The organism is Sporosarcina sp. resist, from assembly GCF_014302295.1.
Classification (GTDB): Bacteria; Bacillota; Bacilli; order Bacillales_A; family Planococcaceae; genus Sporosarcina; species Sporosarcina psychrophila.
Window position 1 is genome coordinate 4,756,435 of sequence record NZ_CP060287.1, and the last position, 57,671, is coordinate 4,814,105.

The window sequence follows — 57,671 nt, forward strand, 5'->3', positions numbered from 1 at the left end:
CGTGCCATCAATTCCATTGGATGGAACGGTTTGGTCACATAGTCATCGGCTCCCACAGACAAACCGTGAATTTTATCTGAATCCTCCGCTTTTGCACTTAACATGATAATCGGGATATTGCGCACTTCCCGAATTTTGAATGTCGCCGTAATACCATCCATATTCGGCATCATAATGTCGAGAATGAGAAGATGGACGTCGTTCGACTCCAATAACTCGATCGCCTCTTTGCCATCCGCCGCCTTTAGTACGTCGTATCCTTCATTTTTTAAATAAATTTCAATCCCGTCACGGATATCCTGATCGTCATCCGCTACCAACACCGTGAACTTCGCCATCTTCCGCACCTCGCTTTTCTTAACTCTATGATACCAATTGTACCCGCCAAATCTTAACATTTACCAATTGTAATTATGAAGAAAGTCTTAAGATGTGTTTTTAGCTTAACTTTCTTTACCAGAAAAAATATGATTGTTAAACTTTCATATTTGAATGAATGCCAATATCGCCTAAGTAACGTAGAGGATATATTATCCATTTGATATACTAGATGGAAGGGGGCGAGTTCATGAAAGAACGATTTTTCTGGGTGGCGCTAAGTTTAATCGGCATAAGCTGGATGTTGAATTCCATTTATGCTTACTCAAAGCAACTCGATGAGCCCATATTCTTGGACCACTATATCGATGCGGAGTATCAGGATGATTTTTATATGACATTTTATTATTTAACGAACAAAAATAACTCATCAGTTGTCTCATCTGTTTCTACCGGCGAACTAATCGGTTATCCAGAAGACTCTTATTTTTTCGATGAACAAGTTCAAAACAACCAGGTATTCAATCACCATGTTTTACGTAGTACCAACGTGAGGTTTAACTTTGACCCAACCACTCATACAGAAAATTATTCTTTTACAGAAATAGATGTCTCATTTTCTGCTGGAAATAGGATAACTGTTCCTATTGGTATCGTGACGATTCGACCGCGTGTAATTGAAGAATCCCCTCTCGAACAAGTAAGTTCAAGTGGGGATGGCTATCATTATCGGGCTCTAGAACCACTGACAATCGAAATGATTAAAAGCTCATTTCAAGACGTTTTGCAGGATAATTTCTTTATTAAAATAAATTCGTCCTCCACTCCTTCACTACCTGAACGAACCTATGAAAAGTTTCTTGACCAAGAATGGAGCAGGTTACCCGGACTAGATTTGCAAAATATACAATTCCCACTGAACTTAAAGAAAAGTAAAAGAATAAGTGTCTACAGCCAGTTCGCCGCAGACTTTAAAGCTGTGTTAGATGTGAACATCTATATTTCGGGAACAACCGAGTCAGGTAAGCCTTTTTCTACAGTAGGCGGTCTTATTGTGCGTCCTTATTTGGAACAAAAAGATGTCAATGCAATTATCAAGGAGAAAACAAAGGGGGATACCAATGGATAAAGCATTAAGGTATATGTTCTGGGGGTATCTTTTCATTTTTTTCCGGGTCCATATTGGTTTTGATTGGCTAGCTGACCCTGTCGGATATTATTTGATTTACTCCGGATGCTTCATGCTTATCGATAAATATCCTCATGCAAAAAAAGCAGGAATCGTAGCTGGACTAGGCATAGTCATTTCTTTCCCGGCAATTTTCGTTAATCTTTCTGCGCATTATCTCGGTATTTGGGAAGTCTATTCACTTGCTTTACTCGTCCTAAAACTGATTGTCGCCTATTTTCTTTTCGCTGTTCTAAAAAGTATTGTCAATGACTATGCTAATCAAGCATTGATAAACCAGACGAAAAGTGTCTATACATTTTATATAGCTATCCACTTATCCGTGCTTATGCTCATGTCATTTTCCATGAATATAGCTGAGGACCAATGGATCACACTTACATTCATGCTGACAATGGGCGCCTTAGTTATGGATATCATGTTTCTTCTACTACTTGCAGCCATTCGGCAAGCACAACCGCGACAGACAGCTCACGACTATTCGGTATGAAAACAGTGGAAATTGGGAGGGATAAGATGTTTAAAAACCAATCAGGTCAAGTAAGGGCTGGCTGGCTTATTTTACTAACCTTTATAGCCATGCTAATTGTTCAACAGTTATTCTCACTTCCTGGGATTCTTTTATTGATGTTCACTGAAGCACCTTTTAGTGAGGGATTTAGTTATCTCGATATGCAAACTGCTTTCGATTCACACCCTTGGATTTCCCTTTTAATGCAAGGCGGTGGTACAGTCGGTGGAATAGTGATTACTTTTTTACTATGGCGTTTTATAAATAAGGGTTCCATGAAAGAGCTCGGCTTTAGAGGTTCGTTGAAAGACTTATGGTTTGGACTGTTTCTTGGTGCATTATCGATTATCTTTATTTTTATTGTATTGATGGCGACCGGCAATGTGACACTCCTTAATTCATTGTCAAACCCTCATTTCTCAATATTTACGATTACTTTTCTAGTTCTATTTATTCTTGTCGGAATCTTTGAAGAGATGTTCTTTAGAGGATATGTCATGTCCACCATGGCAAGTAGGGGAAATAAAAAGTGGGTTATCTACGTAGCATCCGCTTTAATTTTCAGCATCGCCCATGGTGCAAATCCAAATGTAAGTCTTTTAGGATTAATGAATATTGCACTGGTCGGGCTTTTATTCGCTTATATGTTTGACGCCACAAAAAGTTTGTGGCTGCCGATTGGTTATCATATTACGTGGAACTACTTCCAAGGGAATATTTTTGGATTTGCGGTAAGCGGTACAGCACCAAATGGCATCTATAGCGTTGAACTAGCCGAGGGACATGATTGGCTGACTGGTGGTGCATTCGGCCTAGAAGGTGGAATCCTAGCAACGATGCTAATCTTGGTCGGTTTTATCGCTACAAAGCTTTATTCCAAATCGAAAAATCAAAAAAATACAGGAAGCCTTTAAAGCTTCCTGTATTTTGAATTTCAAAAACAAAAAGACTGTTCAAACCTTCACTTTCCTACCACTCAACGTCAACACAAGAATTCCACCAAGCAACATCGCAATACCCATCCACGACGTTCCTGTCAGTCGTTCACCTACAACAATCACACTCAATATAGCAGCAGTAAGTGGTTCAGCAAGTGACAGGGTGACTGCTGACGATGAAGGTATCCGTTTCAATCCGGCAGAAAACAGGATATATGCCACACTGGTTGTGACGATCCCAAGATACAACACAACAGAAATTCCACGCCCCGTCATAAGCCCTTCCGTTTCGAATAAAAACAAGAATGGCATGAGCATTATCGCACTCATCGAAAAGATAACCGCAACAGCAGGCACAGGATCTACCTTGTCTAGTACGTCTTTATTGACAAGTGTATAAAAGGCAAACAACAATCCAGCCCCAAGTGACATCGCGATTCCCACTGGATTTACAACGATTCCATCTTTATTTAAAAAGAGCAGTGCACAGCCTATAATTGCAAGTGCTGTCGCCATGATCCACACCCGAGTCGGACGGCGTTTTGCTAGTAACCATTCAATGATTCCAGAAAAAACTGGAGCACTTCCGATTGTGACGACCGTGCCTATAGCAACCCCCGTTAATCTGACAGAAGAAAAAAATAAATACTGAAAAATGGCCATCGAAATAGCTGCATACAGGGTAGATCTCCAAGGCCAATTTCGAAAATCGATTTTACGCATAATGAGCAAAATAACTAGTAACGAAAAACCCCCTATAGCAAGCCTCGATGCCCCAACTGCCAACGGATGAATCGTTTGCGGCATGAATGTTTGGGCTGTGCCAGTCGTCCCCCAAAGTATCGCACCTACCAGCACGACTAGATATGAAATACGTTGTGACAAAGTGATCCCCCCTTACTCTCTCTACAGTAGAAGATACCACATAAATCAAATTTTCCAATACCTTAATTCTACTTAATTGAATCCACAAGTGATTATACGAACCTAGCTAAACCGGTGAGATACAACATCTATCTTCATAACTTTTGCTTCACCAGTTCTTTAAACCTCTCCGAATCATCTACTCGAATAGCTACTTGATCATAGAATTTCTTTACCCCCATCAACAGTGTCGCTTCTACTGGATATTTCAACTTTAATAGGACACTCGGGTACACTTTCTCAAAATCACGTGCAATAAAATCAATCGTATTCTTCGAAAATTTTTGTTCCAATACATCAGGGTCTTCTATTATCTCCTCAATATCTTCCCATCGAATTTCCATACGCTTCATCAAACCTAGAGAAACATACATACTTTCATGCTCTATCTGCAAAGGATTGAAGCGTAGTGCTTGAATATCACCTAAAAATAACAGGACTGAGTAGATGTTTATCACTAGCAGAATAAGCGATAAAATAAATGATTTGTCATGCAACCACCAGTGAATACCGATTGTTTCAATCACAATTGCATGGATCATCATCACTTGAAAGGCGATTAAACTTGATTTTTTGTAGAGTGTGAACGTATTGTCTTTTTCTTGCGGTTTCTTTTTCCAAATACAAAAAGCATAATAAAACATGAGCATTTCCGAACAAATCACTTGAATAATCGGATGCTTTCTTACCTTTTCGTCCACTGCATGAGAGAAAGAAAATAAAAGTGGTAAAGGGCTTTTCTTCACCGTTTGAATGATTTCGGGTAAATATTTAAAAAGAGTTACTAACAACAGAACTTCAAGTAAAACGAGTGCACCTTCTATTACAAAACCTGCTAACGTAATCGTCTTAAAAGGAGCTAAATACTCCATCGGAATCATAAAGCGTGCAACCATAAGGCCCCCAGCCATCAACACAATGAGATACTTCCAACTCATTTTACGTTGCCAAGCTAAAAATAAAACGGGTGCCACAATGGTTAAATCAAGGATGGAACCTAGCACGACACCATTCGTTTTTGTAGGCAACAGGTTAAGCCCAAAGGAAGAGCGGTATAAAGCAAAATTAGAAGCCAAAACAAGTAATAATAAGATTAGCCATACAATATGGATTGATTCCCTTTTATATACCATGTTATCCACCTCACTTTTTTTGAGTTATAATGTTTTCCAACTTTTGAAATATACGATGTAACTCCTGAATATCCTTCATTCCTAACTTTTCCTAACTTTTCCTACTACTTTTCGTTAATCGTTTGCTCAATTTATGTAAGTTTTTCGAAATAGGCTATCCTTCTTAATTGATCGAGTTTTATTTTCAATTCCCTACGATTTTCTTTATTGATTTTTCTCAGGTCTGTTTAATAATTGGCTTACAGTACTTGACGTAATTCGTAACCTTGTCGTTAGCTCACTTGTTTTACAGATGCCTATTTTCAATCACATCTTGGTATTCGGAATCTGATTGCAATCCATCTCTTCTACGTTTAATAATCTCTTTCATATTGTTAGATAACCTAGAATCCATTACAACACCTTCTTTCGTTCCGATTAACAGTTAATTAGTATTAACCATAAATACAACTTAACATAATGTCAATAATTGTTATTAATATAAACTAAAAATCTGTATACAAAAAAGCCCGAAATGCATGTAGCATCCCGGGCAATAAATTTCTTATATAAAACGCACAACTTCATCTAAAGGCAAGCGGGAAGACCCGTATGCCGGGGCAGCGGCCTTTCCTAAGGCAATCAGTACAATTGGGAATTGATCACTAGGAAGGTCGAATCTCTCAGCAAATTTCACTTTATCAAAGCCACCTATTGTTGAAGTATCATAGCCTTTTTCTTTGGCAATCAACAGCAATTGCATAGAAACTAGCCCTGCATCGAAAGAAGCGATATTCATTCTTGCCTCTCTTGGAATAGTTGGATAGACCGCATTCGTACTGGCAATCGTACGATCTTTAATCGACTCATCCATATGACCTTCTGCAACATTTTGTGTATAGATTTGCTCCACCTTTTTATACGCATCGATATTACCTAAGACAGCGATAACGGCAGATGAATCCCCCACCTGGACTTGATTGTTAGCAATTACTTGCAGTTCTTTCTTCACCTCGGGGTCTTGGATAACTATAAAACTCCAAGATTGCAGGTTACTAGATGAAGGAGCTATTGTTGCCAGCTTCAGCATTTCTGCAATTTCCTCTTTTGCGATTGTAGCGTTCGGATCGAACACTCTTACCGATTTTCTGTCCTTCATTACACTATATAAATGTGAGTTCAATGTTGTAGTCATTGTATTGCCTCCCTTTCTAAAACTTACTAATAGTAAGTACCTGCATTCAACTTACCATTAGTAAGTTTGTTATGTCAACCCTAACGATACATGTTAAGATAGATGAAAGATAAAGCAGAATGGAGGTTCGACTAGTGAATCAACCGAAAAATTGTGGGAATTCATCACATGTCTGCAACAACTTTCACGATACAATTGAATTTATTGGTAAGAGATGGATGGGGGTAATTATTTATACACTAATGTCCGGACCCAAGCGTTTTCATGAAATCACTGAAGGTATTCCAGGGATATCAGATCGACTTTTAACAGAACGGTTGAATGAATTAATCAAAGAAGGCCTCGTTACAAAAAAACAACTTGAGCCTTCTTCTACTATAGTTGGATATGAGCTAACGGACAGCGGGATGGAATTAAAAGAAGTTATTACTGCCATACGGAACTGGATGGCAAAGCGAACAAACCTTTAGATCAGAAAGGTTAGAGAATTCATTAAACTCCCAAAGAAGAGCTATTTCCCCTAGAGGTTGATAGCTCTTTTCCCTTGCCCTAATTAACCACATTCATCTTTCCTACACTTTTCTCAATCATTTATATCCAGCTATTCCATGGCTGCAACAAGACTTCGAACATCGATATTTATCCTATCCAAATTCTTACTTCTTCATTTTTCACATGTATTGACATGTACGAATCAAAAACACTATGATACACTGGATTGCAGGCTTTTTAACACGTGGTTCGTCAACCATCCCACGCTAAAAAAACTAGGAGGAAATGAATAATGAAAATAAAAACAATGGCCATTAGCGGGATTATCGCCGCTTTATATGTAGCTGTTTCCCTATTAATAGCACCATTAGCATACTCAGCCATCCAATTTAGAATCCCTGAGATGTTCAACCATCTTGTCGTGTTCAATAAAAAGCTCATATTTGGAATTGTGCTTGGTGTATTTGTGACAAACTTATTTTCCCCACTTGGTATGTATGACTTATTTTTTGGGGTAAGCCAATCAATCCTAGCCCTTTCAATTACGATTTTCTCTGCTAAATTCATATCTGGAATATTCAAGCGAATGGTCTTCAACACGCTTGTTTTCACCTTTACAATGTTCATCATTGCTTTCGAGTTGAATCTAGCATTAGAACTGCCTTTCCTACTTACCTGGTTAACAGTCGCAATAGGTGAATTCGTCGTTATGGCTATCGGGATTCCGATTATGATGATTTTAAATAAACGTTTGAAATTCGAAAAACTTATTTAACATAACCCATCCCCTCCATTTCACTGTTAGCGATTGAAATAGAGGGATTTTTTAAGGAGATGGATCGATGTACATAACAATCCAAGAAACCGCTGAACATCTAGGTATGCCTGTCGAACAAGTAGAAAAGTACGTGCGGGAAGGTCGCATCCGTTCCGTCCATGATGGTGAAAAATTCCTTATTAACAAAGATCAGTTTGGACTCTATTTAGAACAGCTCGAAATGTTAAAACACCAAATCGATGAATGGCGGAACGAACCTATTCCACCCGATCGTGACATTAAAGATGAAGATTGAAAAACAAAGATGAAGATTGAAAAACCGGTTGAAAATCTACGGATTTTCAGCCGGTTTTGTTTTATTTAAGATAGGGTATCGTTCCGTTAAAGGTATGGAAATCGCTATAAGAGAAAATACTAAATACATCGATTGGTTGCTTTCAATATGCTTTGCTAGTATAGTAAGAAGCTGTTTCCAAATTACCAGCTCCACGAGGGGGAATTATGAAGAAAATTTCAAATGTCTTTTACATCACAATTGGTCTGATTATTTTGACCGTCGGATATGGCGCGTTTGCACCTGAAAGTTTTGAGGCTGTTACAACGAATGTCCGAAACTTTGTTGCGTCGTCTTTCGGTTGGTACTATATGCTGCTCATGTCATTTATGTTAGCGCTCAGTTTCTTTTTCATCGTCAGTCCATACGGAAAAATCCGGCTTGGAAAAGATACGGACCGTCCGCAGTTTTCAACAGTTACATGGGTTGCCATGCTGTTTTCCGCCGGGATGGGTATCGGCCTAGTCTTTTATGGTGCCGCTGAACCATTATCACACTTTGCAATCAGTCCTGCTTCGGAAGATCCAAATACGGATGCTGCTTTCAAAGAAGCCTTACGTCAATCTTTCTTTCACTGGGGGATTCACATATGGGCCATGTACGGAGTCATTGCGCTATCTTTAGCCTTCTTCCAGTTCCGCAAAGGGGAACCGGGATTAATTTCAGCAACATTGAAGCCGATATTCGGTGAAAAAATGGTTGGACCATGGGGTACTCTCGTCGATGTACTCGCCGTTTTCGCAACAGCATTCGGCGTTGCTACATCACTCGGCTTCGGCGCTGTTCAAATTAATGCAGGCCTAAACTACTTATTTGGTGTTGAGATCAATATCTTTTCACAATTTGTCATCATCGCAATCGTCACGGTCCTGTTCGTTGCATCTGCATGGTCAGGATTAAGTAAGGGCATAAAATATTTATCGAATACAAATTTAGTCCTTGCTCTTGCACTGCTTGGATTTATCGTCGTTCTTGGACCGACATTACTCATTTTCAATATGTTCACTGATTCATTTGGCGGCTACTTTTCAAACCTTGTCCAAATGAGTTTCGGTACAGCACCATTGGACTCTACCGACCGGAAATGGCTTGACGACTGGACAATATTCTACTGGGCATGGTGGATTTCATGGGCACCGTTTGTCAGTATGTTCATTGCCCGTGTTTCAAAAGGCCGTACAATCAGGGAGTTCATGATTGGCGTACTTGCTGCACCTACTTTGCTGGTTACATTCTGGTTCTCAGCGTTTGGAACGACAGCGATTGATATCCAGAAAAAAGGGCTTGTCGACTTGACGCAATCCAGTACAGAACTGACGATTTTCGAAATGTTCAATGTTATGCCAATGTCGTTCATGATATCAGTCTTCGCAATTTTATTGATTGTATCGTTCTTCGTTACTTCAGCCGATTCAGCAACATTTGTCCTTGGCATGCAGTCAACGAATGGTTCGTTGACACCGCCGAATAATGTGAAGCTCATTTGGGGCGTTATCCAATCGACAATTGCGCTCATTTTGCTATCTGTCAACGGCCTCACCGCTTTGCAAAACACGATCATCATCGCTGCATTGCCCTTCTCTTTCGTCATGCTGCTCATGGTTGTCGCGTTGCTCAAAGCGTTGAAAGCCGAATTAAAGTTGATGAAATTAAAATAATAACTAGAAAAAGCGATTCCATAAATGGAATCGCTTTTTCTTAACTATTAACAAGAACCTTTTCACGTTTTCCAATCATTTGAAGGAAGTCTCCGACCATTGCGCTTGCCGTTGGGTACATACCTGCACCCGGACCGACAAGTGTTAAGGCACCGAGATAGTCAGTTTCAACGATGATTGCGTTGTCCACACCTTCGACACCATATAGCGAATGATGAGTTCCGATAAGTACCGGGCCAACACTTCCGTGCAATGTCCCCTTTTCGTCAATCAAAATATCAGCGACATGCCGATAACGAAGCTTAACCTTAGATGCATCCGCCACATCTTCAATAGTAATCTTGTCGATTCCAACAACCGAAACGTCTTGCCAATTTGGTTGCGTACCGAATGCAAGTGCACTCAAAATCATCAGTTTCCGAAAGGCATCTTTGCCACTTATATCGTCCGTCGGATCCGCTTCCGCATAGCCAAGCGTCTGTGCTTCGTGAAGCGCGGCTTTAAATGGAATTCCCTCTTCCCGCATCTTCGTTAAGATGAAGTTGGAAGTGCCATTCAAAATACCTCTAATTCGTAACACCCGGTCTGTCGGTAACAAGTTTGTCACCGTACGGATAATCGGTATGCCACCCGCCGTCGTTGCTTCATACCCAACGTAAACTCCACGGAACTCCGCATGTTTTAGTAACGCCGGACCATGTTTCGCAAACATGGTCTTATTCGCAGTTATTATATGAAAACCTTTTTCTATTGCATCCGAAAGAAACGTATAAGCGGGTTCTTCTCCAACAATCGCCTCAAATATGAGGTCAATGTCCGGATTTAACAGGATTTCTTGAATGTCATCCGTTATCTTCGTTCCAGGTGTCGCTAGACGTTCTTTCTCCTTATCCCGGACCAAAATGGAAACAATGTCGATTGTACAGCCCATTTCCCGCTTAATCTCTTCTTTCCTTTCATTCAAAATCCTATAAATCCCTTCACCTACAGTGCCGAAGCCAAGTAGAGCGACTTTGATTGACGCCATAACGCCACCTCCATGGACTGTTTGATGATGAGTCCCCATTTTTCAAATTCCGTTAAAAAACTTTCATAGCCATGTTTTGTATTGACCAAACAATATATAGAGTTGGGAATCATATAGGCGAACGTTCGAATTTCATCCGTCGGAAACATCGGATCGTGTGTAAACGCAAACGCCACCACTTTTGCAGATATCAGGCAGGAAGCTAGTTCAACGCCTCCTCGACCACGGCCGATGTCATGCGTATTCATGGCACGGATTAAGGGGTAGAAGCTCTCCATGTCATTTCTGCTATTCCCAAAAGGAGATTCCATGTTCCCAATTTTAGTTAATTGTGGTGTCACCGCCATCGGGAAAAGAATATCCATACCCTCGGGATACATAATGCCCCATTCCAGTACACGCATGCCACCGAGCGAACCCCCGATGACCGCCCTTAATCGATTGACACCTAATACCGTCAGCGCTCTCCGTTCTGCATGCACCATATCTCGAATCGTTACTTCTGGAAATAAATTTCTATACAGCTCGCCTGTGTCCGGATTTACAGTTAACGGTCCTGTTGATCCGTCACTTCCGCCAAGTGCGTTAAAAGAGATAACGGATAATTCATTTGTATCGATACTTTTTCCTTTGCCGACAAGACCGCTCCACCAACCCGGATAGTCATCCGTTCCAACTGTCACGTGACTTCCTGTCAAGGCATGACAAACAAGTACATGGGGTGCATCCAACCTGCCCGTTCTTTCATAGGCAAGCTGTACATTTACCAAGACGACTCCTGATTCCAATACCAGATGCCCGATTTCCACTATCCCCGTCTCCACGATTGTCACGCCCTTTCTTGTCACCAAAAAATTATACTGTTACTGGTACCGCTAGTTCGATTGCTTGTGCAAGGTCTGCAATAATATCTTCCGCGGATTCAAGGCCCACCGATAGTCTAATCAATTCTTCAGTCACACCTGATTTTTTCAAGTCCTCAGGCCCAAGCTGCTGATGCGTCGTTGAAGCTGGATGGATAATTAGTGATTTTGCATCCCCAACATTCGCAACATGCGACCAGATTTTGACGTTATCAATCACGTTCCGGCCTGCATCCCGTCCACCTTTAATACCAAATACAATAATGGAACCGAAGCCGTTTTTCAAGTACTTTTTCGCAAGGTCATAAGATGGGTGATCTTCGTTGCCTGTATATGTTACCCATTCGACAGATGGATGTTTTTTCAAGAACTCCGCTACTTTAACGGCATTTTCATTATGTCTTGTCACACGCAAATGCAGTGTTTCAAGTCCTTGGAGGAAATTAAATGCACTATCTGGATCTAAGCAAGGTCCGAAGTCACGCAATAGTTGAACGCGTAGTTTAGTCGCAAATGCCGCCGCTGCTGTATCAATTCCGTAACGGAGACCATGATATGACGCATCAGGCTCTGTGAAGCCAGGAAACCTCCCTTGCGTCCAGTCAAATGTACCCGCATCAACAGCAACTCCACCGATCGTGGTACCGTGTCCGCCAATCCATTTTGTAGCGGAATGGATGACAACATCCGCACCAAATTCGATAGGATTCGAACCATATGGCGAAGCAAATGTACTATCAATAAGAAGCGGTAGACCGTTTTCATGCGCAATGTCCGCAACCGCTTCAATATCGAGTACATGAAGACTCGGGTTACCGATTGTTTCTGCGAATATTGCTTTTGTTTTATCTGTAATTGCTGCACGGAAGTTTTCAGGATCTGTTGCATCGACAAACTTTACATTGATACCGTAGCGCGGAAGTGTAGCGGCGAATAAATTATAAGTACCGCCATATAAGTTGCTTGCTGCGACAATTTCATCTCCAGCACCAGCTACGTTCAAGATAGAGAAAGCGATAGCTGCCATACCTGAGGAGAATGCAACTGCCGCCGTACCACCTTCAAGAAGCGCAATACGCTCTTCAAAAACTGCAACAGTTGGATTTGTAATTCGTGTATAGATGTTGCCTGCTTCTTGTAGTGCAAATAGTTTTTGAGCATGTTCTGTATCACGGAATACAAAAGATGAGGTTCTATGAATTGGAACTGCGCGTGAACCTGTTACAGGATCCGGTTTTTGTCCACCGTGCAGAAGAAGTGTTTCGGGTTGAAGTTTTGTCATCGTCATTACCTCCAGAGTTTTTTTAGATGGATGTGATTGTAATGGGCGGAGACGTTAGGGGTATTTTTGGAATGAAAAATAACCCCCTTCGCTTAAGAAGAGGGTTACGCTTTCGCTTATTCCTCCCCTTATCTTTCAGACCGTTCGCACGAATCTGTAGGAAGTAGCACCTTTGCAAGTTAGTCACTTGCTGGTTGCCGGGCATCGCAGGGCCTATTCCCTCCGCCGCTCTTGATAAGAGTTTGTGATATTCAGTTTTCCATCTTGTGACATAGTATAGTAGATATCTCAATACTTTGTCAATAGTTTACCGAATAATATTTCTGAAACTTGTGTCTATGTGGAATGTTACACTTAGACTACCGTTATTTTAGGAGGAACTTGATATGTGGTTATGGATTGTAGGCGTGCTCTTATGGGGATATGCAGTTGGTTGCCTGCATGGATCAGTTGTTGCGCAGAAAATATCCGGCGTTAACTTGAAAGAAACCGGTGTGAAAAATGCCGGTGCCTCGAATGCGACCATTGTTCTCGGGAAGAAGTTCGGCGCATTAGTTGCAGTAATCGATATCAGTAAAGGTGCAGGAGCTGTCTTACTTGTGCACTATTTCGCAGAAAACGCAGGATTTTCAGAAGCCTTTGTGGCTTTACTTTTATTTCTTACAGCCGCCGCAGCCGTTATTGGCCATAACTTTCCATTTTATATGAACTTTAACGGCGGAAAAGGAACAGCGACAATAATTGGTGTACTGCTTGCAATCGACTGGCAGATCGGGCTCATTGGTTTTGCATTATTTGTCGTCGTAGCGCTAGTAACAGACTTTCTCGTGTTTGGTGTGCTGATGCTCTACGTCACGCTCATCGCGATGGCAGTATTGGCAGACGGATACTGGCCAGTCGTAATAGCAACTTTGTTATTTGCAATCGCCATTTGGAAACATCTCGAGAATTTTCAGCGTATGAAAGAGCGTAGCGAGAAGCGCGTTTCAATGGTCTTTAGAAAAAATAAAACCAAAAACTGAGGACCCCTATAATTGGAGGTTCTCCGTTTTTGGTTTAGCAAGATTAAAAATCTCATCCTAACTCATGCATTTTCATTGAACACTTTCTTCATAACCGCAATAATAAAGTCCACGTCTTCATCGGTACAAGACAGCGGTGGGCTTAGCGCTAGAATATTGTTATAGCCAGCAACTGTATCGCCGTTCCTTCCAATAATAAGTCCATTCGCCTTACATTCGCCAATGATTTTCGCAACACGGGCGTTTGCAGCAGGTTCTTTCGTTTCTTTGTTCTCTACAAGTTCAATGCCTAACAAGAATCCGAGCCCGCGAATATCGCCAACAAAAGGATGATCCAATAAGCAAGCCAACTCTTTTCGAAGGCGCTCGCCAAGCTCAGCCGACCGTTCAACAAGATTTTCTCTCTCAATGATTTCAAGATTCTTCAACGCGACTGCACAAGCCGCAGGATTCCCGCCAAATGTATTAACATGCCGGAAATGACTGTTATCTTCTCCTGTATCGAACTTTTCATAAATATCTTTTCGAATAGCCGTAACCGAAAGTGGCAAGTAAGCGCTCGTTAGTCCCTTTGCCATCGTAATAATGTCCGGTTTCAACTTAAAATGCTGATGACCAAAGTCTTTCCCAGTTCTGCCGAATCCACAAATGACTTCATCAACAATTAGCAGTACACCGTGGCGTGTACAGATTTCCTGAACCTTTTCCAAGTAGATTGGATGTGGGATGAGTATACCGCCTCCTGTAATAAGCGGTTCCATAATAATCCCAGCGATTGTTTCCTTCTGTTCCCAAATGATTTTCTCTTCAAACTCTTGGGCACGTTGTATGTTGTACTCCTCAATTGACTGTCCCGCAGGTCTGCGGTAATTGTCCGGAGGGGCGATGTGCAAGAACCCCGGTGCAAGTGCCTCATACTTGTATTTCCGCAGTGCTTGCCCTGTTGCTGCCAGTGCCCCCATGGAGCTCCCATGATACGCACGATAGCGGGAAATGAATTTGTAGCGTGACGGTTCCCCATTTTGCTGATGGTATTGACGCGCAAGTTTAAACGCTACTTCGTTCGCATCGGATCCGCTGTTTGAGTAAAATATTTTATAGTCACCACCAAGCATTTCATTCAACTTTTCTGCAAGCAGAATAGCAGGCTCATGACTTTGGGTCATCGGTGCATAGGCCATCTTTTTCATCTGATCATAGGCAGCTTGCGCTAGCTCCTCACGACCATAACCGACATTCACACACCATAGTCCAGACATTCCATCTAGATAACGATTGCCATTATGATCTGTAATCCAAGCTCCTTCCCCACTCTCCACTACCATTGGTGGGTTCTTTTCATTATAGGAAGAAATATGGTGCCAAACGTTCTCCCGGTCCTTTTCAACTAATGACCCTGTAGTCTCTTTTGCTGTAGTCATCTTCTCTACCCCCTCCTAATTTCACGATTAATTTCTGGTATTAGTGACGCGCAGTCAACATTTTCTTCCGTGTGTAAAACTCAATTCCGTCGCGACCATTCGCATGCAAGTCACCATAGAATGATTTTTTATAACCAGAAAACGGGAAGAACGCCATCGGAGCTGGAACACCAAGATTCACACCAAGCATCCCCGCATCAATTTCTTCTCTAAACTTCCGGATTGCACTTGCACTATCTGTAAATAAACAAGCCCCGTTTGCAAACTCTGATTTATTCGCAAGTTCGATTGCTTCATCCAATGTATCCACTCTTACAATAGATAGCACAGGAGCAAAAATCTCTTCTTTCCAAATTTTCATTTCCTGAGTGACATTATCAAAAATTGTCGGACCGACGAAATAACCGCCTTCGGAAGTAGACTTGTCTTCACGGCCATCCCGTAATAGTTTGGCGCCTTCCTCAATACCTGATTCGATGTAACCCAGTGTCTTGTCTTTATGTGAATTCCTAATAACAGGTCCAAGGAAAATCCCTTCTTCTAGTCCATTACCAATCGTCAGTTTATTCGACTCGTCTACTAATCTCTCGACAAGTTCATCTGCAATATCACCAACTGCAACGACAACCGCACAAGCCATACATCTTTCTCCAGCGGATCCGAAAGCTGCGTTAATAATATTTGTGATCGTCAAATCCATATCCGCGTCCGGCATAACGATTGTATGGTTTTTCGCGCCCGCTAATGCTTGGACACGCTTACCATTTGAAGTTCCTGTTTTATACACATACTCAGCAACCGGCTGTGAACCTACGAACGACACGGCCGGAATATCTGGATGATTGAGAATGCCATTTACGACTTCATGCGCACCATGGACGATATTGAAAACACCGTCAGGCAGACCCGCTTCATGCAATAATTCTGCAAGACGGTTCGCCAAAAGTGGCGTACGCTCTGATGGTTTTAGGATGAATGTATTTCCACTAGCGATTGCAAGTGGGAACATCCAGCAAGGGACCATCATCGGAAAGTTGAACGGTGTAATTCCACCAATTACGCCTATTGGATAACGATACATACCCGATTCAATGTTCGTTGCGATATCAGGAAGCTGATACCCCATCATTAACGTCGGGGCTCCTGCAGCAAATTCAACACACTCAATCCCGCGCTGTACTTCGCCATACGCTTCAGCATAGTTTTTACCGTTTTCAATCGTAATGATTTTCGCTAGTGCTTCCCAGTTCTCTATTAACAATTGCTGGTATTTAAATAAGATCCTTGACCGTTGAGGAACAGCAACCTTCTTCCACTTCGCAAATGCTGTTTTCGCCGCCTCTACCGCTTTATTCAAATCTTCAAGTGTGGAGATAGGAACTTCGGCCAATATTTCTCCTGTCGCTGGATTTGGTACCTCTTCATATTTATCTGTCGTTGATTTTACCCATTGTCCATTGATGAAGTTTGTAAGCGTCTTCTTTTCTACCTGCGTTAAAATCATTTTCATTCCCCCGTTCTATTGTTCTTGCTACTTTACGCTATCTTCGCTAGACTTCATATTATACTTTACAAATAATTTAGATTACTTTCAATTTACACTTTGTCTAATCATTAGGCGATTATTTTAACGTTATGGAGGTCTACACCTATAATGAATACCTTAAAACTTACTGTCCGCGATGTTCTTTCACGAAGCTCATTCAAACACGCCAAAGTCGTTGCAGGAAAAGAAGGATTGGACCGTCAAGTAAAATGGTCTCATGTATTAGAGGTAAAAGAATTCGATGCCTTAATAAATGGAGGAGAGATGATTCTTACGACAGGCGTTGGCTTACAACTCGATCTTCCAAGCCAGCTAATGTATGTATCGAGGCTGATAGAAAAAGATGTGGCATGTATATGTATAGAAGTAGGACCTTACTTTAAGCTAATTCCACCTGAAATTATTGAACTCGCAGACAAACACGCATTTCCATTCATCGTCTTCGAAAAAACTGTGAAATTTGTCGATATAACTCAAGACCTTCATACTTTTATCATTAATCAACATCATCAGATGCTTTCACAACTCGATATCTTATCAAGGAAATTCATTACACTTTCTCTTGCACCCAACGGTATTTTAAAAATCCTACAAGAACTAAATCAATTTTTCCGACATAATATCCTGTTCATTAGTGATGATACGAAGCCTTATTACTATCCGTCTGAGATCAAAGAGTTGGAAATAACCATCCGAGTCCATCTTGAAAGATCCCCATCGATCAATACAGGACAGAAATTCCTCATGCTGAAGGATCAGAAATTTGCACAAATGCCTGTTAGTGGGCTAGGACAAATTTGGGGGTATCTATTCCTCGAGGTGACAGAACAACTGTCGGATGAATTTCCATTTCTCATATTAGACCGCGCTGCACTTGCAATCGCTCAAATTTTGTTACGTAACCGAACAATAGAAGAGCGCAAACAGAATAACGAAGATGAATTCGTTCGGAATTTATTGAGCGGCAGATCCTTTGAACAGGAAGACCTTCATGCCTATTTGCCCTCCAAAAGCCGAAATACATACTTCAGAGTGTTCATCATACAAATGAAGACATTCGAAACGAATCTTGGTGAAGAAGAATGGGAAGAGATTAAACTGCAACGCTCGATGATGATACGGTCACTCTTTAAACGTAATGGGTTCTTCCCCGCAGTTGCATCCAGCAAAAGTGAGATTGTCATCATTGCATCCTTCATCGCTGCAGATCACTTGATAGATGAGACTAATCGTTTTTCTCAAATTATTGAACATATTGTTAACATAAAAGACAACACTTTCATTGACGGAACCAGATGTACATTTGGAGTAAGTACAGTCTACAAAGAAATTACGGATGCAAAAAAAGGATACAAAGAAGCTGAAGATGTTTTAAAAATGCGCGAGTCTGGCATTACAAAATCATATTTCTATGAAGACTTAGGCATTTATAGGCTTCTTCTATTAGTGGAGAACAACGGTTACCTTGAAACATATGTCCAAGATTACTTATCAACAGTTTTCGACTACGATCTGAAGATGGAAAGCAACCTCTTTGAAACACTTTGTGTTTATCTCGAATGCGGTGGATCGAAAAAAGAGACTGCAGACCGTCTTTTCATAGTTAGACAAACACTGTACCACCGTCTTGAAAAGTTGGAATTACTTCTAGGCGAAGACTTTATGGAGCCATCTAAGCGTCTAGCGCTTGAGGGTGCTATCATGACCTCTCGATTGTTAGGTAATTAGTAAGTTAAACCGGTTGCGCTACTAAACGCAAACCGGTTTTCATGTTCAATGACCGGACCAAAATAGTGTAGCAAGTCCTTATTTTACACTCCGTAAAATTTAAATTCATTTCATCTTACAACTTGTCTACAAATTTTCAGATTTATTTCTGTATGATTGACTTAACAACTTAAAAGAATATTATAACAAATGATTGGAAACGCTTACATCTTAAAAAATTCACTATTTACACAAGGGGGAATGTATATGTCTAATCAACAGGGACAGTTAAATCCAGATTTAAAGATCCGACACATTAGTATGATTTCAATTGCAGGTGTTATCGGAGCAGGTTTGTTTATCGGAAGTGGAGCAGTTATTAATGCGTCTGGACCAGGTGCGATTCTATCCTACGCTTTTGCAGGAACAATTGTCGTCTTGGTTATGCGCATGCTTGGTGAAATGGCGGCCGCCCATCCGACAAGCGGATCCTTCTCTACATATGCAACCGAGTCGATTGGACCATGGGCAGGTTTTACAATCGGATGGTTATATTGGTTCTTCTGGGTTGTCGTTATAGCAATTGAAGCAATTGCCGGTGCTGCTATTATGCAATACTGGATTCCAGAATTCCCACTTTGGTTAATGGCATTAATCTTAACCATTTTGTTAACACTGACAAATCTTTTTTCAGTAAAATCTTTCGGGGAATTTGAATATTGGTTTTCACTCATAAAAGTTGTAAGTATTGGTTTTTTCCTTGTCCTCGGTCTTTGCGTGATTTTCGGATGGTATCCAGGTGTTGTTGCACCTGGAACAGTAAACCTCTTAGGGACAGGTGGATTCATGCCAACAGGATTCGGTTCCGTCTTGTTAGGAATTACAGTAGTCATTTTCTCATTCATGGGTACCGAGATTGTTACGATTGCTGCTGGCGAATCAGATCATCCGGCGAAAGCGGTCCGAATTGCGACAAACAGTGTCATTTGGCGGATTCTTATCTTCTATATCGGTTCTATTGCGATCGTGGTCACTTTGTTGCCATGGAACTCTGCAAATCTGCTGGTCAGTCCATTTGTTGCCGTTCTCGATTATATCGGAATACCTGCCGCAGCCCAGATCATGAACTTTGTTGTATTAACGGCGGTTCTCTCTTGTTTAAATTCAGCATTATATGCCAACTCACGCATGTTATTTGGAATGGCACAGAAAGGCGAAGCGCCAAAAGCCTTTTTAAAATTGAGTAAGAAGGGCGTTCCTGTTCGAGCAATCTTATTCAGCACGGTTTTTTCCTATATAGCGGTCATATTCAGTTACGTATCACCCGATAAACTATTTTTATTTCTCATCAATTCATCAGGGGCTGTCGCACTTTTAGTGTATCTTGTCATCGCCTTCACACATCTAAGAATGCGCAGAAGATTAGAACGTGAAAACCCTGAAGCACTTCAAATTAGAATGTGGTTGTTCCCTTATCTAACGTATGCGACTATTTTCGTTATTACAGGAATCTTTATCGCAATGCTCGTCATTGAATCGTTACGTGTGCAGGCAGTACTTACCTTGCTCATTGCTGGGTTAACCATCGCTTGTTATTTCATCTTTGTTCGAAAGAAAGAAGGTATCAAGGAATTGAAGAAGGGAATTATACAAGCTTCTTCAAGAACGCTTCGCTAATAAATCTAAAAGCCCGGTATCGCCCATTCCATGAGCGATACCGGATGTTTTTATTCCGCTACATACCTATCCATTTCTTAATTGCTAAGCCAACGCATTCATCTTCATTTATTATTTATTAACGATTATATTTCTTCATCACTTCCATCAGTCGTTCATGATCAATAGCTTCAACTACTTTCCCGCTTGGTTTAAGAGCGGACATACTTTCCGCTGCAATCATAGCGTTAATAATCGCCTCATCAATCGCATGACAAGCTTGCTCATAAATCGGGTCAAACTGTTGATCATTTGTGACTTTCATAGTTAGGATTGGGTCTTCCTTTTGATGAATAGACATTTCATTTGCGGTTGAAAATGCAAGAAATATATCACCGGAATCATTTCCCCCCGGACTACCACTCCGTCCAATCCCAATGGATGCACGTTTCGCAAGTCTTTTTAGTTGATGAGGTAACATTGGAATATCAGTCCCGATAATTACAATGATTGAGCCCATTTCCTTTGTGTGTACTATATTCTCAGTCAAGTGTTCTCCAACTGGGACACCTGAAACTTTTAGCCATTCCCTTTTACCGTAGTTTGCTTGCACAAGTACTCCGATGTGGTATTCCTCTCCATCGATATCTAGTTTACGAGAAGAAGTACCAGTTCCCCCTTTAAACCCGTAACAAATCATCCCAGTTCCTCCGCCAACATTGCCCTCCTTCAATTCGCCTGATTGGGCAGATTGTATTGCAGCCAAAACATGCTCTTCTTTAACATGAAGCCCATTAATATCATTTAAAACACCGTCATATGTTTCAGCAACGACAGGCATAGCCCATAAATGTTCATTTAAGAATTGATCTTGATAATTATCTATCATCCATTTGACTACCGCCTGGTGGACAGTACCAACTGAATGCGTATTTGTAATACATATCGGGCTTAAAAAGTATCCGCCGTCGTTTATCCAATGTGTACCTGTCATTTCACCATTGCCATTAAACGAAAATGTTCCAGCCCAGATCGGCTTCATTTCATTTTGTTTACCACGTGGCAATATGGCAGTTACTCCGGTGCGAATTGGACCCTTTCCCACCTCTAATGGACCTTCCCCTTCAATGATTGTTGAATACCCAACGGTAACCCCTGGAACGTCAGTAATTGCGTTATGTAATCCCGTTTCTCCTTCAAATTTCAACCCTAAATCTCGTGCTCGCATCTAAGTCACCCCTTAAATTATATTATTTAAGCCCTTTTTAAAAAATATCGCTATCACATTCACTATACTTCATTTTTTTCAATACTCATTAAACAAATGGTGCATGTAAAGACTTGAATCCCTTACATATTGTCCACCTTGTATCCAATTACAAATAAAATCCGTTATCGCCTACGTAATGAGTGATAACGGATTTTATTGCTTGCTAAAAGTCCAACCATATTTTAATAGCAGTTCCTAAAATAAGAAGTGCCAATAACCATTGAAGTACTTTCGTGTTCATTTTTTGACCAATTTTCGCCCCAATGGGTGCCGCTATAATACTTGCAACAATCATAACCATCGCAGGACCGTACAGCACTTGATCCGTTGTGATCTTACCTATTGTCGAGCCGATTGAGGATATAAATGTAATCGCAAGAGAAGTTGCAATCGTCATTCGCGTAGGTATCTTCAAAACAACTAACATGATTGGTACAAGAATAAAGGCTCCTGCAGCCCCTACAATTCCTGCCGCAATACCAACAATGAACGCTAACAACGTTGCTAGCCACTTATTGAATGTAACTTTATCAACAGGAATGTCATCCAGTCCTTTTTTCGGAATGAACATCATAATCGCAGCGATTGTTGCCAATATACCGTAGACCAGGTTGATAGCACCTTCAGATAACAAATTCGAGCCGTATCCTCCAATAAAACTACCTACTAAAATACTCGAGCCCATGTAAAGAACCAACGTTTTATTAATATAACCGCTTTTACGGTACGCCCATACACCTGAAATTGTTGCGAAAAAGACCTGAATTGCACTTATTCCGGATACTTCGTGAGCGGTGAAGACTGCAACACCAAGTAGGGGCGGGATATACAACAACATCGGATATTTTATAATTGATCCGCCTATACCAACCATTCCTGAAATAAAGGAACCAACAAATCCAATTAAAAATATTGTCACAATAAACGCGAAATCCACCACTTTTTCCTCCTTTCAAAAGGAGAAAGGGCATCTACTATGCAGACACCCTTCCGTTTCAAATTAACCTTTTCGGATCCAAAACGTAAATACGCCAGCCTCTTCTGTATGCTTCACTAAGTCATGCCCACCGGATTTCGACCATGCAGCTAAATCAGCGACGGAACCCTTATCTGTCGCAAGAATCTCCAACACTTCACCCGTTTCCATTTCCTTCATGACTTTCCTTGCACGTACAACCGGCATTGGACAAGCCAACCCTTTAGCGTCTAATACTTTGTTTGATTCCATCACTAATCTCTCCTTAGTTTTCAATAAATTATCTAACCGCACAACGATTTGGTCCGATTTCCATTTCACGCTGGGTTTCTTCATCAGGTGATATTTTCCCCATATTTGTTTCACGTATTTGCTGGTAGGCATTCGGTTGTGGAGGTAAATTCCCAGTCACCATGTCCCTGAATTCCGCTTCGTCTTGAATATTCAAACCGTGATTTTCAGCAAACAATGTACCAAGTTTCTCAGATACACTACCGTCCCTATTCAATTCTTCTATGATCATGAAGTGCGCTGGGAGTACAATCAGTTCCTCTGGCAATTCTTTATAACGTTTGTACAATGACTCTCGTAAATCGCCAACCCAATCTTCAGCTAAACCAGCAAGGTCAGGTCGTCCGATTGAATCGATGAATAGGATATCTCCAGAAAGTAAATACGTATCGTCCACTATGAATGATGTAGATCCAATTGTATGTCCAGGTGTATAAAGAGGTTGAATGGCAATCGTCGTATCACCGATTATAATCGTTCGCCCCTCTTCTAATGACTCATAGGCAAACGTTACTTCACTAGCGTCTTTTGGAGGCAACCAGTACGTTCCATTGACGGCTTCTGCAATTTTGCGTCCCCCGGAAATATGATCTGCATGGAGATGTGTATCTAAAATATGCGTAATTTTAACATCCAACGTTTTCGCGAAATCAAGAAATACATCAGTCATTCGTGTCGCATCGACAATTGCCGCTTCTCCATTTGAAACGATCATGTATGACAAACAACCTTTGCCAATTCGTACGAACTGATACAGCTCTCCGCCGTCTTTCAAGTCACCAATTTTCACTGGCTCCAAATGTTCACTCCAGGCCTTCATGCCACCTTGTAAGTAATGAACTGCACGCCCTTCTTCCGCAATCATTTCCGCAATCATAATGGAAGATCCTTCTTTCGCGCAGACAACGACGATATCTTGACCCGCAGGAAGCTGATGCAGGATTTCTTCAACCCCATCGAGTAAATCGAAATAAGGGATATTAAGATACTGAATGTTCTCTCCTTCAATTTTCCAATCCACAAATGCATCTTCATTACGAACGTCTAGAATGAAAAAGGGTTCTTGATTCACTACTTTTTTCGCTATTGTACTTGCAGTCATTAGTTGAACTGTCATTTGTATACCCCCCCTAGTAATTTCATTTATTAATTACACAATCTTTTCTGTTGGTCCATTCCATTCACTCATGCCAGGCACAACGTTTTTCACTTTTAAAAATCCGGCTTCAGCAAGTTTCTGAGAAGCTACATCACTACGGCTACCTGTACGGCATACGACGTAAATTTCCGCTTCTTTATCAAGATTCCCGAGTTCACTTTCAAGGTCCCCAAGCGGCAAAGACTTAGCCCCTGGAATATGATTGAATGCATATTCTGCCGATTCACGAACATCGAGCACAAGTACTTCACGGTTCTCCTCTAAAACAGCTTGTAGTTGTTCATTCAACACAATATGCGGATGTTTTTTCTCAACTTGTTCTTCTCCACTCGACTTACGTACATAATGCGTCAGAATTCCTGCATCTTCAGTCGTGCCTAAGTAGTCATGCCCGGAACCCTCAGCCCATGCTTTTAAATCCGCCGTAGATCCTTTATCAGTTGCCTGTACTTCCAACACATTTCCTGGTTCCATTTCTTTCATGATCTTTCTCGTTTTGACGATTGGCATTGGACAAGCCAGCCCCTTTGCATCGAGTACGAAATCCGTTTCTATCATGTCATCTTCTCCTTCTACCAATGCCCGTATGGGTATCTTTAAATGTAAAAAAATAATGTTATTCCACTGGACCTTCCCAGTCATTCATACCGCCAACCATGTTTACCACTTTAAAACCGTGCGCCTCAAGCAATTGCACCGCTCTTCCACTACGTCCACCTGAGCGGCATACCATTGTGTACTCAATATCTTTATCCAATTCATGCATACGGAATTCCAATAATCCGAGCGGAATATGAATTGCTTGTGCTATTTTCCTTTCTTTCACTTCATCTACTTCACGCACGTCAATTAGGTGAATCGTTTTGTTCATTTTTAACTTTTCTTGAATCTCTAATGGTGTAATTTCAATCATCTAAAACCCTCCCGCTTTTTGTATTGAATTAAATTTAAATAAACAAGTTTACATTGCCTTCCTGAGCATCTCCGAGATAAGCAGCAACTCCACCGTACTGAATACCATCCATCAATTCTTTCTGCTGCAAACCAAGAAGATCCATCGTCATCGTACAAGCAACAAGCTTTATATCTTGTTCTTCAGCTAGTTCAATCAGTTGCGGAAGTGTCATTGCATTGTGCTTTTTAATAACATGTTTAATCATTTTAGGACCCATTCCAGCAAAGTTCATTTTGGAAATACCCATCTTATCTGCACCGCGCGGCATCATTTTACCAAATACTTTTTCTAGCAAGCCTTTTTTTACTGGGACTAGTTCTTCTTTTCGTAGTGCATTCAATCCCCAAAATGTATGGAAAATCGTTACTTGGTGATCATAAGCTGCAGCACCATTTGCAATGATGTATGCCGCCATTGCTTTATCATAATCTCCACTGAATAATACAATGGTAGTTCTTTTCGTCTCAGACAATCAAATCTTCCTTTCTAGTGGTACCCCGCAGGGTATGATATGCGTTAAAAAGAAAAGAGTCCACTGTTTCATCGACTCTTTACTAGTAGTTCTACTGCTTCTTTTACAATATCCTCTTGTGTTCTTGGATCGCTGTCATCCATTTGTTGTATACATTCAATTAGATTGGAGCTGACAATAACGCCAATCGTTCTATCTATAGCTGAACGTGAGGCTGACAATTGTGTAATTACTTCTTTACAGTCTTTATTGTCATCCATCATTTTTAAAATCCCTTTGATTTGACCCTCAATTCGTTTTAACCTGTTTTTTACTTTGTCATCGTATTCCATACCTATCACTTCCTTTTATTTAAGCTATACCCACACACTATACCCCTACAGGTATAATGTCAACCCCTTTGCTTTTATTAAGATAAAAGTTTCTGAACTTAAGCATAGCTATTAAAGTCTGCATTCCTGCAAATTTCGTTGAAATATGGTATACTAATAGTAGACAGCATGTGTGTTATCGTTTACGATTAGTTGTTTTCCATCTTCATCTACTTGTTGCTGCGGGTTTCCCCGAAGCACTCTTTAATTAGATGGCAAGATGAGAATGGATAATAGGGGGAATTCGAATGGCTTTTCCACGTAGGGAAAAAGAAGTGTCGGATTTTGTCGCAGCGCGCAAAATCGATGAAGAAATTTCATTTGTCCGTAATGAACATGAAGTAAATGGTACTATTTTTAAAATACTTGAGAATTCCGTCATCGTTGAAATCTCATCGAAGGACGCCGAACTTATTGGCGCCGCGTCAAATCTGACTGTTGTTTCACATAAGAATTACTCAATTGTTTAATAAATATAAGAAAAAGGCATCTGCTTCAATAGCGATGCCTTTTTTCTATGCCTCTATATTGTTTAAAATACAAAACGTGCATACATATAACCGACAAGTACAAGAATAACCGTTCCTCCTAGTCCTGCAACAAATGGCTTCATCCCCGCACTACGGAATGCCTCGAACTTCACATTCAGACCTAACCCAGCCATTGACATCGCCATTAATAGATAAGCGAGTGTGACAAATACTGATGCGACCGCTTCCGGTACAATCCCCGTGGTATACAGCGCACTCACTGCAAGGAAACCGAAAATGAACCATGGAATTGGAAGTGTCTTCAATTTGAATTTTTCTGCCGACTGTTTATTCTTCCGTGACATCCAGATTCCTACTCCTCCTGCAACAAAGACGAGTAACATGACACGAGTCAATTTCACGACAAGCGCAAAATCAAGTGCTTCAGTCCCCCCAACATCCCCTGCTGCAACAACATGTGCAATCTCATGAAGTGTCCCACCTGCAAACATGCCAAATGCCTCACTTGAAAGTTCTAACACTGGATATACTAAAGTATAGACAAATGTGAATAACGTTCCAAGAATAGCGATGATGGCAACACTAATTGCGGTCTGCTCGGGTTTTGCCTTTACTTGTGAAGCCACTGCAACAATGGCAGCTGCACCGCAGATCCCCGTTCCGCAAGCAGTTAGAAAACTGATTGTTTTATCAGCCCCAATTGCACGAGCTATACCGTATACAGCTCCAATACCGATTAGAACACTGCCCACTGCCCATAAAAATGCTGGCCATCCTGCAGATGCAATATCGCCCAGATTCAATCGCATGCCGAGAAGGATAATACCAGCACGCAATAATTTTTTTGACGCGAACTCAATACCACCTTCCCACTCTGCGCGAACAGGAAAAAACGTATTCCATAACATTCCGATTAGTATTGCAAAAACAAGTGGACCAATTAACGAAATATAAGGGAGTAGTGTTGCCAATTTTGCGATGACTGCGATGAAAAACGTCAGTCCAATTCCAAGCCAGAATCCTTTTTTCATAGCCATACCTTCTTCCATTTCTTTAAGTATAATCTCATCTTATCGATCAGTAAAATGAGGATATATGATAAAATCGATTAAGATTACTAATAGAAGGGAGCTTATCATCATGCTACTTGAAGAATTGAAAACGTTTGTTGCGGTAATTGAAAAAAAGAATTTCACCAGGGCCGGTGAATCACTAAACATATCTCAACCAACTGTCAGTCTCCATATCAAACATTTGGAAGACGAACTAAAAGCCTCATTGCTCGTACGTGCAAATAAAACATTTCACATTACACCCGCCGGAGTGGTTTTGTATGAACGTGCGATACAATTACTTCATCTCGCAGAGCAAACAAAAGAAGAAATTTTATGGCAACATAATGAGGTTAGCGGAATTCTTCGCATCGCTGCAAGTTACACAATTGGGGAGTCCGTATTGCCGGAGATACTAACGAGGCTACATTATAAATATCCTGATTTGCATGTAGAAGTTGCAATTGCAAATACCGAGGACGTCGAAATTGCGGTCCGCGAATTCCGGTCGGATATCGGTTGTATCGAAGGTAGTGTGCAAACAAAAGGGCTTATCATCCAGCCATTCATGGAAGACGAACTCATCCTTGTCGCAGCAAGCGGACATCCTTTGACAAATATTCGCCACCCTAAAGGAGCTGACCTCCAAACTTCTCACTGGGTCATGCGAGAAGTTGGTTCTGGTACACGGGAGTATACAGATTATTTACTTCAGTCAATCGGTAATGTCAAGCCCTCGAAAACAGTTATCGGTTCGAATGAAGGTGTGAAAAAAGCGATTCTATGTGGGCTCGGTATCGCGGCCGTTTCCATTCATACAGTGAAAGCTGAACTTGATAGTGGAAAGCTTGTACAATTGAAGGTCGATGTCCCTTTACAAAAGCGTATTTTCTCAACCTTGTACTCCCCCCTGATGGCTGCCAAAAAGCATGTCACCGTTTTTTTAGAAGAGCTTCGGTCCAAGTAAAAAAGGGTAAAGACGCTCGACCTAACCCAAAAACTGCATGACCGAAAAAGGGTTTATCCTGTCATTCCTAGAAAAGTAGTAGAAAAGGGGGTTTTCCTTGTGGTTCGAAATCTAGTGCTCACTGCAATTATTGTAATGGGTATCGTTTATATTTTCTTTATCCCAGCGGATCCGGTCGGCTTCAAAATTTTAATGAAACTGATTCCGATGGCACTTATTATCCTATTTGCATTAATGACAAGACCTCTATTTTCCCGTACATACAAACGGATTATAATCGGTGGACTGTTCGTTTGCATGATTGCGGATGGCGTCATCTATTGGTTCTTACCCGGACTTATCACCTTCTTCATTGGTCATATTTTTTATATTTTTGCTTTTCGTCATGGCGCGAAGAAACCCATGCCAATCTGGGTTGCCGCCCCTCTCCTCCTTTACGGTGCAGGTATGGCTATTTGGGTTGCCGGTTCACAATTTTCTGCTGGCCAAACCGTGCTTGGTATCGCCATCATCGCCTACATCGGCGTTATTTTAACGATGGGCTGGATGGCTATTCGCACACGAATGACGCTCGCAATTATCGGCGCACTGCTGTTCATTTTCTCTGATTCAGTTCTTGCAATCGATCGATTCGTTCTGGAAATCCCATACCGGGATGCATTCGTTATGGTGACATATTATGCGGCGCAAGTTTTCATAGCAGCTAGCATTGGAAGTCGGGTTGTAAAGTATTCCGTAAACCGGAACAATCTGATAAGATAGATGAATCAGTACTTCATTATTAGGAGGAATTTTTAAAAATGAAAGAAAAATTAATCGAACGTCTTGTACGTTATGCAAAAATCGATACACAATCAGATGCAGGAAGCAATTTTACGCCGACTACACCAGGCCAATGGGACCTTCTGCACGAATTACAAAAAGAACTAGCGAATATCGGTCTAGAAGACATTACTCTCGACGATAACGGGTATTTATTTGCAACGCTTCCCGCCAATACGGACCGGGATGTGCCAGTCATCGGCTTTCTTGCACACGTCGACACGACCACGGATTTTACCGGAAAAAACGTTAAGCCACAGCGTATCGACAACTATGATGGCAAAGACATACAACTGAACGACAGCATCGTCATGACAGTGAACGCTTTTCCCGAGCTGAAAAATTATGCCGGCCATACCCTTATTACGACTGACGGGACAACACTTCTTGGAGCGGACGATAAAGCGGGGATTGCTGAAATCGTAACAGCGATGGAGTATTTGATTGCGAATCCAGACTTAAAACATGGTAAACTGCGAATTGCCTTCACACCTGACGAAGAAATTGGGCGTGGACCACAAAAGTTTGATGTCGAAAAATTCGGAGCAAAATTTGCCTATACAATGGACGGTGGCCCTCTTGGGGAACTACAATATGAAAGCTTCAATGCCGCAAGTGCAAAAGTAACATTCCACGGGACTAGTGTTCACCCAGGTACCGCGAAAGGTAAAATGGTCAACTCAATTTTAATAGCCAACCAATTTCAGGCTAAAATGCCGGTAGATGAGATACCTGAGAAAACGGATGGTTACGGGGGATTTGTTCATCTCATGCAGTCCAACGGGTCCATTGAAGAATCAACTCTCGGCTATATTATCCGTTATTTCGACCGTGAAACATTCGAAGCAAGAAAACAGCTAATGATTGAAACAGCTGACAATCTAAGAAACGACTATGGCGAAAATGCGGTCACACTCGAAATCCAAGACCAATACTTCAATATGGGTGAAAAAATTGAACCCGTCATGGAAATAGTTGAGATCATGTCCGATGCATTTAAAAATCTCAATATCGAACCAAATATCGTACCTGTACGCGGCGGTACAGATGGGTCCCAATTGTCGTACATGGGCTTACCAACGCCTAACATTTTCACAGGTGGAGAAAATTATCACGGGAAATACGAGTATGTTTCAGTCGATAACATGGTAAAAGCGACTAAAGTCATCATCGAAGCAGTGAAACTTTTTGAAGAACGTGCATAAGTAAGAGGGAGGTAGCTTATGAAAGAAATTTGGATTGGTGTCCTTTCCTCCGTTTTTTTCGCAGTGACCTTCATTTTGAACAGATCTATGGAACTGTCGGGGGGAAGTTGGCTATGGAGTGCTTCCTTACGCTATTTATTTATGGTACCTTTTTTATTCGCTATCGTCGCTTACCGCAAAGGACTTGGTGACGTGAAGAAGGAATTCGTCCATAAACCCGCCCCGTTTTTCATTTGGAGCGTAACGGCCTTTGTCTTATTCTACGCACCACTTACATACGCGGCAGCTTACAGTCCGGGATGGCTTCTTGCCGGCACTTGGCAATTGACAATTGTGGCGGGCGTCCTGCTCGCCCCTTTCTTTACGTTGATTGTGAAAACCTCGGATGGCGAAAAAAAGATTCGACAAAAGATCCCGCTTGTCTCACTTGGAATTACACTTATTATTTTTGCCGGTGTCGTACTTATCCAAATTCCGCACGCACAAAGTGTTGAACCACGTACGTTGCTGCTCGGTATCATTCCAGTTGTTTTAGCAGCATTTGCCTACCCGCTTGGTAACCGCAAAATGATGGAGCTTCTTGGCGGCAGGCTTGATACGTTTCAACGTGTGCTCGGTATGACGCTTATGACAATTCCAGTCTGGATTGGGTTTTCCATCTATGCGTTATGGACGGTCGGTCCCCCTTCTATGAGCCAGTTAGGCCAGTCTTTCATCGTTGGTGTCAGTTCTGGCGTCATTGCTACAACTTTGTTTTTCATGGCCACTGACCGCGTACGGGGAGATCAGGGAAAACTCGCCGCTGTAGAAGCAACACAGTCCACACAGCTTATTTTTGTTATGCTGGGCGAAATGCTTATTCTCGGCATTGCACTCCCTGGTGCCCTTTCACTCTTTGGGATCGCAGTAATTATTGTTGGTATGGGATTACATAGTTTCCAAACTGCACTTGGTAGAAAGAAACAATTAAAAGTACACTGATAATAATTTAAGATGACCTCCATTTGGATTGGAGGTCATTTTTCTTTCGTAAATAATCAAACTATTCTAATATCTAGTTGACTCTCGTTTCCCAAAGTGATATATTGGTTTACAAGTTCACTTTACTATGAAAAGGGAGGATTTTGAGTATGAACACAACTACACCTATTAAACAAGATTTCCAAGTCCATGACGTCACCGCATTGAATAAGGCAAAAAGTATCATTGAAAATAATACTTCCGCTCAAATACAACAAGAAGTTATAGACGCAGTGGAAAGAAATGCTGTTTGGCGGGGAGAGGAGTGCTTGAATTTATTAGCCCCCGAAGCTCCTACAAGTCAAACCGTACGTGATTTACTAGCGTCTGAAGTCGGTACCCGTGCAGCAGAAGGTCATATCGGACCCGAACAAAGATGGTTTGCCGGTACGAAGCATATTGACGAAATTGAAGCTCTTTGCGTAGAGTTATTGAAAAAAGTATTCAAATCGAATTATGCGGATCATCGTCTAGTTGCAAGTATGATAGGAAATATGGCCGTTTATGCAGCTCTGACCGAACCTGGGGATCAAATCATGACGATTGCACAGCCATTAGGCGGACATTCGAGTAACAGACATGATGGACCTGCCGGAATTCGTGGATTGAAGATCGCTGATATTCCTATGAATACAGAAGAACTCACCGTTGATTTGATAGAATTCGAACGAGTTGCAAAGGAATTAAAACCAAAGCTTGTAACACTTGGAGCGTCAATGACACTATTCCCATTTCCGATTAAAGAAATGTCCGAAATCGTGAAAGAGTGGGGTGGGAAGATATTCTTTGACGGCGCCCACCAACTCGGATTAATCGGCGGAGGACAATTCCAAGATCCTTTAAAAGAAGGAGCAAGCGTGATGACTGGGTCAGCGGGAAAAACATTCAGCGGACCTCAAAGTGGAATTATCGTTTGGAATGATCCTGAACTGACAAAACCACTAACAGATGCTATATTCCCTACCCTTGCCGCGACTCATCAAGTGAATCGTGTAGCTGCTCTTGCTGCATCTGCAGCCGAGTTCTTGGAGTTTGGAGAAGCATACATGGAACAAATCGTTAAAAACGCAAAAGCGCTAGGTCAAGCATTCCACGACCGTGGAATCACTGTACTTGGTGCACATAAAGGATTCACTGAAACGCATCAAGTGATTCTGGATGTGAAAGAATTTGGTGGGGGTCTTCATGTTGGGCATGAACTTGCGAAGGCAAACATCATTACGAATAAGAACTTAATTCCAAGTGATCGTACTGAAGATTGGGATCGGCCGAGCGGACTCAGAATCGGAACAATCGAAGTGACACGATTAGGCATGAAAGAAAAGGACATGGCGACGATTGCAAATCTGATCGCCGATATTCTCATATCGAATAAAGACTTGGACGTTGCCAAGAAAGAAGCACTTGAAATGCGTAAATCATTCAAAAAACTTCATTACTGCTTCGAATGAATCAATATAAAAAAGCGTTACAACAATGCTTGAATTGTTGTAACGCCTTTTTTATATTATATAATTAACTTTCAACTTCGGAAAGTAGTCGACCAAGGGTAAGCCAATTATCTTCAACAAGATGTGCGGCCTTTTCTTTGTCGGCCTTTTTACAAGCAGTAATAATTTCTTCATGCTGATTGATTGAAGTCCAACTATCCACCGAATCAAACTTTTTTAACGTTAGCCGATGAATTTTCGGCACAATTCTTTCAAGAGCTTTGTCAATTTCAATATTGCCCGCAACCGCAAGAAAAACTTGGTGGAAATGCTCATCAGCATTAATTGCTCGGTTACTATCTTTACTGTCAAGCGCTTCGGCTAATGAGTGGTTAATTTTCTCCAACTTTGCAAAGTCTATATCCGTCATCTTCGGCACTGCCAATTTTGTAGCTAAAGCATGAAGCGCAGCTACAACGGTAAATGCGTGTTTTGCTTCCTCTTCAACCAATTCCGTCACACGCGTCGAAGAGCCCGGGAATGCTTCGACGAGTCCTTCATCTTCCAGTCGTTTCAATGCCTCTCTCACCGGAGTCCTACTTACTGCAAATTGTTCCGCAAGTTTATTGTCATTCAATCGCTGTCCTGGTTGCAATTCTAAATTGACAATTGCATTTTTGAGCGACTCGTATATTTGGTCTTTTAATGTCGGTCGAATAATTTGTTTTATATTATTTTTTTCCATAAAACCAGTATATCGCATTTTAAATTAACTGACAAACTAAGGTTGCGTTTACGCCCTCCCAAGCATCTATAAAAACCACATCGTTTCAAGACTTACATTCGTGAAAAAGAAATAGCCCGCAACCAATGAAGTTGTGAGCTATTCCATATTTGCTAACGATTCAGCAAACCTAATTACCGTACATATTCTCCAATCGTCTCGACCGCTTTTTCCGTTACCGAGGTATCTATCGCTTTATCAAAATCAATATCACCGCGGATAGCACCATTTGCTTTGTACGCATCATATTGCTTTTTAATATCATCGATGAACATCTTGCCATCAGGATCAAGGCCAGTGACGTTCACTTTCTCCCAAAGAGCCGGGTCTTTTAATGCTGTATGCTTCGTCATGATGTCGATAATTTCATCTTTTCCCTCATTTTTGATAAACGCATCGTTGTAATCGCGGACGCCTTTCAAATAAGCCGCCATGAAGCGTAACGAAACATCTTGTTCTTTATTCATGAAGTCTGGTGATCCAAGAACCAATGCAATTTGAGATTCCGGCGCATAATCAGTTGCATCCCCAAATCGGACGTGGAACCCTTTTTCAACACCTTGTGTGATAAGCGGTTCGATATTTACGGCAGCATCGATTGTTCCACTGCTAATTGCGCCAAGCATACTACCAAAATCACCCATAAGGACAAATTCAACGTCATCTTCGGTTAATCCAGCGTATTTAAGCATTTCATCGTAGATATACCAATCAATTGAGTTAAGTGATGACACTGCAATTTTCTTGCCTTTTAAATCTTTATAGTCTTTTATTACGTCAACCATATGATTACCTATGACGAGAGTAAAATACGACTTCCCTGGCACGTTATGTCCTTTATCTGCAATAATTTTCACGTCAATTCCCTGTGCAATCGCGTTGAAGAAAGATGCAGTCGAAACGCCTCCCGCAATATCCACCTCGCCAGCCGCTAATGCCGGAAGCATGTCATCACTGTTTGCAAACTGAGCAAATTCTACTTCGATATTATAGTCTTCAAAGTATCCTCTCTCTTTTGCAATATAAAAACCTGCACCAGAGGCCGCCCCATCTTCCGCTATGACAACTTTTTCACGTTTTTCAAGCGGTGCCAAATCACCAGAAGGATTAACTGTAGCTACTTCTTCAGGTTTTTCATCTTCTACTACCGGTTTCGCCGTCTCTTTAGGAGAACAGGCACCAACGATTAGCGCTATCGCGAATAACGACAACAACCATCCGTTTTTCATCCACTTTGCCATCGAACCTCTCCCTTTCTATCCATCTTCTCGTCTTGAACGCTGTACTTCTTCCTGCAAGTGCTTCCATATTTCCACGAATTGCCCTGCCATAACTGGGTTTTCTCGTATGTCTTCAATTTTGCGCGGACGTGGCATATCGACAATAATTTCTTGAATAATTTTACCCGGCTGCGAACTCATCAGTAAAATACGATCACTTAGCAATAACGCTTCATCAATACTATGGGTAATGAATAGAATCGTCTTCCCCGTTTCCGACCAAATCGACAGCAACTCTTCCTGCAAGATGAATTTATTTTGCTCATCAAGTGCACCAAACGGTTCATCCATCAACAGGATCTCCGGATCATTGGCAAATGCACGCGCAATACTCACCCGTTGTTTCATGCCCCCTGATAGCTCTTTCGGATAAAGGGTTGAAAATTTTTCTAGACCGGTCTTTTTCAAATAATACGTAGTACGCTCTTTTATAAGTTTTTTCGGCAAATGACGCATTTTGAGTCCGAACGCTACATTTTTCTCGACAGTGAGCCATGGAATGATACCCTTTTCCTGAAACACCATCGATTGCAATGGTCGATCCTCTCCATCCGTCGCGGTTGCAATCGTAAACTCACCAATACTCGGGGTTTCAAGCCCTGCCAAGATTCGAAGTAACGTTGATTTACCGCAACCACTCGGTCCAACAATACAAACGAATTCCCCATCATTGATTGTTACATTAATATCGTCTAGCGCCGTAACACTGCCTTGTTTTTTATAAAATGCCTTTGTTAAATTACGAATGATGATTTTTGCTTTCCTACTCATCTACTCACCTCCACGGTAACATCTTTTTCTGAATTCCTCGTAGCAATAGCGAGAACAGATAACCGAAAAACGAAATGAGGATGAGCCCAACGTACATTTCTTGCAGTAAGAACGCTTTGTACGAAACCCAGATTAGATAGCCAATCCCTGATGTAGCACCCATCATTTCCGCAGCGACAATTGTCAGAAGCGCAATCGCCTGCCCCATCTGAATCCCTTCCAACATAACCGGCATCGCACCGGGCAAAGCAATTTTCGTAAAAAAGTCTAGTTTACTAGCTCCATAATTTTTTGCCACATCCAAATAGATTGAATCGATATTAATGACTCCAGCTGCCGTATTAATGACAACAGGAAAAAAAACACTCCCAGCAATTGTTACAACTTTCGATAAATCACCAATTCCAAAAATAATAATAATGATTGGAAGCAAAGCAAGTGTAGGAATCGGCATGAGCGCCATGACAATTGGCGAAACAAAATGTCGAATTGGCGTATAAAGCCCCATTAACAAACCGATGATGATTCCGGGTATGACGCCTAGCAAAAATCCGACAAGAATCCTGTACAATGAAACGCCGATATGACCCGCCATTTCACCACTTGAAATCATTCCGAAAAATGTCCCCACAATTGCAGATGGAGGCGGAAAGAAGCGGATATCAATCATTCCCGTTCTCGACAAGAATTCCCACATAAAGAGCAGGAATAGGGGCGAGGCAATCGTCAACAGCTGTTTTAACCGTTCTTTCGTTTGTCTTTGTTTCCATTCACGCTGTTCGATTTCAAACGGATCGTATCGGACAGCCTTATCATCTCTCTTCAACGTCCACCACCTCTTCATTCAAATAGTATGTATCTGCCTAAAAATGTGTGTTGGGCATATGCTGATAAACGAGCATCTTTCCATAAGAAAAGCGCTGGAGTCAAGACGTAAATTCTCAACTTCACAACTTATCCTAAGTACGAGATTTTATAATTTCCTAGACAACAAAAAATCCATGGAGCAATAATCCCCCATGGATGATATCCAACCCTATTTATCCACGCCAAGCACTCATACCGCCTGTAACGTTAGAAACATCCTTGAAACTGGCTTTCTTCAAGATTTTCGCTGCTTGTCCACTCCGCATGCCACTTTGACAAATAACGACGATTTCTTTCGATTTGTCTAGGCTAGCCAACTGCGATTTCAATGTACTCAACGGGATATTTTTAAATTCTTTAATATGCCGTCCTTTATATTCCCCCGGTGTCCGTACATCAATGAACTGCACCGATTTATTTTTCAGCATCCCCATTAAGTCCTCCGTCGAAACGGAACGTACACCTTTAGCGGGCATCATTCGCCAGACAAAAAATCCAACGATTAGTAAAATAAAAAGCCATTCCATACGATTTTCCTCCTAGTCTTCCTATAACTTCAATTCCAAATATACTACCAGGGGTATTAACAAGGCAATAAATCCGCTTCGTCTACCCCTTGTAAGGTCCCTTCGTCCAATTAATATAGGTATTCATTTGTTCAACTTATATACAATAAAAAAACAGCGCTCCCTATAAAGGACGCTGCTTCACTATTAATAAAGTATGCCGTTTTTCTTCGCCTCAAACACTAACTCTTCTCGGAACGCCGGGTGGGCAATGTCGATAAGCGCTTTTGCACGTTCAGATAACGATTTGCCATACAGACTAGCGATGCCGTATTCCGTGACGATGTTATCGACGTCATTTTTCGACGTCGTTACGACAGAACCTGGCGACAATTGCAGTTTAATGCGCGAAATGGTGTCGTTTTTCACTGTTGAATGCATGCAGATGAACCCTTTACCATGCTTTGCAAAACGTGCTCCGCGTGCAAAATCTGCTTGTCCACCGGTTGATGAATAATAGCGTCCTCCAATTGTTTCGGAAGCACATTGTCCATTAAGGTCAACTTCCGTCGTCGCATTAATGGATACAATTCTTTCTTCTTTCGCAATCTCACGTGGATCATTCACCATACTCACAGGTAAAAATTCAACCGCAGGGTTTTCATGGAGGAAATCGTACAAACGCTGTGATCCGAATGCAAATGTCGCGACAATCTTCCCTTTATGAGTGAACTTCCGTGTCCCATCGATAGCTCCCGCTTGCACAAGGTTAACGATTCCGTCTGTCAGCATTTCAGTGTGGATACCAAGATGACGGTGGTCTTTCAACATGCTCATAACCGCATTCGGAATGGCTCCAATACCAATTTGGAGTGAATCCCCATTTTCAATAACATTCGTTACAAATTCAGCAATTTTAAGATCTTTCTCACCAATTAATGGAGAGCTTTCTTCTGATAAAGGCGCATCATTTTCAATGTATCCCGCAACTTGGCTAATATGAATTTGGTTTTCACCGTATGTACGTGGCATATGCTTATTCACTTCCAAGACAAACGGAACATGACCAATGAATTCGGAAATATAGTCTGCCTGTGTGCCCAATGAAAAATAACCGTGTTCATCCATTGGAGAAGCAACTGTGATTATCATCGACATGTTCGTAACTTTTTTCAACATGCGCGGGACTTCATGGAAAACGTTGGGAACTAATTCTATTTTGCCCTCTTGATAAGCCTTCCGTGTTGCACCACTTAAAAAGTAGGAGACATGTGAAAGATGACCTTTCATTTTACCTATTATATAATCCCGCTCCCGAAGAGCCAGCATTTGATGAATCTTAACGTTCTGTAATTCCGAATGGTTCTCTTCCAATATATCAAGTAGACGATGAGGTTCCCCATTGGCAATCGGGATAATAATATCAGCCTCTACGTCAATCAAATCAATAAACTGTTCTGCACTCAATCGTTTTTCCACGTCGTTTTTTCACTCCTATAAAAGTCCGCCTATTCAATTAGTATACAGCAGACTGAGCGCTTGCTCAACTTGATGATTGACTAGTAAGAACGCTATAATCGATCTATGACAAACTTAACCACGGACCAGCTCAGACAACTGAATATGTACAGCATTTATGTAGATTCGTCCGAACGGAATTTATTCACATTGAAAATGCTACTCGATAGTCAAAAAACGGAAGATATACTAAATGTCGTCCAAGCAGTGAGCGGAAGCCCCAACCGAACTGTAGCAGCATCGTATTTCATGCGCCGTTTCGGTATGTTTACCGCGATGCAATTTTATAACCTGGCGGCATACGATGAAGTATGGGATGGAAACAATGAACAACTTCATTTTGGTGCAAAAGAAGAATACGGAAAACTGGCTGTTAGTACGTTTGCATCCGCGAAGGATTGGCGATATGTAGAAGACGCGGAACGGCGAGATGTCATTAAGCGGATTCTGCAGGATGAATGCGGAGCTGTCATCCGACAAATCCGCACCGTCACATCTATTTCTCCATTGTCGTTATGGGAAAATATCTTTGGTTTTCTCCTTTGGCAGTACCATGTTCTTTTGGCAAACCCAGGTACCTCCGTAGAAGCACGCGCGGACCTCAACATATTGAAAGACGACACGCTTTGGGAAGGAATCGCACCTCGTTCTTTATTTGCCACCTACTTAAAAGGATGCGAGCCGTCCGCACTTTTGAATACAGAAGTCCGTACCACATGTTGTTTCTCAAAGGATGTACCCGGTCTCATGCAGTGTGGATTTTGTCCATTGAAATAACATGATTCAGTTACTTTTTGCGATAGCTATTGTACCAGATCTTCATCGAATAAATAGTTCCACTGACCGCTCCACCATAGAAAAAACCCATGAAGATACCCGCGGGTAAGTTACCTGGATGACTGATGAAAATAGACAAGATAAGTCCAATAATTGTTGCCGCGGTTGAAAACCAACTTTCAGGGAGTTTAAATAAAAGTTTCAACAGGAATATTCCTAGAAGAATAGCGGGTATTGCCCAAAAAGCATCCCAGACGTTTGTATGGATAATCGGGAACTCATTCCACATGAAAACAATCCTTTTTCACATTAGCCTTCCCACAACACTTATAATTCAATACACTTTTTGAAGATGAAGGGCAGGAATTGAACATGCAAATCAAAGGCCATACAGTTCGAGGAAAAGTTCTTGATGAAGAAACTCGGTGTGCACATTATCATTCCGAAATCGACCGGATTGCGATAAATTTTTATTGTTGTGGCACCTACTATCCCTGCTATGAATGTCATGAAGAAGACGGTTGTGGCAATCCTGGCGTTTGGCCCACTGAGATGTTTGGTGAAAAAGCAGTTCTTTGTGGAGCATGTGGTTATGAACTAACTGTTTCGGAGTATTTGACCTGTGGATCGAAGTGCCTTACTTGTTCAGCACTGTTTAATCCCGGATGTAGTTTACATAAAAATCTTTATTTCCAAACTTAAAACAGGAAAAAAGCAGCATTTGCAACATGCTGCTTTTGTTATATTTGATAACCTATTTAGGTTTTTTCATTCTATTAACGCCAAAATAAATCCCTATACCTACGAGTAGTAGAAGTAGAAGTACTGGTAAGTTTCCGATGAAAAAGACAATCAGGCCCGAACCCGTCGCAAAGATAAAATTTGTACTTGTAGCAAGTTGTTTTTTAGTTTTATCCCACGTGTCTAAATTTTTACTGTCTAGTCCTGGAACAATAACACTATTTTCATACATTGTTATTTCAATAGTAGAAAATGACGTCTGATTTTCTAGATACTTCATCTTTCCTACAATTAATTCGATTTCCTCTTGGACTTTGGATAAATCAGACGATATTTTCAATAAATCCTCTGTTTTTTCTGCCTTCCCCATAAACTCGAGCAGTCTTTCCTCTACTGTTCGTTTTGATTTCACCCTGGACTCTAGATCAATATATTGTTCGGTTACATCTTCCCCGGTCACAGTACGATTCAAAACTTCAGCCGCTTCCCCTTCGGCATCCGTTAAAAACTTTTGAAAGTGCTGCTCTGGGATTCGAACAGTGAGCCGAGCACTTATACTTTCCTCGCTTTCCCGATGCACATTCGATTCAACGATATAACCTCCATAGTCACTCACCTTTTTCTCTATTATAAGCTGAGTATTTTCAAGTTTTTTCACATTGAGCTGTAATTCCGCCCTGTGGATGATTTTCCTATTCGTTGGGATCACTTTAGATTGTTCGTTGGCTAACTCTTCTGTTTCAGCTTTATTCTCTTGCTCTGTCGTTGCCGTATCTTGCGATGTTGATGAGCTCTCCATCTGAATGTCTTTCTTTGATTCGCTCGAACTGCAGGACGCCATAAATACAAGTAAGCCTGATAATAGTAGAGCCAAAACCACATTTCGCTTCATAGAATCCCCCCTATCTATTTAATCAATGAGACGGTGTAATCCAAAAAAGGTTACATCTTCCAATTAAACGGTATGAAAAAACGCTAGATTTTATCTAGCGTTTTTTTAGTCTTCTATTTCTTTTTTAAACAGTCTTCGTCGCAGCGTTTTTGATTTCCTTCCGCCTTGCATAAATATTCTTAACGATCGCTTTACCAACTGCATACGCCGGAACAGCAACGATGATACCGAGAAAACCTGCAATATTACCTGCTGCCAATATAACAGTAATGACTGTAAGTGGATGAATATCCAGTGATTTACCCATTACATTTGGTGTAATAAGATTACTTTCAACTTGCTGGGCGATCACCATTACGACTGCAGCTAAAATACCAATCTTCGGATCCTGTATAAAACCTATGATGATTGCAGGAACAGTTGAAATCCATGGGCCAATGAAAGGAATGAGGTTCATGAACAATCCAAAAATGGCTAATAACAGTGCATACTCCAGTCCAATAATCATATAACCTGCAAACAACAGAATTGCTAATAGAAAACTGATTAACAACTGCCCTTGGATATAAGAACGGAGTACAGTATCGATATCATGTAAGGTCTTTTTGATCCATTCCCGACGTTTTCCCGAAAAGAAATTGTATATGAACGGAGCAAACTTTTCATGATCTTTCAGGATGAAAATGAAGAAAAACGGGACTAATATAAGCAGGAACATTGCTTGAAAGAAGGATTGTAAAAATTGAACAACCCATTTCCCAAAATTAACCGCTATGGATTGAAGTGATTCAACCGCACTATCAATTGAATCTTCAAGTTTTGGTGGTAAATCACTTTTTTGTTGAAGTAATGTGTATGTCAAATCATTTATTTCTTGGGCGATAGTAGGCGTATTTTCGACTAATTTATTAATTTGATTCGTTACTGGAGGAGCAATAATTGCTACGAATATCCAAACGACTGCTACGAGAATCGCTATAACCGAAAGAATGCTTCCCCACCTTGGTACTTTACGTTTTTCCAGAAAACGTTGAACCGGTTCCGTAATATAATATAGAACTCCGCCAAGTAATAATGGTATGAATATTGCCTTTGCTATGATTACTAAAGGCGAAAAAATCCCTTGAATCTCTATAAAGTATTTAATAATTAGCATCGCAAGCAGTATTCCGACACCTACTTGAAACCATAACTTTTTCGTCACATATCCCACTTCCTTTTCAATTATGTATTGTTATTTTAAGTATACGTTGTTATACGCTTGGCGTCGAAGAAAGTTTCAACTTTTCCTTACGAAATGATAAACATATGGTCCTTCAAAAAAAGTCCAAGCTTTTAAACCAGTACCGCCACTTATACTTCCATACTACAATTTGGATACTATCTGTTTCACCTATACCCAAAGACCCAGAAGTGAAAAAAGACTGCCCAATTCGGACAGCCCATTTACACACTGGTGATAGAAAAAATCACCCAACTCTAAGATTAATTTGAATACCGGAAGGATCTACCGTTACAAATCCACTACCATTCAATTCCACTTTTCCATCTAATGCTTCCACTTTCGTAATCGCTTCTTTCAATGTAGCCTCATTCGGATAAATAAGCGTGTACGATTGAAGTCCAACATTTCCCACAGTTGGACGTGATACACCTTCGCCATTCCATGTATTCAAGCCAATATGATGATGATACTTCCCGTTAGACATGAATAATGCTTGCGGATAGTCCGTAACGACTTCGAAGCCGAGTGCATTGTAGAATATTTCCGATTCAGGCAAATTGGCTACATGTAAATGTACATGGCCCATAACCGTTCCGACAGGAAGACCATCCCACGTCTGCTCCCCACTTTCTGCAATAATACTTTCTCCGTCAAGCGCATCTGTACTCATTGCAACTTTTCCATTGTCCCAACTCCAAACAGCAGGATCACGATCTATATAAATTTCAATTCCGTTGCCATCCGGATCTGACAAATAGAGCGCCTCGCTCACAAGGTGATCCGCAGCCCCAATTCGTACATTCTGTTGGATGAAATGTTTAATAATTGCCCCTAAATCGGCTCTCTTCGGCAACAATAATGCAAAATGATACAATCCAGATTTATGCGCCTCTTTCGGCATAACATTTTCCGGTTGTTCAATAATCAGCAAAGGCGTCTTGCCATCTGCTGTCAGGACAACTTTATCCACGGCTTCTTCAAGTATTTTAAATCCAATCACCTCTTTATAAAATTGGACAGCTCTATTTATGTCCAAAACGTTGAGATGTACTTCCCCTGTATACGTATGCGGTGCTGTATGAAAATTCATTTTTATTCCCCCTTATCGATAACAGTAAGTTAATTACTTTATGTAACTAACTTTATATGTTATAATGACAGTTGTCAACACATTATGTTCGGCGAAAGGAGCTTCAATGATATGAATGAATTTGAACTTTGCCCGCGTTTCGAGAAGGCCGTATCTATTCTAAGCCAACGCTGGACCGCCCTTATTTTGTATCAATTAATGGCAGGACCACAGCGCTTTTGCACAATGACTGACAAACTTGGTGTCAGTGGAAAAACACTTTCAGAACGTTTAAAAGATCTTGATCAGCAAGGCTTTGTCATCCGCCACGTTTACCCTGAAACACCTGTGCGAATTGAGTATTCATTAACTGAAAAAGGAATGTCTCTAACGCCTATTATGAAAGAAATTGAGAATTGGTCACAGAAGTGGATTGAGCGTGAAGCAGTTTCTCCTAATGAAAAAGCATAAGAATTCACATGTTTTTCACACTTATCCGACTATCGCATTCCTAAACCCCTCGATTATAGAAAGAGTAGTTTCAACTAAATGAAAATGTATACTCTATAAATAGATGCTCTATTGTACTAGAAGGAGTGGGAGTTATGAGGACGCTGCTAATCGACAACTACGATTCATATACATTCAATCTTTATCAACTCATTGCCTCTATAAACGAAGAACTACCCATAGTAGTTCGGAATGATCAATATTCATGGAACGAATTACAATCCATTTCGTTTGATAATGTGATTATTTCTCCAGGACCAGGAACACCAACGAAAGAAAAAGATTTTGGTGTTTGTCGAGATGTTTTACGCCTATCAGAAGTGCCAATTTTAGGGGTCTGCTTAGGTCATCAGGGATTCGCCCATACTTTTGGCGCAAAAGTTGTGAAAGCACCTACGCCGATGCATGGAAGAATAAGTAAAGTCTTTCATAACGATTCTGAGTTATTTAAGGGAGTACCCCAAGAATTCGAAGTAGTTCGCTATCATTCACTTATTGTCGAGGATGATTTACCTACTTGTTTACAAAAAACAGCATGGACTGCTGATGGAATTATAATGGGCTTGCAGCATACTGAAAAACCAATATGCGGTGTACAGTTCCACCCTGAATCCATTTGCACTGAGTTCGGACATCAAATACTAGAAAATTTTTCGTTAATGAATAAAAAAACTACTATTTATGGATAAATCAGTATTTCCAAGGAGATGTTCTTGTTGACAAATATCCCAGAGATTTCGATAGTCCCACGGGGCATGTCTCGTGAAATGTCTACTGCATTACCCACTGTAAAGGTTTTGAGTAGAAAACTATTAAATTTTGTAGAACCAGAAGAAGTTTTTCAGCATTTTTTTGCTGAAGAAGCATATGCTTTTTGGCTTGATAGTAGTCGTGTCGAATCTGACCTATCTCGTTTTTCTTTTATGGGAGCAACTAATGGACCATTAAGTAAAGTGATTAAGTACGACTCAAAAACACAGCTTGTTCAAATTAGTGACGCACAAGGACAAACTGAGCTTACAGAAGATATTTTCAACTATATTGATTCTGAGATCCATAAAATGCAACAACATTCTAATGAATTACCGTTTGATTTTAATGGCGGATTTGTAGGTTATTTTGGATATGAATTGAAAGCTGAATGCGGCGCCAATGAACACCATGTATCCTCAAATCCTGATGCCTTGTTTATTCTAGCCGACCGATTAATTGCCTTTGACCACAATGAGCGCTGCATATATTTAGTTAGTATTGTTCCATATAATGCCCCTACATCCGCTTCTGAATGGTTTGACGCTACGGAACAGCAACTACAAAACGTTCCATCTATAGCACCCGTGGAAGTAACAAACAATGATACCCGCACACCGCTTAATTTTGAATTAAGTCAATCGTACGCTCAGTATGTAAATAAGATAGAAGAATGTAAAAAGTATATTACTGAAGGTGAAACTTATGAGGTTTGCTTAACGAATAGAATTAATATTAATGAACATTTCAATCCATTAGTTACATATCGTATTCTTAGAAATATTAATCCAGCTCCATACTCGTCCTTTCTTAAGTTCGGGGAATTGAGTGTTCTATGTTCTTCTCCTGAACGTTTCCTAAAAATTGATCAAGATCGAGTGGTCGAAGCTAAACCAATTAAAGGGACGATTGCTCGTGGGAAAAATATCGAGGACGATCTCAGATTGGCTGAAATATTGCGTACTAGTGAAAAGGATAGAGCAGAAAATTTGATGATTGTTGATCTTCTTCGAAATGACTTGGGTTTAGTTTGTGATATTGGAAGTGTTCACGTACCGAAATTGATGGCTATTGAATCTTATCAAACAGTGCATCAACTCGTTTCAACAATTAAAGGGACGTTAAGAGCGGAATTAACAGCAATTGATTGTATACGATCAGCATTTCCTGGAGGATCGATGACCGGAGCTCCCAAAATACGAACCATGGATTATATTGATAAATTAGAGACGAATGCTCGTGGCATTTACTCGGGAGCAATTGGATTTTTGAGCTTAAATGGTACTACAGATTTAAATATTGTCATTCGAACGATTATAATGACTCCCGAACAGGCTACTGTAGGTGTGGGTGGAGCAATCACAATTTTATCTGATCCTGAACGAGAATTTGAAGAAACTCTTTTGAAAGGTCGCGCTTTAGTCAAAGCACTTACGATTTCTCAGTTTGGAAAATTCGATAAAAAATTATATACATTTAATGATCCCCATATGGATAGTTTGTTTAATAAGCTATTATAGTGAAACAGTTCGTATACAAATTCCCAAAGTTTCTAACCTTAATCAACTTCATAACTCTGAGCTCTTATAACACGAGGGTTTTTGAACATTAAGAAAAGCGCAGGTGCCCTCTAAGATGCGACAGGCATAAGACGGAACAGTGGAGCGACGTTCCTTTGCCCCAGAAGGATACAGTTCATTCTTTCCTAGCTAGATCGACTTTTGACTCCGAGCGCCTGACGCCGCCCGGAGCTAGACATTGTTCCGGGTCGAAAACTTATACTTTCTTATTTGTTGTTTCACTTTTTTATATACGTTTTTAAAAACCCTTCAATCTGCGCAGGTGTTTTCAAATAATGTACGTTCTTCCCTTCACCTGCATAGCGTTGTATTCGCTCTAGCATTTTCCTTTTTCGTGCCCCATATGTTGTGAGGATGAATTTCAGAAACGCCTTATCAATCTTCTCTTTACAACCTTCACCAATATCATTCCTCGTTTTCCCATGGAATTGTACTCTTCGCTTTAATACACGGTACAAACAGACACGGAGAGGGAGCTCCAAATAAATAACGGTATCTGCATATGGCTCTCGTATATCGAATGTCCCTGAATAATTCCCCTCAACTATCCATTGCTCATTTTGGACAACTTGTTGTTGAGCTAATGAAAACTCTTCAGGCGGGGCTTCCACCCAATTTGGTTTCCAATACAAACAATCTAAATGTGTTACTTCGATTCCAGTCAATTCGCCTAATCGACGTGCAAATGTTGATTTTCCAGCACCCGCTGACACCCCGATGACCATAATTTTATTCATTCCGTAACTCCTCCTCATTGTCTGGGACTTGGTGAATTCCCTCCTACATATAAACTACCATCCCCATGACCAAATAACCCAAAATATGTATTTAAACCTCTCAAAATCATTATACAGTATATATAGCTGAACTATTCCAAATTTATACCGATCCGAAAAAGACGAACAATCGGTATTGAATTTTACCTAATGATAGGATATATTCTAACTAACGCAATAAAATCATATAAAATATAATGAAATATTTATATTTATTCACAAAACCCGAACAATGAACTTGATTCACTTTGGTTATCATAACGATTTAATAATACTATTATTAAATTGTGTCCATATTTCGAATCATTATATCCATTCCCATATTTCAAGATTTTCGACATCATTAGGGATTATCTTTGTTTTACTTATGGTAAACGACTACTCAAGTGGTTGAAATATTGATACTACCTACTAGTCACGCAATTGGCAATCACTTTAAAATAGAAAAACCACAGTTTTCTTCTTCACCCCATCGCTCTACTATGCTAAAGTAGTAAAACACTAAATTTTGATAGACGAGATAAAACTCTCACGAAAGCTGCTTTCTATTTTGAGGAGGAAGATCATGACCACAAGCTATCAAGGTACGAATAAAATGATTACAGGAATCGTGTTTGGTGTCATAACGTTTTGGCTTTTCGCGCAATCCATGGTCAATGTTGTTCCCGCAATCCAATCGGATCTAGGAATTTCACTGGGTGTACTTAATATTGCAATCAGTTTGACCGCTTTATTCTCAGGTATTTTCGTCGTGGCAGCAGGCGGGCTTGCTGATAAAATTGGTCGTAAGAAAATGACCTATTTCGGGCTCATATTAAGTATCATTGGCTCACTTTGCCTCGTGTTTACGAATGGTGCCGCACTGTTAATTATCGGACGGATCATCCAAGGATTATCGGCTGCTTGTATTATGCCAGCAACGATTGCCTTGATGAGAACGTACTATGAAGGTGCTGAAAGGCAACGTGCACTTAGTTATTGGTCCATCGGGTCTTGGGGTGGTTCGGGTGTTTGTTCATTTGCAGGAGGAGCTATCGCAACTTCTATGGGTTGGAGATGGATCTTTGTTTTCTCAATTATTTTCGCCATCTTGGCTATGATTTTGATCAAAGATACCCCCGAAAGCAAAGTTGAACAGCAAGGCTCTTCCCGTTTCGACTTTACCGGCTTAGTTGCATTTGTTTTAACGATGATTGCATTAAACGTGGTTATTACGCGCGGTGCAGATTTCGGATGGACAAGCCCGCTCACATTAAGTTTAATTGTCGCTACGCTAGTTGGAATGCTATTCTTCATCAAAATAGAAATAGGTAAATTACATGCTTTGATTGATTTTAAATTATTTAAAAACAAACCGTATACGGGTGCTACCATCTCCAACTTCTTATTAAACGCGGTTGCTGGTACGCTCGTTGTAGCAAATACATATGTGCAAGTCGGAAGAGGCTTCACGGCGTTTCAATCAGGTATGCTATCAATTGGCTATTTAGTGGCAGTCCTTGTCATGATCCGTGTCGGTGAAAAAGTACTGCAACGAACCGGTGCTAGATTACCAATGATGGCAGGCTCTATCTTGGCGGCAATTGGCATCGGGTTAATGGCTTTGACATTTTTACCGGACACAGCTTATATCATCGTTGTCTTTTTCGGATTTATCCTGTTCGGTGTAGGACTTGGGCTGTATGCAACACCGTCCACTGACACAGCTGTATCAAGTGCCCCTGAAGATAAAGTCGGTTCAGCGTCAGGTATTTACAAAATGGCGAGTTCTCTCGGCAGCTCCTTTGGCGTTGCCATATCTGCCACCGTGTACGGTACAATGACGATGACAGGCAATATTGAAAAGGCAGCCTCTGCCGGAATTATTACCAACGTTATATTCGCAGTACTTGCGTTAATAGCGATCATGTTTTTGGTTCCTAAAGCGAGACAAGATGCTACAAAACAAGTAGTCAGCAGACAAAATGAAAAATTTACAAATCCCGTTAATAATAGCGGTAGAATAGGATAGTATTTATATTAATACGCATAAAACAACCTTAAATCATAATCGATTTAAGGTTGTTTTATAAATTACTGTGTTTATTTCATAATTGTCTTGGTGACCGTCATCCACTAAAATTCAAACCTCCTGCTTTGCAGGTTTGTGCTGAATTGCCACTTGAAAGGTAGTCAGTTGTGAACTTATGATTGGATTATCCGCTGATTTTTGTTCATTTTTCTTATCATGCGTTTTTTGAGATGCTCTGCTACCCAACCATTCATCAAAAAACTTTCTTTCTTCCCATGTAGTGCAGATTTTCAACTCATCATATTCCGGACTATTTTCTTTTTTCAATACTTCCATTAAAACAAATCCCTCAAATGTATGAACAGATTTTGGTGTTTGAAAACGTGCAAGAACCTCTTCTACGTTTCCTTTTTTGATACGGATTGTATTTACTGCTTTCATCATAATTCAACTTCCTCCCTCAGTGTTAAAGACTCTAGATACTGGTATACAGTCCGTGCAGGTTCTCCACCCATTTGCGCATGTCGAAGCAATGCAATACCATGCGGACCTGGAGCCGCAATGACATTAGGCTGTATAGCAACGATTGCTTTTACGATACTTAGTTCGCCAAGCATCGCTGCCGCGAAGATATCCATTCGTGCACCACGTTCGAGTAGCCATTCTGCAATTGCACGATTACCTGTATGGGCTGCTGCCCCAAGCCCACTTTCCCAATCGTCACCTCCCCAGTTCGTAATGGAATGAAGAAGCGCCGGCTCTTGCTTTACTAACCTCTTTACCTCTTCAAAATCTCCATGTGCAGCAATAATAAACGCCCTTACCAACTCATTGCTAAGTGGCCCTTTTCTCATATAATTTCTTCCTTTCGTAACCTTATTGGTGTGAAAAATGGTTTTCCGTTGTCCTTATAGATATCTGCATCTATTTCAAAAATAGATTGAAACATTTCCCTACATAACACGCATTGCGGAATACCATCGTACTGAACCTTCCCATCCTTTAAAACGACAAGGCGATCACTATAACGTGCTGCTTGGTTGATGTCATGCAAGACCATTACAACAGTCATGCCAAACTTTGTATTTAACTCTTCGACAAGCTCCATCACTTCTAATTGGTGTGATATATCAAGAAATGTTGTTGGTTCATCTAACAGTAAAATCTTTGGCCGCTGGGCAACAGCCAGTGCAATCCATGCCCGTTGCCTTTCTCCACCAGAAAGTGATTGTAACGTCCGGTTTTTAAATCGAGTTAACCTCGTAACCTCCATCGCCCATTGAACGATTTCATCATCTTCTTTAGTCAACTTGCCGTAAGCCCCCCGATGTGGATACCTTCCAAATTCGATGAGTTCGCCTACCGTCAAATCGAGTTGATGATCTTGCATTTGTGGTAGCATGGCAAGTTTTTTTGCGACATCTAGACTTTTCATTGAACCAATCATTTGTCCATCTAGGATTACTTCACCACTTTTCGGAGTTATAAGACGTGAAACAAGTCGGAGCAATGTCGATTTACCAGACCCATTTGGACCTATTAAGCTGACGATTTCACCTTCCTTTATGTGTAAGTCAATCGCTTGTAACTGAAAGGAAGGAGAATGTTCGAATGCGACATCTTTAGTTAGAAGCAAATGAGTCCCTCCTTCTCTGAATCATATATAAGAAAAATGGGCCGCCTAAGAATGCCAACAAAATCCCCACTGGCAACTCGATTGGATTAAAAGCACTCCGTGCAACTGTATCAGCCAATACAACGAGCAACCCTCCGCCAAGTGCGGATGCAGGCAGTAAATAGCGATAATCTCCACCAATCATAATTCTTAATATATGTGGCACAACAAGCCCAACAAAGCCTATTAAACCGGCTACACTTACAGCTATTCCCGCAAGAAGTGTACTAAGAACAATTAGGAAAAAACGACTTTTTTCAACATTGTGGCCAAGCAGTTTTGCAACTTCATCACCAAGTCTTAAAATGCGAATATGCCTGATTGCAAACAAAGATAATACAAGCGCTCCAACCGCGTAATAAATAATCATTTCAAATTGAATCCACCCCACGCCCCCAATGCCACCGGCTAGCCATGGAAGAACTGATTGCACACGGTCGCTATATAACAGCATGAGTGCACTCATGAACGCACCAATTACGGCATTAATGGCTACACCAACTAATATAATACGTACGGGTGAAGTGCCGCCTTTCCAAGAGAACGCATAAATAATGAGCGCAGTGATGAGAGCCCCTATAAAAGCTGCTAAAGGCAAGAATAGGATATACGCCGGGAAGATAATCATAATAGTCGTTGCGGCGAGACCAGCTCCAGACGACACCCCTATAATTCCCGGATCTGCTAGTGGATTTTTCATTACGCCTTGTAAAATAGCACCAGATACCGCGAGACACATTCCGACAATCATTCCAATTAAAACTCGCGGGAAACGTAACTCCCATATAATTCGTCTAGCCAATGAATCATCTGAGTGAAAAAGACCACTCCAAACTTCACTGAATGTAAATGAAACAGGCCCAATCATTAAACTTACCGTACACGCAAATACAAGAAGGATACTAAAAGAGATAACTACAATTGTTCGTTTTTTTGCGAGTGGATGAACATTTTTAGATACTTGAACTTCTACCGCTTCCATTTTATTTAACCGCCGCTAGATTTTCCTTCATCACCTCAAGTGCTTCTACTACTTTTGTACCTGGGTTTGAACCAAATAAATGTGAAGGTAAAATAAATACATTGCCATTTTTTACTGCATCAAGATTTTTCCAAGCTGCATTCTTTTCCATTTCACTTTCAAAAGCCGCTTTTAACCCCTTCTGGATCGCCATGTGTAATCAGCATCACAACTTTTGGATTTCTTTCGATAATCTTTTCAACACTTAAACTCGCATACTGCGGATAATTCTCTTCTTGTGGAAAATCGGATGCAATATTTTCTCCACCCGCTTTTTCCAATAAATCACCTGTAAGAGAGTTTGGAAGAGCCGCTAGATACGTACCTGGCGCACCATATACCAATAGTGTTTTCACTGGATAAGAATTGGTTTTTCCGCTATTTTCTACTTCTTCCGTAATCGTTTTATTCATACTTTCAGCTTCTGTTTCTTTTTGAAATAGTTGTCCATATAGACGAATCGTTTCTTGAATATCAGCGATTGAATTTGCTTTAGTGTAAATAACCTTCGTTCCTTGTCGTTCTATATTTTCAGCATGTTGCTTGAAACTCATTGCTGCGGCTAAAACAGTTGGATGAACTTCCGCTAATTTCTCAAAGTTTGGCTGATGTGGATTACCGATTTCCGTAATACTTTCTACTTCTTTTGAAACAGGTCCACTTGCCGTTGGACGGCCAGTCACATTAGCACCTAATGCTAGTAAAATATCTAAGTCTCCTGAATTTAAAACTGCAATAGATTCTGGAGCACTTTCAAACGTAATACTTTCACCCGATGCATCTGTCACTTCAATAGCTGACGTTACCTCTTCTTTTTTCTCCTTATCTTTTGGTTCCTCTTCTTTCACTGCTGCTTTACCATTCTCCGTACCACATGCTGCTAAAACGAGTAACAACAGTACAGATAATAAAAGTAATGATACCTTCTTCATTTTCCACACTCCCAATTAATAATGATAATCATTCTCAGTGGTTTCCATTCTACTGATAACAATTCTCACTGTCAATGAATTATTTGAAAATAAAAAAACCAATCTAAGAGTTTCCCCCTAAATTGGCTCATTCATCATATTGAGTTTGATGATTCTTTTAATTTAACTTTAATATTAAATTTCCCATATCTATTTAGGTGAATTTCACGGCTTTGATTAAAGTGCATAAAAACAGCCTTAAATCGATAACCGATTTAAGGCTTCTTTATTAATTTTCGAACCAATAATAATCATCGTACTTGTTACAAACAATTATCTTGATGACTATCACCTATACAAGTGATCCGCCTTGTTTTAGGAACTTTTGAATTCCTTCTGCCGCTCTATATGATAGAGCGCCAAGTGTACCAGTTGGATTGAAAGAACTGTTATGAGGGAATGCAGAAGCACCCGCCACAAAAACGTTCTCGGCATCCCACATTTGCAAGTACGAGTTAACGGCTGAAGTTTCCCGGTCAGCACCCATAATTACTCCGCCTGTATTATGCGTATTTGTATCTTTGTTTACATTGAATTCACCTTGTTCATCAGCGGTATCAATGATGTCAGCCCCCATTGCTTCTGCTACTGAACGTGTCACTTTCGACATATATTTCACCAATTCGCGATCTTGTTCTGTGTAATCATATGTCATGCGAAGTAACGGCATACCGTATGCATCTTTATAATCAGGGTCAAGATCAAGGTAGTTATTTTGATGAGGCATACTCGCACCTTGTGAAGCAACCTTCAAGTAGCTGTTCGCATATTTGATCGATTGTTTCTTGAATTCAGGCCCCCAAGTAGGCGTGCCGCTTGGTACAACATTGTTTGCAATTGGACGTGCACCATATTGGAACATACGGATTCCAGCACCATGAATAAAGTTCTCGTTCGAATGGTCAAAGTTATCGCCAACGAATTCAGGAATCTCCATGCCTAATGCCCCTGCACCTGCATACAGATTGAATTCTTTATCTTCAAAGAATGCCATTGAAGAACCAGTACTTACTTGATAGCAATAGTTTTTCCCGATTGAACCTTTTCCAGTTTTCGGATTATAAGGTTGTCCGAGACCAGAATTGAGCAAAAGTCGTGCATTGTTAAATACATAACTTGCAACAACTACAACATCTGCCGGTTGTTCAAACTCTTCCCCGGTAATCGTATCCACGTAAACAACGCCTGTTGCTTTTTTTCCATCTTTTAAAATACGTACTACATTTGAGTGTGTGCGTAGGTCAAGTTTTCCTGTCTCTCTTGCAACTGGAATAACCGTTACGGCTGGATCCGCTTTCGCACCATACTCACAACCGAAGTTCTCACAATAAGCACAATATTGACAGGCCGCACGTGAAATACCATCTGGATTTTCGTAGAACTCCGACAAATTCCCAGAAGGAACCATATAAGGTGTATAGCCTAACTTTTTCGTTGCCTCCTCGAAGACTTTTAAAACAGGAGTTTTCAACATTGGACCTGTCGGATATGGATTCGAACGTTTTCCGTAAGCTTCCACTGTTTCGCCGGAAATACCCGCCATTTTTTCAAATGTATCGTAATAAGGCTCTATTTCGTCATATGTTATACCCCAGTCTTGGATGGGCATATCCGATTTAATTTTCCCTTTACCGTACCTTTTCTCTGTTAAAGTTTTGATTTCAAAGTCATATGGAAGGAAACGATACGTTTGACCATTCCAGTGACTTCCCGCTCCACCAACTCCATCACCAACGATGAATGATCCATAATAACGCATTGGAAGTGCACGCATCTCAAGATTATTACGATGTGTAATCGTTTCTTTCGATAAGTCTTGCATTAGCTCCGTCCGATGTTGATAACGCAGTTCATCATGCCCCATTAAGTAATCGGCAGTTGATCGATCTTTTCCACGTTCTAGTCCCACGACTTGAATTCCTGCTTTTGTTAGTTCGGCTGCAATAATACCGCCAGCCCAGCCCATACCTACGATAACGACAGGTACTTTAGGTAATTTTGTACTCATTGTTGTCATTCATTCCTTCCTATAATCAATGTCCCATGTGGCTGTTTAAGCCTTGCGGTTCTAGTACGACGAAGTTTTCACTTTGAATTTCTTGGAGGTAAGTCATCCGTGAGCCAGGATATTTCCTCATTTTCCAACCAAGCATCTCTTTGTTACCGCCATATAATGGATCGGCATACACACCTTCCATCGTTAATGAACGTAATAAGTTAAAGAACTCAGTGGAAGAAACACCTTTATAAACAGTCGTTTTCCCTTCACTAAAATCGGTTAATACAGCATCTTGTTCCGCTATTTCCAATTCAGTAAATTTCTTTTCAAATTGTTTAACACTGTAGGTATTCAATGCTAGTAAACCTGCCGGGAACAAGTCTTTACGAAGCATTTTTGTTTGTCCGCCTTGTGTTGGTTCCGGTGTATGGAATGCCCCTAAGCGATAATCCTTCACGTTTAGTCCCCATGGGCTCGCAAGTTGATGGTCAATATAGATGGCAGCATTTAATTCTTTTGCTCCTGGGCCATTTTCATCTTCTGGGAAAATTCGTTCGCTTGCTGCTTGTGTTAATTGATATTGTTCGGTTGTAAAGAATATTAATGCAACGTTCGGATTTGCAGTAGGAGTATGTGCTTGTTTTACCGGTGCAGGTGTTTTAGGTTCGTTCCCTAACAAACTCCCCAATGCGCCACCCAGTACTACACCACCTACCGTCAATCCTGAATTTTTTAAAAACGTACGCCTTGAAGAACGTTTATCTACAAATGAATTCTTTTCTTGCTTCGACATGATAAAACCTCCAAATTCTAACTGTATTAATATAATCTAATTATTTAGCTAGCTAAGTATCAGACAATAACAAAAACATTCTAGTTGTAAAGGCTAGATAGAGCAGAATATATAATTGCGCACATCAACAGGGATGTTATGAAAATTGCATACTTTTTTTCTGACCATGAAACTATAATAATAGATAAGCCAATTGCGGCACCGATGAATGTATACCAAGGATAACCATCATTAAAAACGATAAGAAACGTAGCCAATCCACCGATTAACAAGATGGGTAAAAATACCTGGCTGATGATTTTAAACTCTTCATTGTAATACTGAGACACCTTCATTCTCCTTTCTTTCGATTCCGTGAATAAACGTCCTATTATTTAGTAAATCGATTTAGTAACGGATAGTATGTTGTGGTCCAAATCAATGCGTTCTTAATTCTACTACTTTTTTTTCTTTATTGATATGGATTAGAAATATCTTTCCCTTCATCCGAGAAAGTTATTATTTTCCGAATTTACTCTTCTTAATTATTGAGCGTCCTATTATTTACAATTCATTTTTGATGTGTATAATGTGTAGGGTAGTTAGATTACCTTTCTTAATTCTACTACATTTTTTCAATTTAGTATGAATTAAAGCTATTATTTTTGGTAAATAAGAAAGTTTATATCTTCTGAATTTACTTTTTAGCATTATAAGATAGTGGGTGGTAAGAAGCATGAAACTAGAACAAGAATATACTCTTGTCGAACATCTAACGGAGCTCAGAAAGCGGCTAATTATTGTAGCCGTGACTTTTATAATATCGCTAGCAATAGGTTTCGGTATTGCACCTAAAATATTAACGTTCATCAAAATGCAACCTACAGCCCGTCATGTCGAATGGAACGTATTCGGCTATACGGATGGGCTTATGATTTATGTAAAATGCGCTTTACTGTTGGCTATTCTGATTACATTACCCATTGCATTGTACCAGACGTGGTTATTTGTAAAACCGGGAATGTCCAGAGACGAATCAAAAGGAACAGTCATGTTTATTCCGGCCTCTTTTTTATTGTTTTTGGCGGGGGTCAGTTTTAGTTATTTTCTCCTCTTCCCTTTAATGTTGAACTTTATGTCAAATATCAATGAATCGATTGGTGCAGTTGAAACATATGGGATGAAGCAATACTTTACGTTCATGTTTAACTTAATCATTCCAATAGGTATTGTCTTCGAATTGCCGGTCGTCATCCTTTTTTTAACGAAGTTAGGTATTGTAACACCAGAAAAGTTGAGAAAAATGAGAAAGATCGCTTACTTCATGCTTGTAGTAGTCGGAGTTTCAATAACACCACCTGATTTCATTTCCGACTTTCTGATCATTATTCCTTTATTACTACTATTTGAGATCAGCATTCTGGTATCAAGCTGGTCACTGAAAAAAAAGCGTGCAAATGAAGTAAGACGAGAGAAGATGTCGAAGGATTAAGATCGAAGCATTCTTGTAATCAGGAATGTTATACTGATTCAAGTAGCTGTGAGCATGTACAATTCCCAAATAAATGTACATGAATTCAAAGGAGGAACAAATCATGCCATCAAGTATCGGTGTACCCGGTTTAATTATAATTCTAGTGATTGCTTTAATCATATTCGGACCATCCAAGTTGCCTCAATTAGGCAAAGCTGTTGGACAAACACTGAAAGAATTTAAGAATTCAACGAAAGACATCATGGACGATGTCACAGATGAGTTTAAATCAGACGATAAAGAATCCACAGAGAAAAAGAAAATTTAATAGGTAACTCAAAAAAGCCAGCATCAAATACAACTCTCAATTTAGAATTGTATTTGATCCTGGCTCTTTTTATTAAAATATAATACGATTCAATGTAATCTCGATACTCCGATATCAATCTGGCCAGTAATATTAGCAGTCTACTCACTTTCCCACTAATCATATGAAACATAAAAATTACAAGGTAGTCAGTGTTTCATTTATGAATAGTAACAGTGGTTCCAATCGAGACCATAGACGCTAATTCTAGAACATCTTCATTATGCATTCGGATACATCCATGTGACACGCTTTTCCCAATAGATGAAGGATTATTGGTGCCATGTATCCCATAATGAGGTTTTGATAACCCCATCCAAAAAGCCCCGAAAGGTCCACCAGGATTGCTTTGTTTGTTTATAATTCTGTATGTCCCCATTGGCGTCGCTGTGACCATTTTCCCTACCGCAATCGGATATATTTTCATTAAGTGATGACCATCGTAAAGTTTTAATCGGTGTTTCCTTGTGGATATATCGATCCATAGGTTGATAAGATCACCTCCATACAAAAGTGAGCGTTCATTTATTGTATGAGGATGGTTCCTAGTTAACTGGGTCCAAAATTATCTATATATGTTGAACAAATGAATACGGCGTATGAGCTTTACAAGGGCTTTTGGGAGGCCGATGAAAAGTCCTAATACTTGGAACGAATTGGAGTTCCCGCTAATACCGCTTCGACGCTTTGTGGATGCCTCCCGCGATAAGCCAGGGCACTGAAAAAGTACAATTTCCTTCAATACCGTTGATTTCCGCTCCGAGCGGACGTTTCCGCGGGCACGGCTTCAGCCAATCGAACTACGAAGGGTTCGATTTGCCGTATTTCTGTGTTCTTTGCAGAAATTAAGGCATTCTTGCCCCGTGCTCCCAACGCTAGCG

61 protein-coding genes, 1 pseudogene and 2 riboswitches (1 of these 64 running past the window's edge) are annotated in these 57,671 nt (G+C 40.6%); of the genes and pseudogenes, 24 read left to right on the forward strand and 38 right to left on the reverse strand.

Annotated features, from left to right (window positions below):
• Nucleotides 1–338 carry the start of a response regulator transcription factor gene (locus H7992_RS22830; RefSeq protein WP_067213561.1) on the reverse strand. It extends 352 nt beyond the left edge of the window, so only the first 338 of its 690 coding nucleotides appear in the window; it begins with the start codon at nt 336–338; its stop codon lies beyond the left edge, outside the window.
• A 230-nt stretch (nt 339–568) separates the two neighbouring features.
• Between H7992_RS22830 and H7992_RS22835 the strand changes: the two genes are divergently transcribed.
• From H7992_RS22835 to H7992_RS22845, 3 genes are read left to right on the forward strand one after another with little or no spacing between them, the layout of a single operon-like run.
• Nucleotides 569–1,447, forward strand: a complete 879-nt coding sequence (locus H7992_RS22835) for a hypothetical protein (RefSeq protein WP_187046136.1) — start codon at nt 569–571, stop codon at nt 1,445–1,447.
• Nucleotides 1,440–1,997, forward strand: coding sequence for a hypothetical protein (locus tag H7992_RS22840; RefSeq protein ID WP_067213565.1), 558 nt, complete (start codon nt 1,440–1,442; stop codon nt 1,995–1,997). The genes H7992_RS22835 and H7992_RS22840 overlap by 8 nt, the downstream gene beginning before the upstream one ends.
• A gap of 26 nt (nt 1,998–2,023) precedes the next feature.
• Nucleotides 2,024–2,932, forward strand: a complete 909-nt coding sequence (locus tag H7992_RS22845; RefSeq protein WP_255428527.1) for a CPBP family intramembrane glutamic endopeptidase — start codon at nt 2,024–2,026, stop codon at nt 2,930–2,932.
• A 39-nt stretch (nt 2,933–2,971) separates the two neighbouring features.
• Here the strand turns inward: H7992_RS22845 and H7992_RS22850 are convergent, their stop codons facing one another.
• The 3 genes from H7992_RS22850 to H7992_RS22860 form a co-directional block, all read right to left on the reverse strand.
• A complete protein-coding gene (locus tag H7992_RS22850; protein WP_187046137.1) occupies nt 2,972–3,841 on the reverse strand; it encodes a DMT family transporter in 870 nt (289 codons plus the stop codon).
• Nucleotides 3,842–3,975: 134 nt separating this feature from the next.
• Nucleotides 3,976–5,013 (reverse strand): beta-carotene 15,15'-monooxygenase, encoded by a 1,038-nt coding sequence (locus H7992_RS22855; protein WP_067213567.1) that lies wholly within the window; start codon nt 5,011–5,013, stop codon nt 3,976–3,978.
• Between the two features lie 544 nt (nt 5,014–5,557).
• Nucleotides 5,558–6,187, reverse strand: a complete 630-nt coding sequence (locus H7992_RS22860) for a nitroreductase family protein (RefSeq protein WP_067213568.1) — start codon at nt 6,185–6,187, stop codon at nt 5,558–5,560.
• A 134-nt stretch (nt 6,188–6,321) separates the two neighbouring features.
• Here H7992_RS22860 and H7992_RS22865 point away from each other — a divergent pair, with 134 nt between their 5' ends.
• From H7992_RS22865 to H7992_RS22880, 4 genes are all read left to right on the forward strand, one after another.
• Nucleotides 6,322–6,657, forward strand: coding sequence for a winged helix-turn-helix transcriptional regulator (locus H7992_RS22865; protein WP_231885738.1), 336 nt, complete (start codon nt 6,322–6,324; stop codon nt 6,655–6,657).
• Between the two features lie 260 nt (nt 6,658–6,917).
• Nucleotides 6,918–6,964: riboswitch (PreQ1 riboswitch) on the forward strand.
• Nucleotides 6,965–6,971: 7 nt separating this feature from the next.
• Nucleotides 6,972–7,454 carry a QueT transporter family protein gene (locus tag H7992_RS22870; RefSeq protein ID WP_067213570.1) on the forward strand — a complete coding sequence of 161 codons (483 nt, stop codon included), beginning with the start codon at nt 6,972–6,974 and terminating at the stop codon, nt 7,452–7,454.
• Between the two features lie 67 nt (nt 7,455–7,521).
• Nucleotides 7,522–7,752 carry an excisionase family DNA-binding protein gene (locus tag H7992_RS22875; RefSeq protein WP_067213571.1) on the forward strand — a complete coding sequence of 77 codons (231 nt, stop codon included), beginning with the start codon at nt 7,522–7,524 and terminating at the stop codon, nt 7,750–7,752.
• 206 nt (nt 7,753–7,958) lie between these two features.
• The gene (locus tag H7992_RS22880; RefSeq protein WP_067213572.1) at nt 7,959–9,449 is read left to right on the forward strand and encodes a BCCT family transporter; all 1,491 of its coding nucleotides are present in this window, start codon (nt 7,959–7,961) and stop codon (nt 9,447–9,449) included.
• Between the two features lie 40 nt (nt 9,450–9,489).
• On the opposite strand, the gene H7992_RS22885 is transcribed toward H7992_RS22880, so the two are convergent.
• Genes H7992_RS22885 through H7992_RS22895 form a run of 3 tightly spaced genes read right to left on the reverse strand, consistent with a single transcriptional unit; the run spans nt 9,490 to nt 12,621 of the window.
• On the reverse strand, nt 9,490–10,476 hold the full coding sequence (locus H7992_RS22885; protein ID WP_187046138.1) for a homoserine dehydrogenase: 987 nt from the start codon (nt 10,474–10,476) through the stop codon (nt 9,490–9,492).
• Nucleotides 10,434–11,300 (reverse strand): homoserine O-acetyltransferase family protein, encoded by an 867-nt coding sequence (locus tag H7992_RS22890; protein ID WP_187046139.1) that lies wholly within the window; start codon nt 11,298–11,300, stop codon nt 10,434–10,436. The genes H7992_RS22885 and H7992_RS22890 overlap by 43 nt, the downstream gene beginning before the upstream one ends.
• A gap of 31 nt (nt 11,301–11,331) precedes the next feature.
• Nucleotides 11,332–12,621, reverse strand: a complete 1,290-nt coding sequence (locus H7992_RS22895; RefSeq protein ID WP_187046140.1) for an O-acetylhomoserine aminocarboxypropyltransferase/cysteine synthase family protein — start codon at nt 12,619–12,621, stop codon at nt 11,332–11,334.
• Nucleotides 12,622–12,746: 125 nt separating this feature from the next.
• Nucleotides 12,747–12,862, reverse strand: a riboswitch (SAM riboswitch).
• Between the two features lie 145 nt (nt 12,863–13,007).
• Between H7992_RS22895 and H7992_RS22900 the strand changes: the two genes are divergently transcribed.
• Nucleotides 13,008–13,643 (forward strand): glycerol-3-phosphate acyltransferase, encoded by a 636-nt coding sequence (locus H7992_RS22900; RefSeq protein WP_067213576.1) that lies wholly within the window; start codon nt 13,008–13,010, stop codon nt 13,641–13,643.
• Nucleotides 13,644–13,705: 62 nt separating this feature from the next.
• Here the strand turns inward: H7992_RS22900 and H7992_RS22905 are convergent, their stop codons facing one another.
• Together H7992_RS22905 and H7992_RS22910 are read right to left on the reverse strand one after the other, a co-directional pair.
• The gene (locus tag H7992_RS22905) at nt 13,706–15,064 is read right to left on the reverse strand and encodes an aspartate aminotransferase family protein (RefSeq protein ID WP_187046141.1); all 1,359 of its coding nucleotides are present in this window, start codon (nt 15,062–15,064) and stop codon (nt 13,706–13,708) included.
• Between the two features lie 40 nt (nt 15,065–15,104).
• On the reverse strand, nt 15,105–16,568 hold the full coding sequence (locus H7992_RS22910) for a CoA-acylating methylmalonate-semialdehyde dehydrogenase (protein ID WP_187046142.1): 1,464 nt from the start codon (nt 16,566–16,568) through the stop codon (nt 15,105–15,107).
• A gap of 150 nt (nt 16,569–16,718) precedes the next feature.
• Between H7992_RS22910 and H7992_RS22915 the strand changes: the two genes are divergently transcribed.
• Together H7992_RS22915 and H7992_RS22920 are read left to right on the forward strand one after the other, a co-directional pair.
• On the forward strand, nt 16,719–18,338 hold the full coding sequence (locus H7992_RS22915) for a PucR family transcriptional regulator (RefSeq protein WP_187046143.1): 1,620 nt from the start codon (nt 16,719–16,721) through the stop codon (nt 18,336–18,338).
• 246 nt (nt 18,339–18,584) lie between these two features.
• Nucleotides 18,585–19,994, forward strand: coding sequence for an amino acid permease (locus H7992_RS22920; RefSeq protein ID WP_187046144.1), 1,410 nt, complete (start codon nt 18,585–18,587; stop codon nt 19,992–19,994).
• Nucleotides 19,995–20,112: 118 nt separating this feature from the next.
• Here H7992_RS22920 and H7992_RS22925 read toward each other — a convergent pair whose 3' ends face one another.
• The 8 genes from H7992_RS22925 to H7992_RS22960 form a co-directional block, all read right to left on the reverse strand.
• Nucleotides 20,113–21,201, reverse strand: a complete 1,089-nt coding sequence (locus H7992_RS22925; RefSeq protein ID WP_187046145.1) for a DmpA family aminopeptidase — start codon at nt 21,199–21,201, stop codon at nt 20,113–20,115.
• 205 nt (nt 21,202–21,406) lie between these two features.
• On the reverse strand, nt 21,407–22,180 hold the full coding sequence (locus H7992_RS22930; protein WP_067213582.1) for a sulfite exporter TauE/SafE family protein: 774 nt from the start codon (nt 22,178–22,180) through the stop codon (nt 21,407–21,409).
• Nucleotides 22,181–22,243: 63 nt separating this feature from the next.
• Nucleotides 22,244–22,471, reverse strand: coding sequence for a sulfurtransferase TusA family protein (locus H7992_RS22935; protein WP_067213583.1), 228 nt, complete (start codon nt 22,469–22,471; stop codon nt 22,244–22,246).
• A 28-nt stretch (nt 22,472–22,499) separates the two neighbouring features.
• Nucleotides 22,500–23,627, reverse strand: a complete 1,128-nt coding sequence (locus H7992_RS22940; protein WP_187046146.1) for an MBL fold metallo-hydrolase — start codon at nt 23,625–23,627, stop codon at nt 22,500–22,502.
• A 33-nt stretch (nt 23,628–23,660) separates the two neighbouring features.
• Nucleotides 23,661–24,227, reverse strand: a complete 567-nt coding sequence (locus tag H7992_RS22945) for a sulfurtransferase TusA family protein (protein WP_067213585.1) — start codon at nt 24,225–24,227, stop codon at nt 23,661–23,663.
• Nucleotides 24,228–24,285: 58 nt separating this feature from the next.
• A complete protein-coding gene (locus H7992_RS22950) occupies nt 24,286–24,582 on the reverse strand; it encodes a rhodanese-like domain-containing protein (protein ID WP_187046147.1) in 297 nt (98 codons plus the stop codon).
• Between the two features lie 34 nt (nt 24,583–24,616).
• Nucleotides 24,617–25,039 carry a DsrE/DsrF/DrsH-like family protein gene (locus H7992_RS22955; protein WP_255428723.1) on the reverse strand — a complete coding sequence of 141 codons (423 nt, stop codon included), beginning with the start codon at nt 25,037–25,039 and terminating at the stop codon, nt 24,617–24,619.
• A 125-nt stretch (nt 25,040–25,164) separates the two neighbouring features.
• Nucleotides 25,165–25,428 (reverse strand): metal-sensitive transcriptional regulator, encoded by a 264-nt coding sequence (locus H7992_RS22960; RefSeq protein WP_067213588.1) that lies wholly within the window; start codon nt 25,426–25,428, stop codon nt 25,165–25,167.
• Between the two features lie 287 nt (nt 25,429–25,715).
• Here H7992_RS22960 and H7992_RS22965 point away from each other — a divergent pair, with 287 nt between their 5' ends.
• A complete protein-coding gene (locus H7992_RS22965; protein ID WP_067213589.1) occupies nt 25,716–25,937 on the forward strand; it encodes a DUF2187 family protein in 222 nt (73 codons plus the stop codon).
• Between the two features lie 62 nt (nt 25,938–25,999).
• On the opposite strand, the gene H7992_RS22970 is transcribed toward H7992_RS22965, so the two are convergent.
• Nucleotides 26,000–27,007, reverse strand: coding sequence for a YeiH family protein (locus tag H7992_RS22970; RefSeq protein ID WP_067213590.1), 1,008 nt, complete (start codon nt 27,005–27,007; stop codon nt 26,000–26,002).
• Between the two features lie 91 nt (nt 27,008–27,098).
• On the opposite strand from H7992_RS22970, the gene H7992_RS22975 reads away from it, so the two are divergent.
• From H7992_RS22975 to glyA, 5 genes are all read left to right on the forward strand, one after another.
• Complete coding sequence (locus H7992_RS22975) at nt 27,099–27,977, forward strand: LysR family transcriptional regulator (protein WP_067213591.1); 879 nt, start codon at nt 27,099–27,101, stop codon at nt 27,975–27,977.
• A 99-nt stretch (nt 27,978–28,076) separates the two neighbouring features.
• On the forward strand, nt 28,077–28,739 hold the full coding sequence (locus H7992_RS22980; RefSeq protein ID WP_067213592.1) for a lysoplasmalogenase: 663 nt from the start codon (nt 28,077–28,079) through the stop codon (nt 28,737–28,739).
• Between the two features lie 38 nt (nt 28,740–28,777).
• Nucleotides 28,778–30,004: a peptidase T gene (gene pepT, locus H7992_RS22985; RefSeq protein WP_067213593.1), complete on the forward strand. Its 1,227-nt coding sequence runs from the start codon at nt 28,778–28,780 to the stop codon at nt 30,002–30,004.
• A gap of 18 nt (nt 30,005–30,022) precedes the next feature.
• Nucleotides 30,023–30,985 carry a DMT family transporter gene (locus H7992_RS22990; protein ID WP_067213594.1) on the forward strand — a complete coding sequence of 321 codons (963 nt, stop codon included), beginning with the start codon at nt 30,023–30,025 and terminating at the stop codon, nt 30,983–30,985.
• Nucleotides 30,986–31,134: 149 nt separating this feature from the next.
• Entirely contained in the window at nt 31,135–32,475 is a 1,341-nt protein-coding gene (gene glyA / locus H7992_RS22995) for a serine hydroxymethyltransferase (protein WP_067213595.1), read from the forward strand.
• A 64-nt stretch (nt 32,476–32,539) separates the two neighbouring features.
• On the opposite strand, the gene H7992_RS23000 is transcribed toward glyA, so the two are convergent.
• The 6 genes from H7992_RS23000 to H7992_RS23025 all read right to left on the reverse strand — a co-directional run bounded on the left by H7992_RS23000 (nt 32,540) and on the right by H7992_RS23025 (nt 38,141).
• Complete coding sequence (locus tag H7992_RS23000) at nt 32,540–33,199, reverse strand: GntR family transcriptional regulator (RefSeq protein WP_067214098.1); 660 nt, start codon at nt 33,197–33,199, stop codon at nt 32,540–32,542.
• A 173-nt stretch (nt 33,200–33,372) separates the two neighbouring features.
• Entirely contained in the window at nt 33,373–34,479 is a 1,107-nt protein-coding gene (locus H7992_RS23005; RefSeq protein WP_231885739.1) for an ABC transporter substrate-binding protein, read from the reverse strand.
• 15 nt (nt 34,480–34,494) lie between these two features.
• Complete coding sequence (locus tag H7992_RS23010; protein WP_187046149.1) at nt 34,495–35,289, reverse strand: ABC transporter ATP-binding protein; 795 nt, start codon at nt 35,287–35,289, stop codon at nt 34,495–34,497.
• Nucleotides 35,290–35,293: 4 nt separating this feature from the next.
• Nucleotides 35,294–36,115: an ABC transporter permease gene (locus H7992_RS23015; RefSeq protein ID WP_231885740.1), complete on the reverse strand. Its 822-nt coding sequence runs from the start codon at nt 36,113–36,115 to the stop codon at nt 35,294–35,296.
• A 214-nt stretch (nt 36,116–36,329) separates the two neighbouring features.
• The gene (locus tag H7992_RS23020) at nt 36,330–36,683 is read right to left on the reverse strand and encodes a rhodanese-like domain-containing protein (RefSeq protein WP_187046150.1); all 354 of its coding nucleotides are present in this window, start codon (nt 36,681–36,683) and stop codon (nt 36,330–36,332) included.
• Between the two features lie 186 nt (nt 36,684–36,869).
• The gene (locus H7992_RS23025) at nt 36,870–38,141 is read right to left on the reverse strand and encodes an acetyl-CoA hydrolase/transferase family protein (RefSeq protein WP_187046151.1); all 1,272 of its coding nucleotides are present in this window, start codon (nt 38,139–38,141) and stop codon (nt 36,870–36,872) included.
• A gap of 105 nt (nt 38,142–38,246) precedes the next feature.
• On the opposite strand from H7992_RS23025, the gene H7992_RS23030 reads away from it, so the two are divergent.
• Entirely contained in the window at nt 38,247–38,957 is a 711-nt protein-coding gene (locus H7992_RS23030; protein WP_187046152.1) for a hypothetical protein, read from the forward strand.
• A gap of 10 nt (nt 38,958–38,967) precedes the next feature.
• On the opposite strand, the gene H7992_RS23035 is transcribed toward H7992_RS23030, so the two are convergent.
• Entirely contained in the window at nt 38,968–39,246 is a 279-nt protein-coding gene (locus H7992_RS23035) for a hypothetical protein (protein ID WP_067213601.1), read from the reverse strand.
• Nucleotides 39,247–39,329: 83 nt separating this feature from the next.
• Between H7992_RS23035 and H7992_RS23040 the strand changes: the two genes are divergently transcribed.
• Nucleotides 39,330–39,659, forward strand: coding sequence for a CHY zinc finger protein (locus tag H7992_RS23040; protein ID WP_187048023.1), 330 nt, complete (start codon nt 39,330–39,332; stop codon nt 39,657–39,659).
• A 52-nt stretch (nt 39,660–39,711) separates the two neighbouring features.
• On the opposite strand, the gene H7992_RS23045 is transcribed toward H7992_RS23040, so the two are convergent.
• From H7992_RS23045 to H7992_RS23055, 3 genes are all read right to left on the reverse strand, one after another.
• Nucleotides 39,712–40,590: a DUF4349 domain-containing protein gene (locus tag H7992_RS23045; RefSeq protein ID WP_187046153.1), complete on the reverse strand. Its 879-nt coding sequence runs from the start codon at nt 40,588–40,590 to the stop codon at nt 39,712–39,714.
• 124 nt (nt 40,591–40,714) lie between these two features.
• Nucleotides 40,715–41,794 carry an AI-2E family transporter gene (locus H7992_RS23050; RefSeq protein ID WP_187046154.1) on the reverse strand — a complete coding sequence of 360 codons (1,080 nt, stop codon included), beginning with the start codon at nt 41,792–41,794 and terminating at the stop codon, nt 40,715–40,717.
• A gap of 265 nt (nt 41,795–42,059) precedes the next feature.
• Nucleotides 42,060–42,905 carry a VOC family protein gene (locus H7992_RS23055; RefSeq protein WP_187046155.1) on the reverse strand — a complete coding sequence of 282 codons (846 nt, stop codon included), beginning with the start codon at nt 42,903–42,905 and terminating at the stop codon, nt 42,060–42,062.
• A 111-nt stretch (nt 42,906–43,016) separates the two neighbouring features.
• On the opposite strand from H7992_RS23055, the gene H7992_RS23060 reads away from it, so the two are divergent.
• The 3 genes from H7992_RS23060 to pabB all read left to right on the forward strand — a co-directional run bounded on the left by H7992_RS23060 (nt 43,017) and on the right by pabB (nt 45,664).
• On the forward strand, nt 43,017–43,355 hold the full coding sequence (locus tag H7992_RS23060; RefSeq protein WP_067213605.1) for a winged helix-turn-helix transcriptional regulator: 339 nt from the start codon (nt 43,017–43,019) through the stop codon (nt 43,353–43,355).
• A gap of 134 nt (nt 43,356–43,489) precedes the next feature.
• Nucleotides 43,490–44,083: an anthranilate synthase component II gene (locus H7992_RS23065; RefSeq protein WP_067213606.1), complete on the forward strand. Its 594-nt coding sequence runs from the start codon at nt 43,490–43,492 to the stop codon at nt 44,081–44,083.
• 27 nt (nt 44,084–44,110) lie between these two features.
• Nucleotides 44,111–45,664 carry an aminodeoxychorismate synthase component I gene (pabB, locus tag H7992_RS23070; protein WP_187046156.1) on the forward strand — a complete coding sequence of 518 codons (1,554 nt, stop codon included), beginning with the start codon at nt 44,111–44,113 and terminating at the stop codon, nt 45,662–45,664.
• Between the two features lie 278 nt (nt 45,665–45,942).
• Here the strand turns inward: pabB and H7992_RS23075 are convergent, their stop codons facing one another.
• Nucleotides 45,943–46,461 (reverse strand): P-loop NTPase family protein, encoded by a 519-nt coding sequence (locus H7992_RS23075; RefSeq protein WP_187046157.1) that lies wholly within the window; start codon nt 46,459–46,461, stop codon nt 45,943–45,945.
• 604 nt (nt 46,462–47,065) lie between these two features.
• On the opposite strand from H7992_RS23075, the gene H7992_RS23080 reads away from it, so the two are divergent.
• Complete coding sequence (locus H7992_RS23080) at nt 47,066–48,511, forward strand: MFS transporter (protein ID WP_187046158.1); 1,446 nt, start codon at nt 47,066–47,068, stop codon at nt 48,509–48,511.
• Between the two features lie 111 nt (nt 48,512–48,622).
• On the opposite strand, the gene H7992_RS23085 is transcribed toward H7992_RS23080, so the two are convergent.
• The 8 genes and pseudogenes from H7992_RS23085 to H7992_RS23120 form a co-directional block, all read right to left on the reverse strand.
• Nucleotides 48,623–48,955, reverse strand: a complete 333-nt coding sequence (locus tag H7992_RS23085) for an antibiotic biosynthesis monooxygenase (RefSeq protein ID WP_067213608.1) — start codon at nt 48,953–48,955, stop codon at nt 48,623–48,625.
• Nucleotides 48,952–49,365 (reverse strand): ankyrin repeat domain-containing protein, encoded by a 414-nt coding sequence (locus tag H7992_RS23090; RefSeq protein ID WP_187046159.1) that lies wholly within the window; start codon nt 49,363–49,365, stop codon nt 48,952–48,954. Before H7992_RS23090 ends, H7992_RS23085 begins: the two co-directional genes overlap by 4 nt.
• Nucleotides 49,362–50,147 carry an ABC transporter ATP-binding protein gene (locus H7992_RS23095; RefSeq protein ID WP_187046160.1) on the reverse strand — a complete coding sequence of 262 codons (786 nt, stop codon included), beginning with the start codon at nt 50,145–50,147 and terminating at the stop codon, nt 49,362–49,364. Before H7992_RS23095 ends, H7992_RS23090 begins: the two co-directional genes overlap by 4 nt.
• Nucleotides 50,134–51,168 carry a FecCD family ABC transporter permease gene (locus H7992_RS23100; protein WP_187046161.1) on the reverse strand — a complete coding sequence of 345 codons (1,035 nt, stop codon included), beginning with the start codon at nt 51,166–51,168 and terminating at the stop codon, nt 50,134–50,136. The genes H7992_RS23095 and H7992_RS23100 overlap by 14 nt, the downstream gene beginning before the upstream one ends.
• A gap of 1 nt (nt 51,169) precedes the next feature.
• A pseudogene (locus H7992_RS23105) lies at nt 51,170–52,139 on the reverse strand (ABC transporter substrate-binding protein).
• Nucleotides 52,140–52,470: 331 nt separating this feature from the next.
• Nucleotides 52,471–54,186: a GMC family oxidoreductase gene (locus H7992_RS23110; RefSeq protein ID WP_067214101.1), complete on the reverse strand. Its 1,716-nt coding sequence runs from the start codon at nt 54,184–54,186 to the stop codon at nt 52,471–52,473.
• Nucleotides 54,187–54,211: 25 nt separating this feature from the next.
• Complete coding sequence (locus H7992_RS23115) at nt 54,212–54,970, reverse strand: gluconate 2-dehydrogenase subunit 3 family protein (protein WP_067213613.1); 759 nt, start codon at nt 54,968–54,970, stop codon at nt 54,212–54,214.
• An 80-nt stretch (nt 54,971–55,050) separates the two neighbouring features.
• The gene (locus H7992_RS23120; protein WP_187046162.1) at nt 55,051–55,299 is read right to left on the reverse strand and encodes a hypothetical protein; all 249 of its coding nucleotides are present in this window, start codon (nt 55,297–55,299) and stop codon (nt 55,051–55,053) included.
• A gap of 386 nt (nt 55,300–55,685) precedes the next feature.
• Here H7992_RS23120 and tatC point away from each other — a divergent pair, with 386 nt between their 5' ends.
• A complete protein-coding gene (gene tatC, locus H7992_RS23125; protein ID WP_187046163.1) occupies nt 55,686–56,441 on the forward strand; it encodes a twin-arginine translocase subunit TatC in 756 nt (251 codons plus the stop codon).
• A gap of 103 nt (nt 56,442–56,544) precedes the next feature.
• Nucleotides 56,545–56,751 (forward strand): twin-arginine translocase TatA/TatE family subunit, encoded by a 207-nt coding sequence (gene tatA, locus H7992_RS23130; protein ID WP_067213616.1) that lies wholly within the window; start codon nt 56,545–56,547, stop codon nt 56,749–56,751.
• A gap of 196 nt (nt 56,752–56,947) precedes the next feature.
• Here the strand turns inward: tatA and H7992_RS23135 are convergent, their stop codons facing one another.
• Nucleotides 56,948–57,283, reverse strand: a complete 336-nt coding sequence (locus tag H7992_RS23135; protein ID WP_067214102.1) for a L,D-transpeptidase — start codon at nt 57,281–57,283, stop codon at nt 56,948–56,950.
• Nucleotides 57,284–57,671: the final 388 nt, after the last annotated feature.

Excerpts from the sequence above, each read along its gene's own strand:
- H7992_RS22835 (WP_187046136.1), top strand. The coding sequence starts at position 569 with ATGAAAGAACGATTTTTCTGGGTGGCGCTAAGTTTAATCGGCATAAGC.
- H7992_RS22840 (WP_067213565.1), top strand. The coding sequence starts at position 1,440 with ATGGATAAAGCATTAAGGTATATGTTCTGGGGGTATCTTTTCATTTTT.
- H7992_RS22845 (WP_255428527.1), top strand. The coding sequence starts at position 2,024 with ATGTTTAAAAACCAATCAGGTCAAGTAAGGGCTGGCTGGCTTATTTTA.
- H7992_RS22855 (WP_067213567.1), bottom strand. The coding sequence starts at position 5,013 with ATGGTATATAAAAGGGAATCAATCCATATTGTATGGCTAATCTTATTA.
- H7992_RS22860 (WP_067213568.1), bottom strand. The coding sequence starts at position 6,187 with ATGACTACAACATTGAACTCACATTTATATAGTGTAATGAAGGACAGA.
- H7992_RS22870 (WP_067213570.1), top strand. The coding sequence starts at position 6,972 with ATGAAAATAAAAACAATGGCCATTAGCGGGATTATCGCCGCTTTATAT.
- H7992_RS22875 (WP_067213571.1), top strand. The coding sequence starts at position 7,522 with ATGTACATAACAATCCAAGAAACCGCTGAACATCTAGGTATGCCTGTC.
- H7992_RS22880 (WP_067213572.1), top strand. The coding sequence starts at position 7,959 with ATGAAGAAAATTTCAAATGTCTTTTACATCACAATTGGTCTGATTATT.
- H7992_RS22885 (WP_187046138.1), bottom strand. The coding sequence starts at position 10,476 with ATGGCGTCAATCAAAGTCGCTCTACTTGGCTTCGGCACTGTAGGTGAA.
- H7992_RS22895 (WP_187046140.1), bottom strand. The coding sequence starts at position 12,621 with ATGACAAAACTTCAACCCGAAACACTTCTTCTGCACGGTGGACAAAAA.
- H7992_RS22900 (WP_067213576.1), top strand. The coding sequence starts at position 13,008 with ATGTGGTTATGGATTGTAGGCGTGCTCTTATGGGGATATGCAGTTGGT.
- H7992_RS22905 (WP_187046141.1), bottom strand. The coding sequence starts at position 15,064 with ATGACTACAGCAAAAGAGACTACAGGGTCATTAGTTGAAAAGGACCGG.
- H7992_RS22910 (WP_187046142.1), bottom strand. The coding sequence starts at position 16,568 with ATGATTTTAACGCAGGTAGAAAAGAAGACGCTTACAAACTTCATCAAT.
- H7992_RS22915 (WP_187046143.1), top strand. The coding sequence starts at position 16,719 with ATGAATACCTTAAAACTTACTGTCCGCGATGTTCTTTCACGAAGCTCA.
- H7992_RS22920 (WP_187046144.1), top strand. The coding sequence starts at position 18,585 with ATGTCTAATCAACAGGGACAGTTAAATCCAGATTTAAAGATCCGACAC.
- H7992_RS22925 (WP_187046145.1), bottom strand. The coding sequence starts at position 21,201 with ATGCGAGCACGAGATTTAGGGTTGAAATTTGAAGGAGAAACGGGATTA.
- H7992_RS22935 (WP_067213583.1), bottom strand. The coding sequence starts at position 22,471 with ATGGAATCAAACAAAGTATTAGACGCTAAAGGGTTGGCTTGTCCAATG.
- H7992_RS22940 (WP_187046146.1), bottom strand. The coding sequence starts at position 23,627 with ATGACAGTTCAACTAATGACTGCAAGTACAATAGCGAAAAAAGTAGTG.
- H7992_RS22945 (WP_067213585.1), bottom strand. The coding sequence starts at position 24,227 with ATGATAGAAACGGATTTCGTACTCGATGCAAAGGGGCTGGCTTGTCCA.
- H7992_RS22950 (WP_187046147.1), bottom strand. The coding sequence starts at position 24,582 with ATGATTGAAATTACACCATTAGAGATTCAAGAAAAGTTAAAAATGAAC.
- H7992_RS22955 (WP_255428723.1), bottom strand. The coding sequence starts at position 25,039 with ATGGCGGCATACATCATTGCAAATGGTGCTGCAGCTTATGATCACCAA.
- H7992_RS22960 (WP_067213588.1), bottom strand. The coding sequence starts at position 25,428 with ATGGAATACGATGACAAAGTAAAAAACAGGTTAAAACGAATTGAGGGT.
- H7992_RS22965 (WP_067213589.1), top strand. The coding sequence starts at position 25,716 with ATGGCTTTTCCACGTAGGGAAAAAGAAGTGTCGGATTTTGTCGCAGCG.
- H7992_RS22970 (WP_067213590.1), bottom strand. The coding sequence starts at position 27,007 with ATGGAAGAAGGTATGGCTATGAAAAAAGGATTCTGGCTTGGAATTGGA.
- H7992_RS22975 (WP_067213591.1), top strand. The coding sequence starts at position 27,099 with ATGCTACTTGAAGAATTGAAAACGTTTGTTGCGGTAATTGAAAAAAAG.
- pepT (WP_067213593.1), top strand. The coding sequence starts at position 28,778 with ATGAAAGAAAAATTAATCGAACGTCTTGTACGTTATGCAAAAATCGAT.
- H7992_RS22990 (WP_067213594.1), top strand. The coding sequence starts at position 30,023 with ATGAAAGAAATTTGGATTGGTGTCCTTTCCTCCGTTTTTTTCGCAGTG.
- glyA (WP_067213595.1), top strand. The coding sequence starts at position 31,135 with ATGAACACAACTACACCTATTAAACAAGATTTCCAAGTCCATGACGTC.
- H7992_RS23000 (WP_067214098.1), bottom strand. The coding sequence starts at position 33,199 with ATGGAAAAAAATAATATAAAACAAATTATTCGACCGACATTAAAAGAC.
- H7992_RS23005 (WP_231885739.1), bottom strand. The coding sequence starts at position 34,479 with ATGGCAAAGTGGATGAAAAACGGATGGTTGTTGTCGTTATTCGCGATA.
- H7992_RS23010 (WP_187046149.1), bottom strand. The coding sequence starts at position 35,289 with ATGAGTAGGAAAGCAAAAATCATCATTCGTAATTTAACAAAGGCATTT.
- H7992_RS23020 (WP_187046150.1), bottom strand. The coding sequence starts at position 36,683 with ATGGAATGGCTTTTTATTTTACTAATCGTTGGATTTTTTGTCTGGCGA.
- H7992_RS23030 (WP_187046152.1), top strand. The coding sequence starts at position 38,247 with ATGACAAACTTAACCACGGACCAGCTCAGACAACTGAATATGTACAGC.
- H7992_RS23035 (WP_067213601.1), bottom strand. The coding sequence starts at position 39,246 with ATGTGGAATGAGTTCCCGATTATCCATACAAACGTCTGGGATGCTTTT.
- H7992_RS23040 (WP_187048023.1), top strand. The coding sequence starts at position 39,330 with ATGCAAATCAAAGGCCATACAGTTCGAGGAAAAGTTCTTGATGAAGAA.
- H7992_RS23045 (WP_187046153.1), bottom strand. The coding sequence starts at position 40,590 with ATGAAGCGAAATGTGGTTTTGGCTCTACTATTATCAGGCTTACTTGTA.
- H7992_RS23055 (WP_187046155.1), bottom strand. The coding sequence starts at position 42,905 with ATGAATTTTCATACAGCACCGCATACGTATACAGGGGAAGTACATCTC.
- H7992_RS23060 (WP_067213605.1), top strand. The coding sequence starts at position 43,017 with ATGAATGAATTTGAACTTTGCCCGCGTTTCGAGAAGGCCGTATCTATT.
- H7992_RS23065 (WP_067213606.1), top strand. The coding sequence starts at position 43,490 with ATGAGGACGCTGCTAATCGACAACTACGATTCATATACATTCAATCTT.
- H7992_RS23075 (WP_187046157.1), bottom strand. The coding sequence starts at position 46,461 with ATGAATAAAATTATGGTCATCGGGGTGTCAGCGGGTGCTGGAAAATCA.
- H7992_RS23080 (WP_187046158.1), top strand. The coding sequence starts at position 47,066 with ATGACCACAAGCTATCAAGGTACGAATAAAATGATTACAGGAATCGTG.
- H7992_RS23085 (WP_067213608.1), bottom strand. The coding sequence starts at position 48,955 with ATGATGAAAGCAGTAAATACAATCCGTATCAAAAAAGGAAACGTAGAA.
- H7992_RS23090 (WP_187046159.1), bottom strand. The coding sequence starts at position 49,365 with ATGAGAAAAGGGCCACTTAGCAATGAGTTGGTAAGGGCGTTTATTATT.
- H7992_RS23100 (WP_187046161.1), bottom strand. The coding sequence starts at position 51,168 with ATGGAAGCGGTAGAAGTTCAAGTATCTAAAAATGTTCATCCACTCGCA.
- H7992_RS23110 (WP_067214101.1), bottom strand. The coding sequence starts at position 54,186 with ATGAGTACAAAATTACCTAAAGTACCTGTCGTTATCGTAGGTATGGGC.
- H7992_RS23115 (WP_067213613.1), bottom strand. The coding sequence starts at position 54,970 with ATGTCGAAGCAAGAAAAGAATTCATTTGTAGATAAACGTTCTTCAAGG.
- tatC (WP_187046163.1), top strand. The coding sequence starts at position 55,686 with ATGAAACTAGAACAAGAATATACTCTTGTCGAACATCTAACGGAGCTC.
- tatA (WP_067213616.1), top strand. The coding sequence starts at position 56,545 with ATGCCATCAAGTATCGGTGTACCCGGTTTAATTATAATTCTAGTGATT.